The sequence below is a fragment of the Pseudomonas sp. WS 5412 genome, from assembly GCF_012985615.1.
In the GTDB taxonomy this organism is placed as follows: Bacteria; Pseudomonadota; Gammaproteobacteria; order Pseudomonadales; family Pseudomonadaceae; genus Aquipseudomonas; species Aquipseudomonas shahriarae.
Genome location: NZ_JAARMB010000005.1, coordinates 226,821 through 284,491 on the forward strand (window position 1 = coordinate 226,821; position 57,671 = coordinate 284,491).

A 57,671-nucleotide genomic window follows, 5' to 3' on the forward strand; every position below is an offset into this window, starting at 1 on the left:
CGCGGAACGCTACCGATCTCCCGCGTTAGCAGGAGATCGGCTGGCGTTTACCGCTTATAGCAACAACTTGGCTTAAACGTTAGGGCAAGGTACCGGTGCCCAGTCGGCCAGGTTCGGGTCGCGGCAGGTGCCTTCGATCTGTGCTTTACCGGCGCTGGCCACTTGCTTGCTTTCAGTCTGCTTGACCTTGGCGGTCTGGATGCTTCGCTCGGTGCTCACCGCTTCGGTCGGCACCTTGGGCAGTGGCGGACGTTTGGTCACGACCTTGCCGGTCGACTTGCCTTTTTTCGCCGGCACCGCCGCCGGGGCGGTATCTGCCGTGGCCACGGTCACCACGTCATTGCGCTGCACACCCACCTGTTGCAGGTCTTTCTCGTAGGCCTGGGTGTAGTTGTTCAGGTCTTCGCTGGCCTTGCCGTTGACCGCGACGATCAGGTCGTTGGATTCCTTCAGGCCGGCGACGATTTCTGCCAGGCGCTTGCGGCCTTCGGTGTCATTGACGGTCTTGGCCTTGCGGTCAGCCACCAGCTTGGTGAACGCGCTCTGGTAGCACTGCTGGGACGCCTTGGCGTACGCGGTGCTACGGTCGATATCGGAAGCGCTTTTGTTGAAGTCCGTGGCGTAGGACGCGATGCGCTGGTTGTCATCGCTGATCTGCTTCTGGCGCTCGGTGTAGTAACCCGCCGCGCCGCCCGCCAGGGCTCCGCCCGCCGCGCCAATGGCGGCATTGCGGCCACGCTTGTCCGAATCGCCGGTCAGGGCACCCAACAGCGCACCACCGGCCGCGCCGAGGGCGGCGCCGGTGACGACCGACTTGGTCATGTCCGAATCAGTAGCGCGCAGGTGCTGCACCGGCTCGTAGCAGCTGGGGTAGTACTCGACCTTGGTGCTCGACGCGACCTTGGAAGCCGGCGACGTGGCGCAACCGGTCAGCACGGTGCTGAAGCCAGCCGCGATCAGCAGCAAGTAACGCTTGGAAACCGCCTTACGGGAAAAAAGCATAGGTGTGTTCTCTTTTAAGTTTGTCTTGCCCAGCACGGCCCATGCCGCCTGAGTCCCTTCCAAGCTCGCTATACAACCAACGGTCAAGACCGCTGACCGCTCGCTGCGAGCAATTCCTTCAAAATCGTTGCCGGGTCGGCTCGCTGTTGTTTGCGATAGTTGCCGACATGGCGAACGAATAACGTCGCGCGTGTCACCAGGCTCTTGCCCAGTACCGGCTTGCGCTCCAACTCTTGCTGGATCCGTTGAAACTGCGCCTGGATCACCGCATCGGTGTAGCGCGTGCCGGTGGCCAGGTTGTCGATATAGATCGCCACTGCGCCGTCGAGCGCGCTGCGGCCATTGGCGATGGCCGTGGCGAACAACTGCGCGCTGGCCTCGTCCTTGGCGTCCAGGGACTGCTGGCGACTCTTCTGCAGATTGATCAGGCGGATGTTGTAGTTATTGATGGTCTCGGCCACCAGGGCGGCAGACTGGATCAGGTTGCCAGCCGCCTCCTCACGCTGCTGGGCGATCAGCGACACGTTGCGCTTGAGCTCTTCGTTGACCAGCCCCAACTCGGCCTGCAGCCGTGGGTCGACGCTGGCGGCGATGATGCTGTCCAGGCGCTTGGTCGGGTCCTGGGCGTCGTCGATGGCGTCGGTCAGCGCGGCCAGGCGCCCCTCTTTCTGCCACTGCGCGAACAGTTCGTTGTAGCGTGAGCGCGGTGCCGACAGCGCGCCAATCGCCACCCTGAAGCCCGTGGTCTCGTTGCTTTGCTCCGTGCCATCGGCGCCGAACAGCGGGTATTCGCGGCGCATGCCGCTGAACAGCGTGCCCTCGCCTTCAAGGTAGTTGCCGCCCTTGACGATAAAGCCGCCGTAGGTGCCCTGGCGGCGCCCGGCGTGAACCAGCTGGAACGACTCCTGGACCATCTCCGCGGCGTTGCCGATCACATCGAACATGCCGATGGGGTTCGGTAACTTGGTACCGATAGGCATCAGCCGCGCCGCCTGGCCGGTGCCGCCGGCGACCTGGTTGAAAACCGCCCAATCGCCCAGCGGGCCGTCGCTGTCGCTGCCCTCGATACGCCGGGGGAACAAGCGGCCTTCCAGATCCTGGCGGCTCACTGCCTGGCCGCCGCGCGCGGCGAACTCCCATTCCACTTCGGTAGGCAGCCGCACAAACCCCAGGCCGCCATCTTGCGCCGAAGCACCGCGGCCACTGACCGGTAGCAAGTCGCGGTGATATTTCATCAACCAGGCGCTGTAGACCGCCGAGAAACGCTCGGCTTCAAAGCGCGACAGCTTGACCTTGGGCAAGCGCCCGGCCATGCCCTCAGGCACCTCGCACGCTGGCGCCGGCTCACCACTGGCCAGGGACTGGGCCTGGGACATGACCTGGGCGTACTGGCGCGCGGTGACTTCGTACTTGCCGATAAAGTAGAGCATCGGCTTGAGCGGGGTCTTGGCGTCGGTCTTGGGCATCAGCGGCGCAATGACCTTGTTCCAGCCCTTGGGCAAATCCTTGAGGGTGAATTGGCCATTGATAAAGTCGCGGCGGTAACCCGAGATAAACGACTGCTTGTAGCCCGCCTCGCCTTCGCTGAACGGGTAGCCGAGGCTGACCTCTCGGTCGTCCAGGGTGCCCTGGGCCAGGACATAGGCGTAGCGGAACACCATGTTGCCCTCACACGGCAGCGGCAGGCTGACGTCATCGGCCAACGGTTTGGGGTTGTCGAGCTTATCGCTTGCCTCGTCGGCCCAGGCCACAGTGGCCAGGCTCAGCGCCACGGCGGCGCCCAATAACTTATACATCTCTGATGCCCTCAGAAGCCTGGATACGCGCCACCCGCCACCCCCCACATACGGCCGCCACGGCGCTGACGCCGAGCACCGCGACCAGGGCCAGGGCGTAATGCCGCGCCAACAGGTGGCTGGCGTATTCGCCCGGCACCTGCACGAATAATTGATTCAAACCCGCCTCGGCCAGGCCATACAGCCCGGCGCTGAGTACAGCGGCCAACCCCGCGCTGTAGAGCGCCTGCAGCGTCACGAACAACAACAGCGCGCCAGTGGAAACCCCCAACAGGCGCAACACCGATAACTCCCGGCGCTTGCGCGCGACAGCGGCCAACGCCCCGGCGAAAATCGCCGCAAATGCCCCCGCCAAGGCCAGGCCGGCGATGATCCAGAACACAATCGCCAAGTTGCGACTCAGCGACTGCACCTGGGCGATGCTCAGCGCCTGGGTCGAGACCAACAGGTTCTGCGCGGCGAAATACAGCCGTAGCGGCTCAACATCGGTAAGGCTGCGTGCATATAAACGAAACGCCGGATACACCCGCTGCTCGCTCACGCCCACCGCGGCACCCTCCCAGCCCAGCGCCGACACCGCACGGCCATCGCGGTAGTCTTCCGCCGCTTCCAGCAGGCTCAAGTCGGCAAACAAACCGTCCCGCGCAAACGCCTCCAGGGGCAGCACTGCCACCACCTGCAACCGTGCATCCCGGGCCTCGACGCGACCGGCCACTTGCCGCGCAAAGCGGGTTTGCAGCCAATCTCCCGGCCGCGCCGCCAGCTTCTCGGCGGCGGTGTGGCTCAGCACGATCTGCTCCAGGCCCGCCGGGATAGGCAAACCGCCCAGCAACGGATCACCCGGCGCGGTGGGCAGCATCTCCAGGGTCAACGTGCCCACCTGGGCCGTGGCCGCAATCTGCCGCGTGCGCGGGATGGCAAACGCCACATCGCTGCGCTGACCAAGTTGCTCGACAAAGGCGCGACTGAACCGCCCCCCGCCCAACGGGATGATTTCGCGGGTCGCCGGGTCATTCTCCAAGCGCTCGGTCAAGCTGCTGACCAGTCCGAATTTCAGGCCGAACAACACCAGCAACGGCGCGATCACCGCCACCAGCGCCAACACCGAACAGGCCGACAGCCAGCCATCGTTGCGGTAATCCTGCCAAGCGAGGGAAGCCAACAGAGGGATACGCATCAACATGCCTCCCCGAGAGTCGCCGTGACGCCACCGTCGCTGTCACGCTGGCAACTGATGCGCCGCACCTGCAAGCCACTGGCGCGGGCTAGGGGCTCGTCATGGGTGGCGATCACGCACGCGGCGCGGTGCTCACGGGCCTGGGCCAGCAGCGCCTGCATCACGCGCTCGGCATTGAGCGGATCCAGGGACGCGGTCGGCTCATCGGCCAGCACCAATTGCGGGGCATGGGCCAGGGCGCGGGCGCAACTGACACGCTGGCGCTGACCCACCGACAACGCGCCAGGCTTCTTGGCCAACTGGTCACTGATTTGCAACTGCGCAGCCAGCCGCGCCACGCTGCCATCGTCCTTCAGGCCCAACAGCTGCCGGGACAGGGCGATATTGCTGCGCACATCGAGAAAGCCCAGCAGGCCACCGGTCTGCAGCACGTAACCAAGATGCCGGCTGCGCAACCCGGCCAACGTGGATTGCTGATTGGCCCGCCACAGCCCGCCGATATCCAACTGGTTGAATTCAAAACGGCCCACCTGATCAGGTGCCAGGACCAACGCCAGCAGATCGAGCAAGGTGCTTTTGCCGCAACCGCTCGGCCCGACAATCGCCAGCTGTTCACCTGCACCCAGGTGCAGTGCCGGAATCACCAGGCTATAGCGCTGGCTACCGAGGCCCCGGTTCTTGTGCACCGCGCTCAGGTTCAGCATCAAGGCAGCGTCGACAGTGGCACGCGGTACAACGCATCGCCCGGTTCGGCATCACCGAAACGGACCCAATTGGCCACGTCGTTATGGAAGGTTTCATAGAGGCGGATCTTCGAATCCAGCTCGTCGATAAAGTCTTCCTGTTCGGCCACGCTCAATGACAGCCACAGGTCCTGGGTCATGTTCAGGGACTTGCTGCGGTACGGCAGACCTTCCAGGTATTCACCCAGAATGCCGCCGTCGGCGAGGTTGCCACCCTTGCGCAGGGCCTGCGGGTCGCGGCTCATGTAGGCCGAGGCACTGGCGATTTCCTGGAAGAAATCCCTGGGCGAGGTCTGGGTCTTGCGTGCCGCATCGACGATCAATTTCAGCGATTGCTGCAAATCGTTGAGCTGCAGTTTGGTCAGCATCACGCAGACCTGGAACGCCGGCAGGGCCGGGTTGGTCAGGTCGCGGTCGGCGGTCCAGGCGCTGACCAGTTGCGGCGCCTGGCTCGCGCCTTTGTGGCCGAGGAAGTCCATGTGCATGGCATAGCCGACGGCGGCGGATTTATCCGCCAGGCTCGGCGCGCTGCTGAGCAACGGCACCGGCTGCGGGGTATTGCTGCGTACCTGATGCACCAGGTTGGCGAACACCGTGCCGATCTCATCGACCCGCTCGCCCAGCTTGCGCACATCACCGCCCGGCACTGCCGTGTACAGATCGCCGATCCGTGGGTTGGCGTCGGCGGTCAGGGTGCGGTACTGGGATTCGGCGCCGCCATGGGTTTTCTTGCCGGCGTCGGTGCGCAGGTGCAGGGCATAGATCTTGATCTGCTTGCCCAGCGCCGCCTGGCGCACTTCGGCTTCGTTCATCTGGGTCGCGGCAAACGGGTCGTTCTTGCGCAGGGCCCCGGCATCGGTCACCAGCAGGATCAGGCGCCCGCCATAGCCGGACCAATCCATGCCTTCCACCGCCTGCATCACCCCGGCAAACGCATCTTCATTGAACGAGTGGCTGGAGACGGTGGAGGCTTTGACCTGCCGCGCCATATCCAGAAACCGCTGGGGGTCGCGGCCCTGGTCGAGGGTGATCAGGGTCTTGGCCACGTACTCCAGGCCAGGGGTTTTCTTCACGCTGCTGCGAAAGCCGACCATGCCAAAGCTGACGCTGTCCAACTCGCCGCGCTCGGCAATGCGGGTTTGCAGTTCATGGACCACGTCGCGCACCTGGTCGATATACGGCTGCATCGACACCGTGGTATCCACCACCAGTACCACGGCGGTGCGGAATGCATCGGCATTCGCATTGATCAGCGGGGTGGCCGGCTTGGCGGCGGCAGTGCCGGGGTCGATGGACGCCACATTGAGCAACTGCACCGGCTGGCCATTCTCATCGAAGCTCTCTTTGGCGTCGAAGATCGGCAACAGGTAGAACTGGTTCTGCGGCACGGCACTGGCTGTGGGCTCCAGGGCCAGGACCTGTTGATTGTCCTCAGGGTTTTTCTGCGCCTTGAGCAGCAGGTTTTTCGCGGCGGCCGGGTCAGCCAGGAGTTTTTCCACCTCGCCAGGCTGGCGCAGGAACATCACCGGTGCCCGTCCCGAACGCTCAGTGAACTTGAGCACCAGGCTCTGCTTCCAGTCGCTGACTTGCGCGGCCGGCAACCAACCGTCACTGCGCCCATCGGTGGCGGCGCCAATGCGCAGCCATGGGCTGCCGTCGACATCTTTGCGCTGGTACACATAAAGCACCGAGAACGCGGGCAAGGCCTTACCCGGTGCGCCGCCCGCCTCGCTGGAGAGCTTGGCGCCGGGCTTGCTCAGGACGCGCTGGAACAGGGTTTTCTTGCCGGCCATCAGCAAGGGGCGCTGGCCGCCGTCGCTATCAGCGGCCAACGGTTTAACCGCAGCCGGCGTAGCGGGCACGACCGCAGCAGGCGGCGGCGCAGGGGCGTCGTCACTCAGCCACCAGTAACTGGCGCCACCGATGGCCAGCGCGACCGCCACGGCCACGGCGGCCAATGCCAGGACCGGGCCACGCCGCTGCTCGGACTCCGCGCGATGCTGCGTGGGGCTCACCACCGGCTGGCGCACTGCTTGCGACTGCGGTTGCGGTTGCGGTTGCGGTTGCGGTTGCGGCGCGGCATTGGGAATTTCGATGGACACCGGGGTCAACCCGGCCAGATCCTGACCGGCCGACATCACGGCGGGGCGAATCAAGGTCGCCTCCAAGGCCTCTTTCGGCGCCTCCAGGGGCAACCGATCCAGGGCCAGCAGCAGCGCGGCGGCATCCGGGAAACGCTGCGCCGGATCCTTGGCCAGGAGTTTTTTCAGCACCTCTTGATAACGGCCATGGTGCAGCGGCAGTTCCGGCAAGGGCTCGGTCAGGTGCGCCAGGGCGGTGGAGAGTGCATCGGTGCCGTTGTAAGGCAGCTTGCCGACGAGGATTTCGTAGAGCACCACCCCGAGGGCGTACAGGTCGGCGCGGCCGTCGATTTCCTGGCCCCGCGCCTGCTCCGGGCTCATGTAGCTGGGGGTGCCCACGGCAAACCCGGCCTGGGTGAACTGGGTGCGGTCATCCAGGGACTTGGCGATCCCGAAGTCCGACAGCACCGCCGTGCCATCGGCGCGAAACAGGATGTTCGCCGGCTTGACGTCGCGGTGCACCAAACCCTGGGCATGGGCGTAACCCAGGGCCGAGGCGATCTGGCGGATATACACCAGCCCCTGTTCCGGCGTCAGGCCGGCGGCGATGCGCTCCTTGAGCGTGCCATTGGGCAGGTATTCCATGGCCATGTAATACAGCTCGCCGACATTGCCGATGTCGTGGATGGTCACGGTGTGCGGGTGCGACAGCCGCGCCAGGGTCTTGCCCTCGCGCAGGAAACGCTCGCAGAAACTCGGGTCGGCAGCCAGCGCGGCGGCCATGACTTTCAACGCCACCTTGCGCTCCAGCGACCGCTGGGTCGCCAGGTACACGCTGGCCATGGCGCCTTCGCCGATTTCGCCGTCGATGTCGTAGCCGGGGATGATCAGGGTCATGGCGACACCTTCACGACGAGGGTGGTGATGTTGTCGGGCGCACCGCGATTGAGCCCCAGGTGCACCAGGCTGCGGGCGATTTCGTCAGGCTCGGCATGGCTCAGCACGTCACGGATTTCGTGGTCTTCGACGGTCTTGTTCAGGCCATCGCTGCACAGCAGGTAGCTGTCACCGGGGGCGATCAACAGGTCGACCACCGACAGCTCCAATTGCGCCTCCACACCAATGGCGCGGGTGACGATATTGGCCCGCGGATGCACCCGCGCATCGGCTTCGCTGAGCAGGCCGCTGTCCTGCAGGTCCTGCACGTAGCTGTGGTCGCGGGAGATGCGTTCCAACTCGCCATCGCGCAGGCGATACAAGCGGCTGTCGCCGGCCCACAGGCACACACCGCGCAGGCCGCGTGCGGCCAACACCACCACGGTGCTGCCCATCATGGTCACGCCACGGTTGGAGGTTTCTTCACGTACGGCCGCGTTGACCCGGGTCAGCTCGGTGCGCAGCGCCGCCGTATATTCGTCCAGGGACCGACCCACGGGCAGGCCGCGCAGGCTGTCGACGATCAGGCTGCTGACATAGTCGCCGGCCGCGTGCCCGCCCATGCCGTCGGCCACCACCCACAGGCGGTTTTCCGGGAGGTCCAGGCACGCGTCTTCATTGACCTGGCGCACCATGCCCACATGGCTTTTGCTCGCGGATTTGTACGTCGACCCCATCTACACCACACCTTCTTGTCCGAGCAGAAATTGCGCAAAATCGCCGGCAGCAGGCAAACCCTGGCACCGTAATAAACCGGGGGAAATACGTTGCGAACCACGTCCCCACCACAGGCTGGCGCCTTCGCAGGCCTGTTCGGCAAGGGCAGTCATGCGCCCATGGGGCACGGTGGCGGCGACCCGTTGCAGGCTGGCGAAGCGACTGTCCAGGGCACGCGGTTCACTGGCCGGCAAGCCCAGGCGGTCAACGCCGTGGTTAAACCCCTCGAACGTGGCGCCGGGCTGCAGGGTGCTGAGCAGCAGCTCCTCGATCTGTTCGAACCAGGCATCCGGGCCACCCACCAGGGACGCCGGATTGGTGTCGTGATCCAACAAGGCGACCACCGCCAGCGGGAAATACCGCCCGACCCGATCAATGCTCGGCATCACGACACCCGCCGCCGCATCCGGCCCGCACACCCCCGGCGCCAGCACGAAACGCCACAGCGGGCTGACCAGGTACGCGTTGAGCCAGTTGTCGCCCAGGCTGTGCTGGCTGGCGAGCAAACCGGCAGCCAGCCAACTGTCCCAGGGGCCGATAAAGCTCTGGGGCAAGGCACGGCTGACAAAGTCCCCGCGACTGGCCAACTTGCCGTAGAACCCTAGGGTGGTCATAGCCGCTCCGGCAGGCTGAAGCCACTGAGCACGCGGCTCTTGAACGGGTTGAAAGCGCTGTTGGCACGCAACTCATAGGCGATGCTCGCGCCGTCGACCCGCAGACGCAGGTTGAAGCGGTCCGGCGAATTGCCAGCAGAAAGCTCCGACTGCTCCAACAGGCGGAACCACGCCCATGGGCCATCCAGGGTGACGCCGGAGCGACCGCTGACCGATGGCGGCATGATCGAGATGCGCACCCCGCCACTGCTGCCGGGATTCGGCCATTGCATCGCCACCGGCCGGCTCGGGCCGTGGTCGTAGCTCAGTTGCTGGCCGTCCAGGTCAAGCAGGAACTGGGTGATGGTCGCGTCCATCGCCACCGGCTTGAGCTCGAAACGCACGATGGGCTGCGTGCCCCCCGCGCGAAAGAACGCATCCCGAATAGTCGCCGCGCGCTGGAAGGTTTGCAGCACGCCCGGCGCGATGCCGAGCTTCTGCGCCGCCCCCGGCTGCCAGCGCCAGGTCTGCGCGGAGGTATCGACGTAGGGTTGCAGGTATTTGCGGAAGTAGTTGTCCATCACCCCGCCCACCCCGAAGAACTGGCCGAAGTCGTCCAGGGTGGCGTCCCGAGCACTGCCGGGGGACATCGGGTAGCGCCCGGCCAGGGACTGGCGATACACATTCACCACTTCACTGACCCAGGCAGCGTTCAGTTGATTGCGCACCCCGCCCATCATGCTGTTGGTGGTGGAGTTGACCACCGACTTGACCATGCCCTGTACCAGCGGCGGCTGGCGTTCGGCATTCAGGCTGACCCGGGTGGCGGCCGCTGCGGCCTGGTTCTTGGCTTCGCCGAGCAAGGCATCGCCACTGGCGCCGACCATGGCGCTGACCTGCACATACAGCGCATTCATATCCGCCAGCAGGCCGTCGATGGCCGCCGGCTCGCCTTCGTTCTTGGCGACGATGCTGTTGAGTTCGGCAAAGTGCGCGGTCACCGGGTCTTCCGTGAGGGCCGGTGCACTGGCCGTCGGCTGGGCCTCGCCGAGCAGGCTGCCGAGGCGCTCCTTGAGCTTGTCGACGCCACCTTCCACCGGCACGCCCTTGGCCGCCAATTGGCGTTCTTCAGCTTGCAGGTCGGTTTCCTTGGCCACCGCCACCAGCAGCTTTTTCAGCGGCGAGGTCGGGCCGGAGATCACCCGCAACACGTCCGCCGCCTGGGCCACGCTGGTGATGGGCACAAAGTCGATATCCGCCAGCAAGGCGTCCCATTGGCGCTGATAATCCTGGAAGTACAGGCGTCGCACGTCGGCGGCAAGGCTCGCCACATTCTGTTGATCTGCCGGCGCCTGGCCCAACACCCATTGCTCTTCGGCCAGGGTCCCGGCCTGATTCAGGCTGGTCAGCAAAAAGCCCTGGCGATAGCCCTTGGCGGTAAACAAGCCACTCAACGGCTCGCCCAGCGGCTTGCCACTTTTGCGGCTGAACACCAGCGCAGCATCCCGCCCAGCGGCTTCGTTGATGCGGAAGTCAGTCACGCCGTCGGGCAGTTTCTGGCGCTTGACCCGGTCGTACACACGCTGGGCCACCGGCAGTTGTTGCAGTTGCCGGCGCAAGTCGTCGATCAGCCGTGGGTCGAGGCGCGCATTCGGCGGATGGCGGTCGAACAGCGCCTGCAGGTGAGCGCTGAGGGCCTGGCGCTGGTCGGCGGGCAGGTCGCGCGGCAGGTTGCGGTCCCAGTCCAGGGCGATCCAGGCCTTGATAAAGTCCGGGTCGTAATGCTCGCTGTCCGCCAGCATCAGGTAGGCCTTCAAGCCTTCGTAGAGGAAATCGGAACTGCCACCACCGTGCAGTTGCTCTTCGATGCGCGTCACCAGGCGCGGGGCGAACACCGCGATCAGCAGCTTGCGGTAGACACTGGCAGATTCGGCTTCGAGCATGTCGCCCTGATACAGGCCCAGGCCCTCGGACCAGCTTGGCGAATCGCCCGCCAGGTTCTTAACCGCGTTGAGCAGCGGCAACACCGCCAGCACATCACGCTGTGCCGGGCTCAGGCTCTGCACGGCCTGGCCCAGTGGCGCGACCTTGTGGTCGACCTGGGCGATATACGCCTGGTTGGCGCGATAACTCAGCCACCACAGGCTGCTGACCACCAGCACCAGCGCAACCGTCGCGGCGAGCACGCCACGGGCGACCCATTTGCGGCGGCGCTCGACCTTCGGGTTGACCCCCACCAGGCCACGCTCGGCAAAGGCCACGGCGCTGAACAGTTTCTCGATGAAGTAGCTGCGCCCAGTACCACTCTGGCGCGCCAGGTGCTGACGGTCGAGGTTCATGCTCTGGGCCATGGCGCCGATCAGTCGGTCAATCGGGCTGCCTTCCTGGGTACCGCTGGTGAAATAGACGCCGCGCAGCAGCACGCGCTCTTCAAAGGCATTGGGCTTGAACACGCCCTCGAGGAAGCTTTGCAGGCAATCCTTCAGCGCACCGAATTGCTGCGGGAAGCCATAGATCAGGTCGCGTCGCGCCGGGTCGCGCTCCTGTTGCAGGCGCTCCACCAGGCGCTCGTTGAGGCGCTGCTCCAGGCCGGCGAATTCGCTTTGCAGATGGGCCAGGGGGCTGTCGCTGTGCTTGCCGTCGTCCAGGGCAAAGGTCATGCCCCACACCTGGGCGCGATCTTCCTTGCTCAGGTTGTCGAAAAACTCCATGAACCCCGGCACCAGATCGAGCTTGGTGAGCATCAGGTAGATCGGGAAACGCACGCCCAACTGGGTGTACAACTCCTGGATGCGCAGGCGGATTGCAGCAGCGTGAGCGGCGCGCTCGGCGTCAGTGCCCAGCAGCAGGTCCGACAGGCTGATGGCGATAAAAGCGCCATCAATCGGGCGGCGGGCGCGCTGCTTTTTCAGCAGGTCGAGGAAGCCCAGCCAGGCGGCTTTATCCACCGTGGAGTTGCTGTCCTGGGTGGTGTAGCGCCCGGCGGTGTCCAGCAGCACCGCTTGATCGGTAAACCACCAATCGCAGTTACGTGTACCGCCCACGCCGCGCACCGCACCGGCACCCAACTGGGCAGCCAGGGGGAAGTGCAACCCGGAGTTGACCAGCGCGGTGGTCTTGCCCGAGCCCGGCGGGCCGATGATCACGTACCACGGCAACTCATAGAGGTTGCGCCGTTCGTCACCGCCCAACTTGGCCTTTTTCAACAGCGCGAGGGCTTCGTCCATGCGTTGGCGCAGGGTGGCCAACTCTTCGGCAGTGGCGACACTGTTGGGGTCGGCCGGGGTTTCGGCGGCCAGGCTGCGCATCACTTCGGCGGCCTGACGGCGCGCCTGGATGATGCGAAACACGCGGTAGGCAATCCACACCGCGAAGACCAGGATGATCAAGGCCCAGCGCCGGCCTTCCGGCACCAGCACGTCGAGCAACGGCCCGACAAACCAGATGATCAGGCCCAGGGCAATCAGGCCCAGCACGGGGATCACCCAGCGAATCATAAAACTGAAAAACGCCTTCACTCGACGCCCTCCGCCAATACGGTGATTTCAACCCGACGATTGCGGGCACGGCCTTCGGCTGTGGCGTTGGTCGCCACCGGCTCGGTGTCGCTGCGACCCTCGGCGCTGAAGCGCTCGCCCTGGCCGGTCTTGGCCGCGAGGATTTCCAGCACCGACTTGGCCCGCGCCTCGGACAAGGCCCAGTTGGACGGGAAGCGCAGGGTGGCAATCGGCCGATTGTCGCTGTGCCCGGTCACCCGCACCTGGCCCTTGACCTTGCGGATGGCGTCGGCGATGCGCAGCATCAGGGGTTGGTAGTCATCGACAATGCTGGAGCTGGCCGAGGCGAACAGTTCATCGCCACGGATCGTCACCACGGAGCGGTCGACGGCATCTTCCACCGCGACCCGGCCCGCCTTGATGTCCTCCACCAGAAAGCCCGCCAGGCGTGGGCGCTCGATGATTTTCGGCTGCGCCACCGGGCGGTCGATGGCCTGCACCGGGATTTCCCCCAATGCATGGATGTTCTTGAACACCGGCTCTGCATCCGACGCCAGTTTCAGGCGCAAGCCAAACAGTAGGGCCAGCAGCAAAGCCAGGCCGATGGCCACGGCGATCCACGGCGGCATGAATTGCGCCAGGCGATCGCGGGCCACGGTCACGCCCCGCCAATGGGGCGACAGCTCGCGCTCATGCTCGCCACGGGCACTGCGAATCGCCGCCGCCGTGCGTTCGCGCAGGGCTTCGAGCTGGCTGCGGCCGTCGTTCATTACCCGGTAGCGGCCTTCGAAACCCAGGCACATGCACAGATACAACAGCTCCAGCAGATACAGGCGTTCGCGCGGGCTTTGCAGGCAGTGGTCCAGCAGTTGGAAGACCTTTTCGCCGCCCCAGGCTTCGTTGTGCACGGTGATCAGCAGGCTCTGTTTGCCCCAGTCACTGGCGCTGCCCCAGGGCGTGCTCAGCACCGCTTCATCGAGGGCGGTGCACAGCGCGTAGCGGGCCAACAGCACTTCGTTGCGGGCCACACCGGCCGCCTCGGCGCGTTCTTCGAACTGGCGCAGGTAGGCCAGCAACTGCGCGCGCAGGCTTGAGGGTGCGGGATGGGCGATGGTATTGCGCAGGCGCGTCAGCAGTGCCAGCAAGGGGCCGGCGGCGCTTTCCAGCGGGTTGAGGCCCTGGCTTTTGCCGGTGAGGATCGGCGCCGCCGGCATCGACAAAGGCGCTGGTTCTGCGCGGGCAGGCTCCGGCGCTCGGCCACCCGGACGCGGCATGAACTGGGTGCGGTCGTCATCATTGGGATGCATCGCGGATTATCCTCGGATCGCCCAGAAGGCCAGGTTCAAGCCCGGGAACTGCCCGGCGATATGGAAGGCGAAGCCGCCGGAGTGAATCAGTTGCTGCCAATGCTCACTGCCGCGATCCAGCTCGTAGTAGGTGGAGCCCGCGTGGTAAGGGATTTGCCGTGGCGCCACCGGCAACGGCAACAGGCCGATGCCCGGCAGTTGCAGGTTGACCAGGTCGCGGATGTGCTCCACCGAGCCGACCTTGCTCTGCTGGCCGAAGCGCGCACGCAGGGTTTCGCCCGGGACATCGGCACGCACCACAAGGATGAAGCTGGCGCTGTCGATCAGGGTTTTGTCCGCCAGCATCGCCACATGCACGCCATAGGCTTTTTCGACAATCGGGATAGGCGTGGCCTTGCTGTCGATCAGCATCGACAGCGCCTCGCGCAGGGCCTGCATCACCGGGGCGAAGCTGAGGGCCAGGTCGTCATGCTGGTAGCGCGGGTATTCCTCGGGGCGCCGCCCCGAGGTGGAGAAGGTCGAGAACTCGCCGGCCAGGCTTACCAGTTCACTGAACAAACGCTCCGGGTGCAGCGGGCTCAACTGGCTCAGGTGCTGGATCAGCGGCTGGGCGCGGTTGACCAGTTGCAGCAGCATGAAGTCGGCAATCTCCGAGGCGCCACCGGCACCCGAGGCCACCACCCGCCCGGCCAGGGCTTCGCCGCGCTGGTGCAGCAGGCCCAGCAGTTCGCTGCGAAACGCCGTCAGCGGCTTGCTCGCGGCCACATCGAGCACCGGCGGGATGTAGCTGTCATCTAGCACCAGGGCGCGGTCCGCGCGTTTTTCCTTGATGCGCACCAGGCCGATGGCGGCGTAGTCGCTGATGCCATCGGCAGCGGTCAGCAAGCGCAAGGCACGGGAGCCGACGGCCACCGGCGCGCGGTTCTCGAAGGGTGCGTTGTCATCCCGCACCTCGCGCACCTGGCTCAGGTAACGTGCAGCGCCCAGGGGCTCGCCTTCGTCGACCGTATCGCGGGCACCGGCACGCTTGAGGGGCAAGGCCAGGTAAACCAGGCCGTCACGCAGGTTGTCGTCGATGTTCAGCGGGCTCGGCGCCAGGTCATCCTGGGGGATATTGAACGGTGTGCCATCGGGCAACAGGCCACGGGCCGAGACAATGGCCAGCTTGCCCTGGGCCAGCAGGCCCTGGTCGATCAGCAGTTCGGAAAACCCCCAGGCGCCGGCCGACAGCGGGCGGCTGCGGGCATCAATCAGGTTTTCCAGGTAACGGTCATGCTGCTGGAAGTGCTGCGTTCCGATGAACATGCCTTCCGACCAGACCACGCGATTGTTCCAGGACATGGGGGCTCCGATTGCTTCTTATTGGGCAGGGCTGGATGGGGAAACGCTGAGGTGCGCACGTACGGCGCGCACATCAAGGCTGATCTGGTATTCGCTGGCCTGGCGGGGCGGCACGCTGAACACCGTGCGCCATTGCGCGCGGTCCAGTTCGCGATAGCCCACCAGCAGGCCGATCTGCCGGGTGGCCGGATCGAGGTCGCGCTGGATGCTCAATTGCTGGCCGGGTTGGATCACCACTTCATCCTGGTCCAGCAGGTCCAGGCCAAGGGTCGGCTGGGCGCGATCTGCCAGGGCGAAATAGTCGGCACGGCTGAAGGCAGCGGCGTTTTTCAGCTCGAAAATCCGCACCCGCACCGGGGCTGGCTGGCCCGTGGTGCCGGGGTTGAGCCCAGCGATGGCATGGAAGTGCAACTCGACACGGGTGGTGTCGATTTGTGCCTCTGGCGCCTGGGGCGGCGCGGCATCCTTGGCACAGGCCGTCAGCAGCAACACGCTGGCGGCTGCGAGTAAAAACCTGAAAATCATCCTGCGTCCTCAATGACGTATGTGGCTGTCCGTTGTTCCGGTTTCAGCGCCGCTGTCGTGCGCTGTGTGCTTCATAGGCCCGGCTGAATTCACGGCCGAACAGGTCCTGGAAATCCTCCTGGGCCTCACGGGAAATACTGTTGTAGAGCTCAGTGAACTGTTGCCAGTACTGGGCCTGGCGCGAGCCGTTGAACAGGCTCGACAGCCCGCCGGGCTTGCCCATGCGCTCTTCCAATTGGGCCGGCTCGAAGCGCGTCAACAGATGCTTGATGGCCGCTTCGACACCGGCCATCACCGCCAGTTGGTGCGCGCGCAGGTCGTCGAAACTGTCGCGCACGGCCAGGTCCGGCGCCATAAACGCTTGGTTGCCGTGGCGTAGCAGCAGCAGTAACGCTTCGTCGGCATTCGGGGCGAATTTCAACGGATTGTTTTCCACCGGCTGGATCGTCGTCTGCTGCATGCGGAACTCGCCCTTGAGGCTGCTGCGTGCGCGCAGTACGTCGATCAAGCCTTCGACCATCAGCCGGTAGCTGCGGCCGATGCTTTCCATCTGCGCCTCGGCCTGGGCCTTGTCCAGGCGCAGTTGATCGAGACCGGCACCACGCAGGAAGGCTTGCAGCAAATCGGGTTGGTTGCCGTCTGCCACAGGGCCCGCGGGCTCGAGCACAGGGGGCGCGAGGGGCGGCTCAGGCGGCGCGATGACAGGTGGTGGCGGGCTGATCGACGGCGTAGGTGTTTCGCCAAACAGATCCCAGTCTTCTGGAATCACCGAGCCCGAGTTCAGCGGCTGCTCGGGGGCGGGCACGGTAACCGCCACGGGCGGGCGGAAATCATGCTGCTCAGCCGGCACATGGTCAGGCTGGGTGGGCGGCGGCACGGCCGTCGGCGTGAGGAAATCAAACAGGTCCGGTAGCGTGTCCATTGACGACGCCCCCTGGAACTGTGGGGCGATCACCGGGGTCGGCAGCGGCGTGGCCACACCGGCACCCTGGCGCCCCATGAGGGCTTCGAAACTATTGGAGCCGTCAGTGCCGAAAGGCTGGCTGTCGGTCACCTTCACCCCGGAATCAATCCGTGCCTGGATCTCGTAATCGCCGATGCGGATCAATTCACCATCTTGTAATGGCTCACTGTTTCCCCGGCGCAAACGAATGCCGGCGTTAACCAATTCCACACCATTAGTACTGTTATCGGTTAGATAGTAACGACCATCTTTGTATTGAATAACGCAATGTTGCGCGGAGACCAAACGTTCTGGATCAGGCAATATCCAGTCGTTTTCACTGGAGCGGCCAATTGCCATCACTCCATTATCCATGGACTTTTCCGGACATTGACCTGGGGTGATCTTGTGATAACTAGTAATAGTCAAACACAGTGACATCTTGCCTCCTTGCTGTACCTCACGCGCGAGCGGTCCAAGGGAAATACCTTCCCAAGCGCGCCCTGGCAAATCCTTTAAACCACGCCAAAAAGGCTGGCTTATCAGCATGATCGCCGATTTTAACCAGTCAATGTGACAAAAAGCGTCAGGGAATTCCTATTTTGACTCACAGGTCGTACAGGTTGTTAAACACCGCACATCTGTCACACAGGACGAATAGCTTACCTTGACAACGCATAACTACTACACCAAAAATGCACAACTTCTTGAAGATGAGTAGTGGCACATTGAAATCAATGCGCTGACCTGACCAGGAAAACATGCCGATAAATTGCGCAACTAGCCGCGCAACTAACGCATGAATTGCCCAAGACTAAAGGGCCGATATGGAGATCGAATTTGGTGGATGTGCCGTTGCTGCTCACCGCTGTTTCTGCGACTTCGCCGTGTGGCGAAGACTTGGAATATGACGCGGATTTCCTGCACTTGGAACGTGCTGCCCAGGGTCAACCCGAGCGCAGCATGGGCGACGCCATTTTGCCCGCCGAGCCGCCAGACTGGCGCAGCATCCAGCAACAGTGCCTGGACTTGCTGCAGCGCAGCAAAGACCTGCGCATCACTCATTTTTTGCTGCAAAGCTCCCTCGCCCTGCAAGGTGTTGGCGGGCTGGCCAGCGTCCTGACCCTGATCAGTGAACTGCTCCAGCAGTACTGGGCCGATCTGCATCCACGCCTGGATGCCGATGACCACAACGACCCCACCGTACGCATCAACGCCCTGGCGGGAATGACCTGCGACACGAACATCCGCCTGCTGCGCGAAAGTGTCCTCACGCGCTCGCGGGCGTTTGGCCCCGTGAGCCTGCGTGGCGCCCTGAACGCCAGCGGCCTGCAAAGTTTCCCCGGCGAAACCCTTGGTACCGAGCAACTGGCCGGGGCCTTCCTCGACAGTGATCCAGAGCAGCTGCAAGCCACCCACGCAGCCCTCGTCGAGGCCCGTGCGGCCTGTGAAAGCATTGAAAAACACGTCAGCGAGCAAGTCGGTTCCGCCCAGGGCGTAGACCTCGGCGCGCTGAAACACCTGCTCAAGCAGGCCCTGCAGATTTTCAGCCAGTTCGCTGCGCAGAGCGGCGACAGCCGTGAACCCGAGGTTGTCAGTGACGACAGCCACGCCTCGGTCGAACACGCCACCGCCCCTGCCGCTCCCCGCAATACTGGCGAGATCGCCAGCCGCGATGAGGTGCTGCGCGACCTGGACCGAATCCTTGCGTACTACACCCGGCACGAGCCTTCCAGCCCGTTGCCGGTGCTGTTGAACCGGGCGAAAAATCTGGTGCACGCCGATTTCGCGACCATCGTGCGCAATCTGATTCCCGACGGCATGTCCCAATTTGAAAACCTGCGCGGCCCGGACGGCGAGTAAGCCGCCCGACTGAGCAGTAACAACACCGTCGCTCAAGCGACCAGGAGCAGCAACGTGGCGAAGCAAAGTTCTCAGAAATTCATCGCGCGCAACCGCGCGCCTCGAGTGCAGATCGAGTACGACGTCGAGCTTTACGGCGCCGAGAAAAAGGTCCAACTGCCCTTCGTGATGGGTGTGATGGCCGACCTCGCCGGCAAGCCCGCCGAGCCTCTGGCGCCGGTCGCTGATCGCAAGTTCCTTGAAGTGGACGTCGACAACTTCGACTCACGCCTCAAGGCCATGCAGCCGCGCGTAGCCTTCCACGTACCCAACGAGCTGACCGGCGAAGGCAACCTGAGCCTGGACATCACCTTTGAAAGCATGGACGACTTCAGCCCGGCTGCCGTGGCGCGCAAGGTCGACTCGCTGAACAAGCTGCTCGAAGCGCGTACCCAGCTGGCCAACCTGCTGACCTACATGGACGGCAAGACTGGCGCTGAAGAAATCATCATGAAGGCGATCAAGGACCCGGCACTGCTGCAGGCCCTTGCGAGCGCGCCAAAACCTGCTGGGGACCAGTAATCATGAGCGAGAATACCGCCCGCGAAGGCGCACAGAACCTGGGCGCCACCGAAGAAACCAGTGAGTTCGCCTCGCTGTTGCTGCAAGAATTCAAGCCCAAGACCGAGCGTGCCCGCGAAGCCGTCGAGACGGCCGTGCGCACCCTGGCCGAGCAGGCCCTGGCGCAAACCGACCTGGTCTCCAACGACGCGATCAAGTCGATCGAGTCGATCATCGCCGCCATCGACGCCAAGCTCACCGCCCAGGTCAACCAGGTGATTCACCACCCGGATTTCCAGCAACTGGAAAGCGCCTGGCGTGGCCTGCACTACCTGGTCAACAACACCGAGAGCGACGAGCAGCTGAAGATTCGCGTGCTCAATATCTCCAAGACTGACCTGCACAAGACCCTGAAGAAATTCAAGGGCACCGCGTGGGACCAGAGCCCGATCTTCAAGAAGATGTACGAAGAAGAATACGGCCAGTTCGGCGGCGAACCTTACGGTTGCCTGGTGGGCGATTACTACTTCGACCAGTCGCCACCTGACGTGGAACTGCTGGGCGAGCTGTCGAAAGTCTGCGCCGCGATGCACTCACCGTTCATCGCAGCTGCATCGCCGACTGTGATGGGCATGGGCTCGTGGCAGGAACTGTCGAACCCGCGTGACCTGACCAAGATCTTCACCACCCCGGAATACGCCGGCTGGCGCTCGCTGCGCGAATCGGAAGACTCGCGCTACATCGGCCTGACCATGCCGCGTTTCCTGGCACGCCTGCCATATGGCGCCAAGACTGACCCGGTGGAAGCCTTCGCCTTCGAAGAAAACACCGACGGCGCCGACAGCTCGAAGTACACCTGGGCCAACGCCGCGTACGCGATGGCGGTGAACATCAACCGTTCGTTCAAGCACTACGGCTGGTGCTCGCGCATCCGTGGCGTGGAATCTGGCGGTGAAGTGGAAAACCTGCCGGCCCACACCTTCCCCACCGATGACGGTGGTGTGGACATGAAGTGCCCGACCGAAATCGCCATCAGCGACCGCCGTGAAGCGGAGCTGGCGAAGAACGGTTTCATGCCACTGCTGCACAAGAAAAACACCGACTTCGCCGCGTTCATCGGCGCCCAGTCGTTGCAGAAACCGGCCGAATACGACGACCCGGACGCCACCGCCAACGCCAACCTGGCCGCGCGCCTGCCGTACCTGTTCGCCACCTGCCGTTTCGCCCACTACCTGAAGTGCATCGTGCGCGACAAGATCGGTTCCTTCAAAGAGAAGGACGAGATGCAGCGCTGGTTGCAGGACTGGATCCTCAACTACGTCGACGGCGACCCGGCGCACTCCACCGAAACCACCAAGGCCCAGCACCCATTGGCTGCGGCGGAAGTGATCGTGGAAGACGTCGAAGGCAACCCGGGGTACTACAACTCCAAGTTCTACCTGCGTCCGCACTACCAGCTCGAAGGGCTGACCGTGTCGCTGCGCCTGGTATCGAAACTGCCTTCGGCAAAAAGCGCGTAAGTCATTCGCTTGTTCCCACGCTCCGCGTGGGAACGATCACCAAATCAAGTGGCCCGTGCCACACAGGGAGAAAACATGGCTGTTGATATTTTCATCAAGATCGGCGACATCAAGGGCGAGTCCATGGACAAGGCCCACAAGGACGAAATCGACGTGCTGAACTGGAGCTGGGGCATGGCCCAGTCCGGCAACATGCACGTTGGCAGTGGCGGCGGTGCGGGCAAGGTGAATATCCAGGACCTGTCGCTGACCAAGTACGTGGACAAGGCTTCGCCTAACCTGATGATGCATTGCGCCAGCGGCAAGCACATCGACAAGGTCAAGCTGACCGTGCGCAAGGCCGGCGGCGAAAGCCAGGTCGAGTACATGATCATCAACCTCGAAGAAGTACTGATCACCTCCCTGAGCACCGGCGGTTCGGGCAGCGATGATCGCCTGACCGAAAACGTCACCCTGAACTTTGCCCAGGTGATGGTCGACTACCAGCCGCAGAAAGCCGACGGCACCAAGGACGGCGGCCCGATCAAGTTCGGCTGGAATATCCGTTCCAACACCAAGCGTTGATACGAAGCCCCCCGGCGCCACACGCCGGGGGATTTTGGTGCTTGCTCGAATTTCGACCTTCCTCTTTTCGGTATCTGAGTCATGGCCAAACCTTCGTTTATTAATTTGTGGAACAGCTATCCGCGCTACACCTATGCCGACCCCGCGTGCAACGATGGCTGGGCAAACCAGTGCGCCATTCGCGTGAGCATCGCGCTGTGCGGCGAACGCACGCTACCGGTCAACTCGTCGACCTATAACCTCGGCCCGCTCTGTGTGCACGGACACGCCCGAGGCGCAGAATCGCTGGCGCACTGGCTGTCGAAAAAACGCCAGCTCAGCCCACCAAAGACCTATACCACCAGCGTGGCCGACCGCGCCATATTGCGGGGCAAGACCGGCATCATTTTCTTCAAGGACTGCTACCAGACCAATACAGATCGGGCTGGCCGGCCCACTGGCGACCATATCGACCTGTGGAACCGTGGCCTGACCAAGAGTGGTGATCTGTCCTCAAGCGCCAAGGAAATCTGGTTCTGGGAGCTTTTGTAATGCGCAGGCCTTTTATTGTTGCAGTCCTGGCCGCGAACCTTGTGAGCCTGAGCGCATGCGCGGCAGAAGACGCACCTACGCCAACCGCTTCCACACAAGCGATGTTTGTCGGCCAGCCCCTGAGCCTGATGGACGACCAAGGTCGCTGCACACTGGTCAAGCCCGACCAGACTCGCATGCAGTTAGACATGGAATGGCCTTGCAGCTTCAGCCTGGATGCACAGCAGAAGCTGCGGGTAGAGACGTTCAACAACACTCCGATTTTTGCGGTCTGGCGTAGCGAGAAAATGCCTGCGCCCAGCCATGACTGCCTGAGCAAGATGCAAGCTGTTCGCCAGTTTCAGGGGACTTTTGAGGCAGGGGCAGTTAGCACCTTTGCGGCCTGCGGCTCGGGTGGTGACCAAAAAATGTATGTAGCGCCCTTTACGTGGTAACCGAAATCGCCACCCGCGACCGCCTGCAACCGTCCCTGTTGGACCGGTTGACCGACGACGAGCCGAGCAATCCCAAGGAAAGCGCGGACAAGCGCGTGCTGTCCCTGACCCAGCTCAAAGCCTCGGTGCTGCGGGACCTGGCGTGGCTGCTCAATACCACGTCGCTGCTCAGCGCCGATGCCACGTTGCACACCCCGGCGGGGACGTCGGTGATTAATTACGGCCTGCCGGCGCTGGCGGGCAACAGTGCATCGAGTGTCGATATCAATGCTCTGGAAGCCCTGATCTACCAGGCGATTGCCACCTTCGAGCCGCGCATCCTGCGCCACACCCTGCGGGTCAAGGCGCGCGTGGCCCATGGCGAGATGAATCACAACGCCCTGAGTTTCGAGATCGAAGGCGACCTGTGGGCGCAGCCGGTGCCCTTGCGCCTGCTGCTGCAGACCGACCTGGACCTGGAGTCCGGCCATGTACGTGTGGTCAATGCCGACCAGCGGAGACGCCCATGAACCCGCGCCTGCTGGAGCTGTACAACCAGGAACTGCACCATGTGCGCGAGAGCGCTGCGGAGTTCGCCAAGGAATACCCGAAGATCGCCAGCCGGCTGACCCTGTCCGGCATGGACTGCGCCGACCCGTACGTCGAGCGTTTGCTCGAAGGCTTCGCTTATCTCACCGCCCGGGTGCAGCTCAAGCTCGATGCCGAGTACCCGACCTTCACCCACAATCTGCTGGAAATCGCCTACCCGCACTACCTGGCGCCGACCCCGTCGATGACCGTGGTGCAGCTGCAGGCCGATCCCGATGAGGGCTCCCTGGCCAGCGGCTTTCCACTGCCTCGCGACACCGTATTGCGTGCCGCCCTGGGCCGCGAAACCCAGACCTGCTGCGAGTACCGCACCGCGCATCCGGTGATGCTGTGGCCGTTGCAGGTCAGCCAGGCCGATTACTTCGGCAACCCGTCCGCCGTGCTCGGGCGCCTGGCCGCCAGCGAACCCAAGGCCAAGGCCGGTTTGCGCCTGACCTTGCGTACCGGCGCCGAGCTGCCCTTCAACAGCCTGGCCCTGGACAGCCTGCCGCTGTACCTGAGCGGCGCCGATGAGCAACCGTTCCGCCTCTACGAGCAGTTGCTCGGCAATGTTTGCGCGGTGTTTGCGCGCCAGCCCGGCGGTGACTGGGTGGAGCGTCTGCCACAGGACGCACTGCGTCCGCGCGGGTTCGACGACGCCGAGGCGGCGATGCCAGTGGTATCGCGGGCGTTCCAGGGTTATCGCCTGTTGCAGGAATACTTCGCCCTGCCCCATCGCTTCCTGTTCGTCGAGTTCGCTGAACTGAGCCGCGCGGTACGACGCTGCGATGGCCAGGAGTTGGAGTTGATCGTGCTGTTCGACCGCCACGACCCGAGCCTGGAAGGCAGTGTGGGCGCCGCGCAATTCGTGCCGTTCTGCACCCCGGCGATCAACCTGTTCCCCAAGCGCGTGGACCGGATTCACCTGTCCGAACGGGTCAACGAGCACCATGTGATTGCCGACCGCACTCGGCCCATGGACTTCGAGATTCACTCCCTGAGCGGCATCACCGGCCATGGCACCGGGCCGGAACAAGCCTTTTTACCGTTCTACGCCGTGCGCGATCCGTCGCGCTACGGCCGCGACCAGAGTTATTACAGCGTGCGCCGCGAGCCACGCGTGCTATCCAGCGACCAGCGGCGCAATGGCCCGCGCTCCACGTATGTGGGCAGCGAGACCTTTGTCAGCCTGGTCGACAGTCAGCAGGCGCCCTACCGCCACGACCTGCGCCAACTGGGCGTGACCGCGCTGTGCACCAACCGCGACCTGCCGCTGTTCATGAGCGTGGGCAACGGCAAGACTGACTTCACCCTGTCCGACAGCGCCCCGGTGCTGGCCGTGCGCTGCGTCGCCGGGCCCAGCCGTCCGCGCGCCAGCCACGCCCATGATGCCAAGGCCTGGCGGCTGATCAGCCAGTTGTCGCTCAACTACCTGTCCCTCAGCGAGGGCCAGGGCGCCGCCGCGTTGCGTGAACTGCTGCGCCTGTATGGCGACAGCAACGACGCCGCCCTGCAACTGCAGATCGAAGGCCTGCGCGAGGTCAGCAGCAAAGCGGTGACCCGCCGCCTACCGATGCCCGGCCCGATCGTGTTTGGTCGTGGCCTGGAGATCACCCTGGAATTTGATGAAAACGCGTTTCGCGGTACCGGCGTGTTCCTGCTCGGTGCGGTGCTGGAACGGTTCCTGGCGCGTTATGTGTCGATCAACAGTTTTACCGAGACGGTGATCCGTACCACCGAACGCGGCGAGATCATGCGATGGAAAGCCAAGCCCGGACGTCGTCCGACCCTGTGAGTACCCTGGAGGCGATGCACCAGGAGCCCTGGGAATATGACTTCTTCCAGGCGCTGCGCCGTATCGAGTGCGAATCGCCGGACTTGCCGCGCCTGGGCCATTCCCTGCGCCTGGCCGATGACCCGTTGCGCCTCGGACAACAGGCCGATTGCACCTTCGCCCCGGCCACCCTGGCGTCGGTAGCGCCCGGCGCCGACGGCACGCCTGCGCGCCTGGAGCAGTTCTTTTTTGGCCTCGGCGGCCCCAATGGCCCGCTGCCGCTGCACATCACCGAATACGTGCGCGAACGCCAGCGCAACAACGCCGACAGCACCAGCAAGCGCTTCCTGGATGTGTTCCACCACCGCCTGCTGACCCTGTTCTACCGCGCCTGGGCCGAAGCACGGCCGACCGTCAGCCATGATCGGCCCGACGATGATTACTGGTCCGCACGCCTCGCCGCCTTGAGTGGCCGGGGCATGCCCAGCCTGCTCGACCAGGGCCTGATCCCCGACACCGCAAAGCTGCATTACAGCGGCCACCTCTCGGCACAAACCCGCTACCCGGACGGCCTGAAGGCGATTCTCGGCGAGTATTTCGGCCTGCCGGTGGAGATTGAAGAGTACGTCGGCCAATGGCTGGAGCTGCCAGAGCGCAGCCGGGTCAGCGTCAGCGCCAATCAGTTGGGCGTGGACTTCTGCCTGGGCAGCCATGTGTGGGACCGCCAGCATAAATTTCGCATCCGCCTGGGCCCGCTCATGCTGGACGACTACATGGGCATGTTGCCCGGCAGCCAGCCGTTCAACGAACTTGTGGCCTGGGTTGCCGAGTACCTGGGCCATGAACTGGACTGGGACTTGAACCTGGTTCTGCAACAACCCGAAGTCCCGGCGCTGCAACTCAACGGCCAGTTCCGCCTGGGCTTCAACACGTGGCTCGGCCAACCCGGGCACGACGCCAACGACCTAATCCTGGCCCGGCATTACGCCGATCAGGCCACCACCTCAAGGAATTCAGAGCATGGGTGAAATCAGTCGCGCCGCACTGTTCGGCAAACTCAACAGCGTGGCCTACAAAGCCATCGAAGCCGCCACGGTGTTCTGCAAATTGCGCGGTAACCCCTACGTGGAGCTGGCCCACTGGTTTCATCAGTTGCTGCAACTGCAGGACTCGGACCTGCATCGCATCATCCGCCAGTTCAACGTCGAGCCGGCGCGCCTGGCCCGCGACCTCACCGAAGCCCTGGACCGCCTGCCCCGTGGCTCGACCTCGATCACCGACCTGTCGTCCCACGTGGAAGAAGCAGTAGAGCGCGGCTGGGTGTACGGCAGCCTGATGTTTGGCGAAAGCCAGGTGCGTACCGGCTACCTGGTGCTGGGCATTCTGAAGACGCCGAGCCTGCGGCATGCGCTGCTGGGTTTGTCGGGGGAGTTCGACAAGATCAAGGCCGAGGCCCTGAGCGAGCGCTTTGATGAATATGTCGGTGATTCGCCGGAAAACGCCCTGAGCGCCAGTGACGGTTTCAACGCCGGTGCAGTGCCGGGCGAAGCCAGCGGCGCCATGGCGCCGAGTGCCATGGGCAAGCAGGAAGCTCTCAAGCGTTTCACCGTGGACCTCACCGAGCAGGCGCGCAGCGGCAAGCTCGACCCGATCGTGGGGCGTGACGAAGAAATTCGCCAACTGGTGGATATCCTGATGCGTCGACGCCAGAACAACCCGATCCTCACCGGTGAGGCCGGGGTGGGCAAGACGGCGGTGGTCGAAGGTTTTGCCCTGCGCATCGTCGCCGGCGACGTGCCGCCGGCGTTGAAGGACGTAGAACTGCGCAGCCTGGATGTGGGCCTGCTGCAAGCCGGCGCCAGCATGAAAGGCGAATTCGAACAGCGCCTGCGCCAGGTCATCGAAGACGTCCAGGCCTCGCCAAAACCGATCATCCTGTTTATCGACGAAGCCCACACCCTGGTCGGTGCCGGTGGCGCCGCCGGCACCGGTGATGCAGCCAACCTGCTCAAGCCGGCCCTGGCCCGTGGCACCTTGCGCACGGTGGCGGCCACCACCTGGGCCGAGTACAAGAAGCACATCGAGAAAGACCCGGCCCTGACCCGCCGCTTCCAGGTAGTGCAAGTGGCCGAGCCGTCGGAAGACAAGGCGCTGCTGATGATGCGCGGCGTGGCCTCGACCATGGAAAAACACCACCAGGTGCAGATCCTCGATGAAGCCCTGGAAGCCTCGGTGAAGCTGTCCCACCGCTATATCCCGGCACGCCAGTTGCCGGATAAATCGGTGAGCCTGCTGGACACCGCCTGCGCCCGCGTCGCCATCAGCCTGCACGCAGTGCCGGCCGAGGTGGACGACAGTCGCCGCCGTATCGAAGCCCTGGAAACCGAGCTGCAAATCATCGCCCGTGAGCATGCTATCGGCATCGCCATTGGTGCACGCCAGAGCAATAGCGAAGCCTTGCTGAGCGCCGAGCGCGAGCGCCTGGCAACGCTGGAAAGCCGCTGGGCCGACGAGAAAACCCTGGTGGACGAGCTGCTCGCCACCCGGGCGACCCTGCGCGAGAAGGCTGGCGCTGTCGACAGCGGCAACGACGAGTTGCGCGCACAACTGGTGGACCTGCAACAGCGCCTCAGCGCCCTGCAAGGCGAAACCCCGCTGATCCTGCCGACCGTGGATTACCAGGCCGTGGCCTCGGTGGTTGCCGACTGGACCGGCATCCCGGTGGGCCGTATGGCGCGCAATGAACTGGAGACGGTGCTCAACCTCGACCAGCACCTGAAGAAACGCATCATCGGCCAGGACCACGCGTTGCAGATGATCGCCAAGCGCATCCAGACCTCCCGCGCCGGCCTCGACAACCCGAGCAAGCCGATTGGCGTATTCATGCTGGCCGGCACCTCCGGCGTGGGCAAGACCGAAACCGCCCTGGCCCTGGCCGAAGCCATGTACGGCGGCGAGCAGAACGTGATCACCATCAACATGAGCGAGTTCCAGGAAGCCCATACCGTATCGACCCTCAAAGGTGCGCCACCGGGCTATATCGGCTATGGCGAAGGCGGCGTGCTGACCGAAGCCGTGCGGCGCAAACCCTACAGCGTGGTGCTGCTGGACGAAGTGGAAAAAGCTCACCCGGACGTGCATGAGATTTTCTTCCAGGTCTTCGACAAGGGCGTGATGGAGGACGGCGAAGGCCGGGTGATCGACTTCAAGAACACCTTGATCCTGCTGACCACCAACGCTGGCACCGAGCTGATTTCCCACGTCTGCAAAGACCCGGCAAACGTGCCCGACCCGGAGGACATCGCCAAGGCCCTGCGCCAGCCACTGCTGGAAATCTTCCCGCCGGCCCTGCTCGGGCGCCTGGTGACGATTCCGTATTACCCGCTCAGCGACGTGATGCTCAAGGCGATCACCCGCCTGCAACTGGACCGCATCAAGAAGCGTGTAGAGAACACCCACAAAGTCGCGTTCGACTACGACGACGCGGTGATCGACCTGATCGTCTCGCGCTGCACCGAAACCGAAAGCGGCGGGCGGATGATCGACACTATCCTCACCAACAGCCTGCTGCCGGACATGAGCCGTGAGTTCCTCACGCGCATGCTCGAAGGCAAGGCACTGGCCGGGGTACGAATCGGCACGCGGGATAACGAATTGCACTACACCTTCAGCGACACCGAATAACCTGACGAAGTGCAATCCAAATGTGGGAGCGGGCTTGCTCGCGAATACGGTGAGTCAGTCGCCGGATGTATCAACTGATGCACCGCATTCGCGAGCAAGCCCGCTCCCACATCGGATTCGGTTTCTTCAGTTATTAAGACACTTACGGGACAACCGATGCTTTTCAACCAAGCCTCACGCCTGGCCAAGATCACCAGCCCCCTGGGGCCGGATGTGCTGCTGCTCAATGAAATGGGCGGTGACGAAGAGTTGGGGCGGCTGTTCAGCTACGAGCTGCAACTGAACTCGCTGGACGCCAATATCGATCTCAACCAGTTGCTGGGCAAGCCGATGAGCGTCAGCCTGCAACTGGCGGATGGCGGCGAGCGGTATTTCCATGGGCTCGTCGCACGCTGCAGCCAGAACATCGACCAGGGCCAGTTCGCCAGTTACCAGGTGACCCTGCGCCCGTGGTTATGGCTGCTGAGCCGCACCTCCGACTGCCGGATTTTCCAGAACCTGAGCATCCCGCAGATCATCAAGCAGGTGTTCCGCGACCTGGGCTTTTCCGACTTCGAAGATGCCCTGAGCCGGCCGTATCGCGAGTGGGAATACTGCGTGCAGTACCGCGAGACCAGCTTCGATTTCGTCAGCCGCCTGATGGAACAGGAAGGCATCTACTACTTCTTCCGTCACGAGCAGGACCGCCATGTGCTGGTGCTGGCCGACGCCTATGGCGCCCACGCCACGGTGCCTGGCTACACCTCGGTGCCCTACTACCCCAAGGACGAGCAGCAGCGCGAACGCGACCATATGCACAACTGGCACCTGGTGCAGCAAGTCCAGCCCGGTTCCCTTGAGCTCAACGACTACGACTTTCAGCGCCCCAGCGCCAGCATCGACGTGCGCTCGGCCATGCCGCGCCCGCACACCGCCGGCGACTATCCGCTGTACGACTACCCCGGCACTTACGTCAAAAGCGAAGACGGCGAACACTACGCACGCACCCGTATCGAAGCCCTGCAAACCCTGCACGAACAAGTGGAGTTCAGCGGCAACGCCCGGGGCCTGGGCTCCGGCCATTTGTTCAGCCTCACCGGCTTCAGCCGCCGCGACCAGAACCGCGAGTACCTGATCCTCGGCGCACGCTACTACATCACCCAGGAGCGCCTGGAATCCGGAGGCGGCGCGGCGTCGGCGCAGTTCGACAGCAGCCTGACCTGCATCGACGCTCAACAGAGCTTCCGCCCGCTGGCCAACACCCACCGGCCCATCGTCAAAGGCCCGCAGACCGCACTGGTGGTCGGGCCCAAGGGCGAGGAAATCTGGACCGACCAGTATGGCCGGGTAAAGGTGCATTTCTATTGGGACCGCCACGATCAGTCCAACGAAAACAGCTCCTGCTGGATTCGCGTGTCGCAATCCTGGGCCGGCAAGAACTGGGGTTCGATGCAGATCCCGCGCATCGGCCAGGAAGTGATTGTGAGCTTCCTTGAGGGCGACCCGGACCGGCCGATCATTACCGGGCGGGTGTACAACGCCGAACAGACGGTGCCCTACGACCTGCCGGAAAACGCCACCCAGAGCGGGATGAAAAGCCGCTCCAGCAAGGGCGGCAGCCCGGCGAACTTCAATGAAATCCGCATGGAGGACAAGAAGGGCCTGGAGCAGCTGTACATCCATGCCGAGCGCAATCAGGACATCGTGGTGGAGGTGGATGAAAGCCACTCGGTGGGGCATGACCGCAACAAGAGCATTGGGCATAACGAGACGGTGACCATTGGCAATAACCGCCTGCGCATCGTCAAGCAGGAAGACGTGCTCTCCGTTGGCCAGAAGAAGACCGACAGCATCAGCCAGAGCTATGTCATCGAGGTCGGCGAAAACCTGCGCCTGGTGTGCGGGGAAAGCATCCTCGAGTTGAACGCCAGCGGGCAGATCAACCTCACTGGCGTGCAAATCAGCTTCTACGCCAGCGGCGACGCCGAATTCAACACCGGCGGCGTGCTGCACCTCAACAACGGCGGCGGGCCTGGCGCCACACCGGATGGCCAAGGTATAAAAACCAGCATCGACGCCAATATCAAAGCCGCGTTCCCCGCGCCTAAAAGCTCCTGACGAGACCTGTTTGCCATGACGTACCGCATCAACGAATTCCAGTTTCAACTGCCCGCCGGCGAGCTGCAGGACGCGACGATCAATATCCTCAAGTTCCCGGGACTGGGGACTTCGCTGATCGTCAGCCGCAGCTTGCTGGCGGAAGGCGAAACCTTGCACAGCAACTTCGACGACCAGCTCAAGCGCCTGGAAAAACAGGTGCAGGACCTGCGCTGCCTGCCCAGCGTGCCGGTACGCCTGGGCGCCGCCCAGGAGGTCGAAGGGATCGAGCTGCGCAGCCAGTTCAACAAGGGCAACGACAAGGTGTTCCAGTACCAGTTGGCCCTGGTGTTGCCGGGGACGCGCAAGATGCTTGCCTTGAGTTATGTAAAGGCCGACAAGCTTGGTGATGCTGAGGCGGCGCATTGGGCGATCATCAAAAACTCGTTGTCGTTCGACGTGCCTGCGTGATGGGCATCCTGCATGTCTGACGCGTTATGGGCCGCCCGAATGGGCGATGCCATGGACCACACGTCGATGATGGCCGACATTCTCGGCGGCGTGCTGGAGGTGGCGGCGAACATCGCGATTACGGCGCTGGCCACCGCTGCAGTAGTCGCCGCCACCGGGATCACGGTTGTCACGGGCGGGCTGGGGTGCTTCCTCCTCGGCGCGGTCGTGGGCGTGGTCGTGGGGCTTGCGATGAGCAAGAGCGGGGCCGACAAGGGCCTGAGCAATTTATGCGAGGGCATCGGCAACGCGCTGTTCCCACCGACGGTGCAGGCCAATATCCTCACCGGTTCCTTCGACACGTTTACCAATAACATCCCCTCGGCCCGTGCCGCCGGGGCGGTTGTGTCCCATGTGGCACCGGCCGGTACCGAGCTGGAAATGCAGGCGCCGGAAGAAGAAGCCAGTTACCTGGACATGGCAGGCGAGTTCTTCTCACAGATGTGGCGCCCCACCGTGGCTTCGCCTGCGCCAGGCACAGAGACCAAGCTCGAAGACCTGGTGCTTTGCATGAAGCACCCACCGATGCCGCCACAGTTCATGGCCGAAGGCTCGGCCAAGGTGACCATCAACGGCCAGCCCGCGGTACGCAGCGGTGACCGCAGCACCTGCGATGCGAAAGTGGTGTCCTCCGGGCTGATCTCCTCCGACGTCACCATCGGCGGCGGTTCGGTGGTGGTACGCGAAATTCGCAGCGGCAAGACCCCGGGGGTCGGGCTGGCCGTGACAGTGCTGCTGATGCTCAAGGGGGGCAAGGGCAAGTTCTTCAGCAAATTGCCGTGCATGCTGGTTGGCGGGGCGGTGTCGATGGCCGTCAGCAGTGCCATGGGTGCTGCGGCCAACGCGGCCATGGGCTCGTCGAACCCGGTACATGCGGCCACCGGGGCCAAGGTGCTCGGCGGCGATGATGATCTGGATTTCGTCCTGCCCGGCCTGTTGCCGATTGACTGGCAACGCGTCTACAACAGCCGCGACGAACGCCAAGGCAGCTTGTTTGGCGCCGGTTGGAGCGTGCCCTACGAAGTGTGCGTCGACGTGCTGCCCCACCCCGAAGGCGGCGATACGCTTGTCTACACCGACGAACAGGGCCGGCCCATCGACATGGGCACCATCCCCTTGGGCGGCGCGGTGTTCAGTGCCGGTGAAGGGCTTGCTGTACGGCGCCACCGCGATGGGCCGTTACTGATTGAAAGCGACGATGGTGTGTATCGCCTGTTCGAAGCCACCCCGGCAAACCCGTCGCGGCTGCGCCTGAGCCAACTGGGTGACCGCAACGACAACCGCATCTACCTTGATTATGACGAGGCCGGAAGCCTGGTGCGGCTGCGCGACACCTTCGACCTGGTGCAGGTCGAACTGATCCGCGACCCGCTCCACGTAACCCGCATCGAGCGCGTGTACCCCGATCAACGCCGAGAAGTGCTCGTCAGCTATGGTTACGACGCCATCGGCAACCTGGCCGAGGTACGCGATGCCAGCGGCCAGGTGCAACGGCGCTTCGCCTACGACACCAGGCAGCGCATGGTGGAACACCAGTTGCCCACCGGCTTGCACTGCTTTTACGAGTGGGCCCTGATGGATGGCCAGGAATGGCGGGTGGTCAAGCACTGGACCAATGAAGGCGATGCTTACCGGTTCGACTATGACCTGCTGGCCGGCACCACACGCATTACCGACAGCTTGCAGCGTGTCAGCACCCGGCACTGGAACAGCCAGCACCAGATCACCCGCTACAGTGACAACCTCGGCCAGACCTGGCTGTTCGAATGGAACGACGAGCGTCAATTGCTCAACGCCACCGACCCTCACGGCGGCCGCTATGAATACAGCTACGACGAGGCCGGCAACCTCATCGGCGAAACCGACCCACTGGGGCGCAGCGACTCGACGTTATGGCTCGAGCACTGGGCCCTGCCGTTGGTGCAAACCGACGCCGCCGGCAACAGCTGGCGCTACCGCTATGATCAGCGCGGCAACTGCACCGTCGCCATTGACCCGCTGGGCCATGTCACCCGTTATCGCTATGACGCCCATGGCCAAGTCGTCGAGATCATCGACGCCACGGGCAAAAGCAAAAAACTGCGCTGGAACCCGCTCGGGCAACTGCTCGAGCACGTCGACTGCTCGGGTTACCCGACACGGTTCAGCTACAACGAACAGGGCTTTTTGCAAGTCATCACCGACGCCCTCGGCGAACGTACCCAATTCCACTATGACGCCCAGGGCCGCCTGCTCAGCAGCCAATTACCCGACGGTCGTCGCGAGCAGTACCAGCGAGATATCAGCGGCCAACTGACCGCTTACACCGACCCGGCCGGCCACACCACACGCTATCAACACAACCGGCGCGGCCAGGTGCGCCAACGCACCGATGCCCATGGCCGGCAGGTGCAGTTCGGGTATGACAGCTTTGGTCGGCTGCAGGCGCTGATCAACGAGAACGGCGAACGTTATCGGTTTGTCTGGGATGATGGGGATCGGTTGACGGAGCAGCAAGATCTCGACGGCAGCGCCAAGCGCTACAGCTACGACCGCCTGGACAACGTCACCACCATGACCGCCCTGGCGGCACCTTACGACACAGGCATGGCCGTGGTCCCCGAGACGCCGCCCGCCCCCATCGTGCATCGACTGGAACGCGATGCGGTTGGCCGATTGATTGCCAAAACCACCGAAGATGGCCGTACCGACTACACCTACGATCCATTGGACCAGCTTACGGACGTGTCCTTCACCGACCTGCAGGGCAATGCCCAAGCCTTGAGCTTTGCCTATGACGCGGTTGGCCAATTGCTCACCGAACGCAGCTCGGCCGGCGAACTGCAGCACCACTACGATGAACTCGGCAACCTGATCCAGAGCCAACTGCCGGACGGCCGCTGGCTCAACCGCCTGTACTACGGCAGCGGCCATCTGCACCAGATCAACCTCGACGGCCAACTCATCAGTGACTTTGAGCGCGACCGCCTGCACCGCGAAGTCCTGCGCACCCAAGGCCAGATCAGCACCCGCAGCGAGTACGACCGCAGCGGCCGCCTGCGCGCGCGCCAACGCCGCCACACCAGCCAGCCGGCGTTGTTGCCGGCGGCGGTACAGAAGCACTTCGAATACGACCCCGCCGACAACCTGATCGGCAAGCTCGACCAGCAACCCTCTACGCAGCATCGCCAACTGCTGCACTACGACGCCACCGGCCGCGTCATCGCCAGCCAGGACAGCCTGCACGGCCAGCGCGAAACCTTCGCCTACGACGCGGCCGCCAACCTGTTGGACGGCCCACAGTCCGGGGCCGGGCTGGTGGTGCATAACAAGCTGCTGACCTATCAGGACAAACGCTACCGCTACGATGCCTTTGGCCGGATGATCGAAAAACGCAGCGGCGCCCGTGGCGTACAATACTTTGCCTACGACGCCGAAAGCCGGCTGATTGAAGTGCGCAATGAAGGCGGCAGCGTGGTGCGCATGGCCTACGACCCGCTGGGCCGACGCATCGGAAAAACCGAACATGACAGCAATGGCTATCCACTGGGCGAAACCCAGTTCATGTGGGACGGTTTACGCCTGTTACAGGAGCAAAAGCACAGCCAGACCAGCCTTTACCTCTATGAAGACGAAGGCTACCAACCCCTGGCCCGCGTCGATGGCATCGGGGCGCTGCAAAAAATTCGCTATTACCACAACGACCTCAATGGCTTGCCGGAGCAACTGACCGAGGCTGATGGGCACACCCTGTGGCAGGCGACTTATCGGGTGTGGGGCAATACCGTGGAGGAGGTGCGGGAGCCTTACTTTATTGAAGAGCAGAACCTGAGGTTCCAGGGGCAGTACCTGGATCGGGAGACGGGGCTGCATTTCAATACGTTCAGGTTTTATGATCCGGATGTGGGGCGGTTTACTACGCCGGATCCGATTGGGTTGGCGGGAGGTCTAAACACCTATGCCTACTCACCCAACCCATTCATGTGGTCAGACCCCTTGGGCCTGGCAGCCTGCGCCAAGAAAGTGGACGCCCTGCGTAACGGCCCTCAAAAAACCGTCGTAAAAGTGAAAACTAAAAAAGAAGCGAACGAGTTATTGAAAGAAGCATTTCCAAACAGCCAAAAAGTCAGAGGCATAGGATCGCAAGACGCCCAAGGTATAAGAAAGAAAAACAAGATGGACCAATTCAAAAAGAGAGATGGAAAAGTACGATACAGAAAAGATTACCCCATTAATAAAGAAACAGGTCGTGTTTATGGCCACGACGATCCGAAAGGTACAGGCCACGGTGAACTACCGCACGTCAACATTAAGCGCGCCGATGGCACAATGGTCCGCATTGATATTACAGGTTAGAGTATGAACAATCTCATAGAGGCACTCAACGCTGGGAAACGCCGAGGCTACGAGGAAAGACGTGAAATAGATGGGGCCTCATTTCTATTTCAATACGCCATAAAAAAACAGAACAATCTGTATTACACCTATTTTTTCTCAATAGACGAGTCCCAAATGGAAGTCATTGAAGATGATGAAAACGAAGAAATACTGACATTTCCGAGTCTCGATGAAGCATTGAGTCACTTAATCAGCAGAGGTGCCATAGTGGAGAAACTTTCAGCCATCAAAAACACCTTGCCTTTTTAAGAGCAAAGTGGCCAGCTGATAGTAAGCGAGCAAACTTACCAAAGGGGAAAACGGGACTATTTTATTTAAAGTCCATTACACTCCAATCCCCATGATTTCCTTCATAGAAATCAACCTTGGCAGGTGAGATTTGTGAATATAAAAGAGATTATTGAACTGGACTTTTCTAAAATAGAAGGCTTGGATCAACTGTACGTAGCTCTTGCTGAAAAAATCGGGTTCCCTGAGGACTATGGCAAAAATGTCGATACAGTAATTGACTGCTTATTTGGTTTACGCTATCCCGAGGATAGGTATGACCATAATAAATTTAGACCTAACAGAAAAATAACAACTCATACAAAAAACATCACGAACGCTCAAAAACAAACGACAGAATCACTTATTCTTATCATTTAATTCGTAAATTACAAATGCCAATTCAAAGAAACTCCCGCATTAACCTTTTTACTCCTTGAGCGCTGCCCCTTAAAATTCTCAATTATTCCGCCGGGCACAGGGAAAAGCTTAAATATTTATTTAAGATATTTAGAGATAACCTGACAGATCACGATCCTCATTTGATAAAGTGCTGTGATATTCGTCCCGTCCAACATGGAAATTTTTATGCCTCTTGACTTTATGGCAGCAGAAAATCAGAAAGACATTAATGAGAACACTCCAGTTTTTTGCTTGAGTGAATCTACCCATGGCGCTCTTATGGGCGCATCAGCACCAAGAAAAGATTTCCCAAAGACGCACAAATTTTCTGATTATTACGCCGACACAAGTATTCTATTCGGCGAAATTCTACCTTTAGTGACTGAAATCGAAAAAGCGACAAAGTTAAAAAACTTAAACTCCAGCGAATTGAAAGATCTAGTCAAGTTCCTTCAAAGTGCTTATAGCAAAAAACTGAATGTTTTTATTTATTGCGACTAACCCAATTCATGACGGATCTGACAGCACCTAAGCCCGGCGATTTATTTTACTTTCCGGCCCTCAATGCAAACGATGAACCGGGCTTCGTGATCGCACGCTACATTGAGCTCATACCACCAGCGCTCGGCCATTTGATCGAGGTGTTCGCCCATTTTTGTACAAAGATCCCTGCCTCTATCGAGGATAGTAGACACGTCGCGCCGATTATTCAGGCCGATATTCTGCAGCCTGCGCTCGTCGGGCATTCCAAGCTGGAAGATACTTTTCAGTGATCCGGGGTATAAAAACCCAACTCCCATTACGACAAAATCCAATTTGCCTTTATAAAGGCGAATCTGGATGGGTGGTACCAGCCATCCAGCGACCGCAGAACAACTTTCGGGGATAGTGCATTCCCTCTGTTGGCGAAGGGACCATGTTGTTTTTCGCGTAATTACTCATCTACGAGAAGCCATCGGGGAAAACGAATGCATGGGGCACTTTGATTTACCGGAAGACTTGCGAGCTGATAGAAACATTGGACTTGAACGTGTAAACAAGGCAGCGTACAGCATGCAGTTGCTGTTCAAGAGCAAATAAAAATGGGCACCCAACCCAGTCAGCGTGCCCATTTTTCATACCTCCCCGCCTCCCTTCGAGACGGTGCCGTGCTTACGGGTTGACGCTGTCTTTAAGCGACTTGCCCGGTTTGAACGCTACGGTGTTGCTCGCCTTGATTTTCACCGGCTCGCCGGTTTGCGGGTTTTTGCCGGTGCGGGCGCCGCGGTGGCGCTGCAGGAAGGTGCCGAAACCAACCAGGGTGACGCTGTCCTTGCGGTGCAAGGCGCCAGTGATTTCTTCAAGAACGGCGTTGAGGACGCGGTTGGCCTGTTCTTTGGTCAGGTCTGCTTTTTCTGCAATGGCGGCTGCGAGTTCTGGTTTACGCATAGGTGAAGCCTCTTTGACGGTTTTTTGTTGTTATGTCCGTGCTGCTCTCTGCTGGAGCAGCGCCAAGGCGCCGCAGGCTCTACTCTGCGGCAGACGGGAGTGAGAATGGCATGCCATTGGTGCCTGCGCCAGTCTCGCGGCGACCTTTCTAGGGGGAAAAAGGTGCTTATTCCGACAGAACGACCAGCATTTACGCCAGCAGAGGCGGAAGTTCCTTATTTAGGGCCAGTTTTTCCATGACCGCAGTGCCCGTCAGCGCGTAACCCAGCAGGCGCCCGCTGGCATCGCGGCACAAGGCCTTGATGTCACCGCCCTGCCCCTCGACGCTCCACACGCCCTCAAGGCCCCGTGGCGGCGGCGAGACTACCAGTGGGCACGCCAGGGTTTTCACCGTGACGGGCATCGGCCCGTAGTTGACCGCCGTGGCGTTGCCCGCCAGGGTCTGGGCCAGGGCGCGGGCGCAGCTCATCAGGGGCATGACGTACAGCAGGTTCAGGCCATCGACCTCGGCGCAGTCGCCCAGGGCGTAGATATTGGCGTGGGAGGTCTTGAGGTGGCGGTCAACCATGATTCCACGGTTGATTTGCAGGCCGGCCGCAGCCGCCAGGTCCACCCGTGGGCGCAAGCCAATGGCGGAGACCACCAGGTCGCACTCGATCACCGTGCCATCGGACAGATGGGCTTCCAGGCCGTCCACCGTGCGTTGCAGGCGGTTGAGCACCGGCCCCAGGTGGAAGCGTGCCCCAAGGCCTTCCAGCCCGGCTTGCACTGCTGCGGCCGCGGCCGGGTGCAGCAGGGTCGGCATGACTTGCTCGCACGGTGCCACCAGATCGATGGTGTAGCCGCCCAGGATCAAGTCGTTGGCAAACTCACAGCCGATCAGGCCCGCGCCCAACAGCAGCACACGGCGCTTGCCGGCAGCGGCGTGGCGAAAGCGCGCGTAGTCTTCCAGGTCGTTGATCGGGAAAATCAGATCAGCGGCATCGCCCTCGACCGGTACCTTTACCGTCTGGGCGCCCCAGGCCAGGATCAGGTCGCGGTAGACCACCGCCTCCTCGCCGATCCACAGGCGCTTGTGGCCAGGGTCGATGCCGCTGATGCGGGTATGGGTGCGCACTTCGGCCTTGAGTTGCTCGGCCATCGCGCCAGGGGTCGCCATGCTCAGGCCATCGGCGTCCTTGTTTTTGCCAAAGCCGGTGGAGAGCATGGGTTTGGAGTAGGAACGCCCGTCATCCGCGGTGATCAGCAACAACGGAGTTTCGCTGTCGAGTTTACGAAACTCCCGAGCCAGGTTGTAACCGGCCAAGCCCGTACCGATGATCACGACAGGTGCGCTCATTCCATTCTCCTTGTAGTACGTTTCTTAAATTCAGCGAATCAACCGATTTCGATCATTTCGAAATCCATTTTGCCGACGCCGCAGTCCGGGCACAGCCAGTCTTCCGGGACGTCCTGCCACAGGGTGCCGGGGGCGATCCCGTCATCCGGCCATCCGTCCGCTTCGTTGTAGATCAGGCCACAGACTACACATTGCCACTTCTTCATTACTTACTTCCTCAGGGTCCAGGCGTACTGGCCGACAGTCGATAGATCCAGCATTGCTGTGCGGCTCAAGGCGTTTTGTACTGATCGGGGCGCCCAGATGCAAGCACGTTCGACCCAATGTCCTGGCGCAACCCGGCAAAAATCCGGGTGAGCATGGTAAGCTCGGCGCCTCATTAACTGCCAATAATGACTCCCCGTGCCGCATTCGATTGCCGTTCCCGATGCTTGCCAATGGCTGAACCAGAGCCTTCTGCACCCCCTGCCCACGCCTCCTGCCCTCGACTGGCTGTTCGATGAGGGCTCTCTGACCCGCCGCCTGACGCACCTGTCCAACGACGGCTTCAGTGTCACGCCATTGTACGAAGGCTGGCAGCCCCTGCGAGACGACGAATGCGCCGCCCTCGACCTACCCGTCGCCAGTATTGGCTGGGTGCGCGAGGTGTATTTGCGCGGTCACGGCCAGGCCTGGGTCTTCGCCCGCAGCGTTGCAGCGCGCAGTGCCTTGCAGGGCGATGGCTTGCATATGGATGAGTTGGGCAGCCGCTCCCTGGGTGAGCTGCTGTTCTGTGACCGGGCCTTCAGCCGCCAGGCCATCGAAGTCTGCCATTACCCACGGGCCTGGCTGCCGAAGGCAGATCAGGCCAGTGGCTTATGGGCGCGGCGCTCGCGTTTTGATCGCGGGGCGTTGAGCGTGTTGGTGGCGGAAGTGTTCCTGCCGAGCCTGTGGCAAGCGGTGCAGCAATCTGCGGAGAATGGCTGATGTACCAGCGCCTGCTCCAATCCCTGAACCGCCTGAACCCACGGGCCTGGGACTTCGTGCAACTGACGCGGATGGACAAGCCCATCGGCATCTATCTGCTGCTGTGGCCCACCCTCTGGGCGCTGTGGATTGCCGGCGAGGGCTCGCCTTCGTTGAGCAATATCGTGATCTTCGTGCTCGGCGTCGCGCTGACCCGAGCCGGGGGTTGCGTCATCAATGACTGGGCTGACCGCAAGGTCGACGGCCACGTGAAGCGCACCGCGCAACGCCCGTTGGCGAGCGGCAAGATCAGCTCGAAAGAAGCCTTGGTGTTTTTTGCCGTATTGATGAGCATCAGCTTTGTGCTGGTGCTGCTGACCAACGCCGCGACCATCTGGCTGTCCCTGGGCGGCCTGGCGCTGGCGGTCAGCTACCCGTTCATGAAGCGCTACACCTATTACCCGCAAGTGGTGCTGGGCGCGGCGTTTTCCTGGGGCATGCCCATGGCGTTTACCGCCGAGACCGGCAGCCTGCCGGCCATTGCGTGGTTGCTGTATATCGCCAACCTGCTGTGGACGGTGGCCTACGACACCTATTACGCGATGACTGACCGCGATGATGATTTGAAAATCGGCGTCAAATCCACCGCGATCCTGTTTGGCGATGCCGACCGGATGATCATCCTTACCCTGCAGGGGTTGGCGCTGCTCTGCCTGCTGCTGGCGGGCTCACGCTTCGAGCTGGGCGGTTGGTTCCACCTGGGGTTGCTGGCGGCAGCAGGGTGTTTTGCCTGGGAGTTCTGGTACACCCGGGATCGGGACCGGATGAAGTGCTTCAAGGCGTTTTTGCACAACCATTGGGCAGGGCTGGCGATCTTCCTCGGGATTGTCGCTGACTACGCCCTGCGATAAACGTGGCGAGCGGGCCGCACCCTCATCACGAGGAGCCCGCATGCCACAGTAATGGCTTAGGGTTTGGCGATCTTCCAGGCGCCGTCCATTTTGCCGTCGCCGGTCGCGTCGCCAGCTTTTTTGTCCATGATGAAGGTGTACAGCGGCTTGCCGCCATAGGCCCACTGGCTGGTGTTGTCGTCACGGGTGATCACGGTCCACTTGCCCATCGGTTTATCGGTGGACTCGGCCTTCAACGGCGGCCAGTTGGTCGCGCACTTGTCATTGCACATGGACTTGCCGTCAGCATCCTTGGCGAAGGTGTAGAGGGTCATCTCCTTGTGATCCACCAACATCCCGTCTTTAGTCATGGCGGGCTCTGCCGCGAAAGCCAGTGTTGGCAGGGTCAACGCCGCTGTGACCAGCAGGGCTTTCCAGGAAAAAGTACGTTGATTCATCGGAACCTTCCTTTTGCGGTTGTCAGGATTCGGACTCAAAGCGTAGTTCAGGACCACGCCTATTGCGCAGGCCAGTAAAATACTGTCACACGACTGCAATAATTCCGTTATCTAATGCGGCGCAAGACAGTTAAATGACAAGAGGACTTAGCATGGTTGGCAGGAGCATTCTGATCGTTGACGACGAAGCGCCCATTCGCGAAATGATCGCCGTTGCGTTGGAAATGGCCGGCTATGACTGCCTGGAGGCAGAGAACTCCCAGCAGGCCCACGCCATTATCGTCGACCGCAAGCCGGACCTGATCCTGCTGGACTGGATGCTGCCCGGCACCTCCGGCATCGAATTGGCTCGGCGCCTCAAGCGCGATGAGCTGACCGGGGATATCCCGATCATCATGCTCACCGCCAAGGGCGAAGAGGACAACAAGATCCAGGGCCTGGAAGTCGGCGCCGACGACTACATCACCAAGCCATTTTCCCCACGGGAACTGGTTGCCCGCCTGAAGGCCGTGCTGCGCCGCGCCGGCCCGACCGATGGCGAGGCACCGATTGAAGTCGGTGGCCTGCTGCTGGACCCGATCAGCCACCGCGTGACCATCGACGGCAAACCTGCCGAGATGGGCCCCACCGAATACCGCCTGTTGCAGTTCTTCATGACCCACCAGGAGCGTGCCTACACCCGCGGGCAATTGCTCGATCAGGTGTGGGGCGGCAATGTGTATGTCGAGGAACGCACCGTGGACGTGCATATCCGCCGCCTGCGCAAAGCCTTGGGCGATGCCTACGAGAATCTGGTACAAACCGTGCGCGGTACCGGTTATCGGTTTTCCACCAAGGGCTGAGCCAACCCCACCCAGACTTAACAGCCGACAAGGACGCATGTTCAAGTGAATCAAAACTGGCATGGCACCCTGATCCGCCACATGCTCTTGCTGGTCACCGGCTGCCTGTTGGTGGGCCTGATCAGCGGCTACTACGGCTGGAGCCTGGCCATTGGCCTGGGTCTTTACCTGGGCTGGACCCTCAAGCAATTGCTGCGCCTGCACGAATGGCTGCGCCAGCACAAACCCGACGAGGCACCACCCGACGGCTACGGCCTGTGGGGCGAGGTGTTTGACAGCATCTACCACCTGCAACGCCGCGATCAGCGGGTACGTGGCCGCCTGCAGGCGGTGATCGACCGTGTCCAGGAGTCGACTGCCGCGCTCAAAGACGCGGTGATCATGCTCGACAGCGACGGCAACCTGGAATGGTGGAACCGCGCCGCCGAGACCCTGCTGGGCCTGAAGACGCCCCAGGACAGCGGCCAGCCGGTGACCAACCTGGTACGCCATCCGCGCTTCAAGGAATACTTCGAGCAGGAAAACTATGAGGAAGCCCTGGAAATCCCCTCGCCCACCAACGACCGGGTGCGCATCCAGCTGTACCTCACGCGCTACGGCAACAACGAGCATTTGATGCTGGTGCGCGACGTCACCCGCATCCATCAGTTGGAACAGATGCGCAAGGATTTCGTCGCCAACGTCTCCCACGAATTGCGTACGCCCCTGACCGTGATCTGTGGCTACCTGGAGACGCTGCTGGACAACGTCGAAGAGGTCAACCCGCGCTGGAGCCGTGCCTTGCAGCAAATGCAGCAACAAGGCTCACGCATGCAGACCCTGCTCAACGACCTGCTGCTGCTGGCCAAGCTGGAAGCCACCGACTACCCCTCGGACAACCACCCCGTGGCCGTACAGGGCCTGCTGCAGACCATCAAGAACGATGCCCAGGCCCTGTCCGGCGAGCGCGGCCAGATCATTACCCTGGAAGCCGACCCGTCGGTGCTGCTCAAGGGCAGCGAGGGCGAGTTGCGCAGCGCCTTTTCCAACCTGGTGTTCAACGCCGTGAAGTACACCCAGGACAAAGGCACGATCCGCATCCGCTGGTGGGCCGATCACCAAGGGGCGCACCTAAGCGTGCAGGATTCGGGGATTGGTATCGACAGCAAGCACTTGCCACGCCTGACCGAGCGTTTCTACCGCGTCGACTCCAGCCGTAACTCCAACACCGGCGGCACCGGGCTGGGCCTGGCGATCGTCAAGCATGTGTTGCTGCGTCATCGGGCCCGCCTGGAAATCAGCAGTGTGCTGGGCCACGGTAGCACCTTTACCTGCCACTTCGCGCCGACCCAGGTCACCCATGCGCAAACAATCGCGGTGAAGGATTAATCTGAAAATACCCCCCACCGCCTGTGGGACCGGGCTTGCCTGCGATAGCATCACCTCAGTGCTTCTGTAAGCGCCAGGCGCCTGCATCGCAGGCAAGCCAGCTCCCGCATAAGCCCGCTGCAGCAGGCATTCACGGTTCCACCCGGCAGCCGCCACTAGGCAAGCGCCCCTTCAGCCGCTACATTGCCTGACTTGTGCCCGCCCTTGAGGCACAGCCATCACCCCTTTTTGAATACACGGAACCCGCAAAACCCCATCATGGACCCTTCCCCTGGTATCACCCTCGCGACACTCTTCGCCGATTTCGGCATGATTCTTTTTGCACTGATCCTGGTACTGCTCAACGGTTTCTTCGTTGCGGCGGAATTTGCCATGGTCAAACTGCGCGCCACCCGTGTCGAGGCGATCGCCCACACCAATGGCTGGCGCGGGCAGATCCTGCGCACCGTACACAGCCAGCTCGACGCCTACCTGTCGGCCTGCCAGCTGGGTATCACCCTTGCCTCCCTGGGCCTGGGCTGGGTCGGTGAGCCGGCCTTCGCGCACATTCTGGAGCCGATGCTGGGCGCCATGGGCGTCGAATCGGCCGAAGTGATCAAGGGTGTGTCGTTCTTCGCTGCCTTCTTCGTGATTTCCTACTTGCACATCGTGGTCGGTGAGCTGGCGCCCAAGTCCTGGGCCATTCGCAAACCCGAGTTGCTGTCGTTGTGGACGGCGGTGCCGCTGTACCTGTTCTACTGGGCCATGTACCCGGCGATCTACCTGCTCAACGCCAGCGCCAACGCGATCCTGCGCATCGCCGGCCAGGGCGAGCCCGGCCCGCACCACGAGCACCACTACAGCCGTGAAGAGCTCAAGCTGATCCTGCACTCCAGCCGTGGCCAGGACCCGAGCGACCAAGGCATGCGCGTGCTGGCCTCGGCCGTGGAAATGGGCGAGCTGGAAGTGGTGGACTGGGCCAACTCGCGGGAAGACCTGGTGACCCTGGACTTCAACGCGCCGCTCAAGGAAATCCTTGCACTGTTCCGCCGCCACAAATTCAGCCGCTACCCGGTGTACGACCCGGTGCGGGGTGAGTTTGTCGGCCTGCTGCACATCAAGGACCTGCTGCTGGAACTGGCGGCCCTGGACCATATTCCCGAGTCGTTCAACCTGGCCGAACTGACCCGCCCACTGGAGCGCGTATCCCGGCACATGCCGCTGTCGCAACTGCTCGAGCAGTTCCGCAAGGGCGGCGCGCACTTTGCCCTGGTAGAGGAAGCCGACGGCAACATCATCGGCTACCTGACCATGGAAGACGTGTTGGAAGTGCTGGTGGGCGATATCCAGGACGAACACCGCAAGGCCGAGCGCGGCATTCTTGCCTACCAGCCGGGCAAGCTGCTGGTGCGTGGTGATACGCCGCTGTTCAAGATCGAGCGCCTGCTGGGCATCGACCTGGACCACATCGAAGCCGAAACCCTCGCCGGCCTGATCTACGACACCCTCAACCGGGTGCCGGAAGAGGAAGAAGTGCTGGAAGTGGAAGGCCTGCGGATCATCATCAAGAAGATGAAAGGCCCGAAAATCGTGCTGGCCAAGGTCCTGATGCTCGACTGAGCCCCTGTAGGAGCCGGCTTGCCGGCTCCTACAACCCCGACGCAAAGTTGGGCAAGGCCTGTACCGGCTGCGTGAACTCATACGGAATCGACACCCACCCCGCCCCCGTATCGCGCTGCACCACAAAATGCAGGTGTGGCCCGCTGCTGTTGCCGGTATTGCCCGACAGCCCCAGCAGGCTGCCCACCCCCACGCGCTGCCCGTCCCTGACGCTGACCGACCCTTGCTTGAGGTGCAGATACACGCCCTGGGTGCCGTCATCGTGCAACACCCGCACGAAGTTGCCCGAAGGGTCACTGCCGCGCCCGGCTTGGTTGTTCTCGGTCTTCACCACCAAGCCGCCCCGCGCAGCGATGATCGGCGTGCCCTCAGGCATGGCGATATCCATGGCGTAGCGACTCTTGACGTCAGAGTGACTGAACGTGCCCCCAGGGCCCTGGGTCAGGCGGAACGGACCGCCACGCCAGGGCAAGGAGTAACGTTGGAACTGGGCGGGCCGCAGGTGACGTGGCGGCTGAGGATCAAGCGCCTGGCGCTTTACCGGCGCCACCCGGCGCTCCTGGAAGACAAACGCCTGGGCGCCAGGAGTCTTCTGGTCGCTGAAAAACACCACGCCACGGGCATCGGTGGAACGATAGAGGGTCATGGCCAGGGTCGATGAGGCGACCGCGCACAGGCCACAAAACAACATAAAACGCACAAGCATCGGATAAACCTGCCGGGTATGACTGAACGGCAGGCTAGCAAGGGTTCATGACAATGTTGTGTGGACTAACGACCCCTGTAGGCGTCGGCTTGCCTGTCACTGATGCAGCGACAGACAGACCGAGATCGCTGGCAAGCCAGCGCCTACAGGTGATCGAGGTTTTGCTTCAGGCACCCGGCACAAAATGCTTCTGCGCGGTGCCTCGGGCAATCAGCCGGGAGATGTAGTCGAGCTTCTGCGCGTCCTGGTCGATAAAGCGGAAGGTCAGTTGCAGCCAGTCGCTGTCAGGGCGCGGCTCGTAGGCGACGATGGCGTGCAGGTAGCCGTTGAGGCGTGCGGTTTCGGCGTTCTCGCCTTGTTCAAGGTCGAGCACCGCGCTTTCCAGCACTTGTGGCAGGACGTCGCCCCGGCGTACCACCAGCAGCGCCTCCTTGATGCTCAGGCCCTTGATCACACATTGCTGGGTGCCACTGGACAGGCGCAGTTGGCCCTGGCCGCGACCGCTGGCGGCCGAGGGGGCGGCGGTGGGCTGCACTGCCGGGCTGTTGAGCAAACCTTTGCTCGGCGCGGCCACCGGGGCCGGCTTGACCGCTTCGGGCTTGCCGCCGGTCAGGGCGCTGAGGGAGTCGTTGCCAAAGGCCGAGTTCATCTTGGTCGGCGCGCTGGCCAGCAAGGCGTCGAGGCGGCCGATCTTGTTCAGGGCCTGCTTGACCTTGTTCAGCAATTGCTCGTTGGTGAACGGCTTGCTGACATAACCGGAGACGCCGGCCTGGATGGCCTGGACCACGTTTTCCTTGTCGCCGCGGCTGGTGACCATGACAAACGGCATGGACTTGAGCTGAGGCTGCTCACGGCACCAGGTCAACAGTTCCAGGCCAGACATTTCCGGCATTTCCCAGTCGCACAGCACCATGTCGAAGGTTTCGCGCATCAGGATGGCCTGGGCCTTTTTGCCGTTCACCGCATCTTCAATCTTGATACCGGGGAAGTAGTTACGCAGGCACTTCTTCACCAGGTCGCGAATAAACGAGGCGTCATCCACCACCAATACACTGACTTTACTCATCGACCCTTCATCCTCTCAAAACCCCGGCAAGCAAAACGCTTAACTGATGGCATTTTGCCAAAAACTCGTCAGTCACGCCGGGACTTTACAGCCGCCCGCAGCGCAAAACTCATACGCCACAAACGCAAACGCCCGACCAGAGGTCGGGCGTTTATTTCTCGGGCAATCTTACTTATCGTCAGATTCGGCCGGAACATTAGGGATTTGATCGGCTGTGCCTTCAACTTCGGCTTTCATGCGCTTGAGGCCCATGTGCCGTACGTCGGTGCCGCGCACCAGATAAATCACCAATTCCGAGATATTGCGCGCGTGGTCGCCGATCCGCTCCAGGGAACGCAGCACCCAGATGATGCTCAACACCCGCGAGATAGAGCGCGGGTCTTCCATCATGTAGGTCGCCAGCTCACGCAGGGCGGTCTTGTACTCGCGGTCGATGATCTTGTCGTACTGGGCCACGGACAATGCCAGGTCGGCGTCAAAGCGCGCAAAGGCATCCAGCGCGTCGCGCACCATGTTGCGCACCTGGTCGCCGATGTGGCGCACTTCGACGTAACCGCGTGGCGCTTCACCTTCTTCGCACAACTGGATAGCGCGACGGGCGATTTTGGTGGCTTCGTCGCCGATACGCTCGAGGTCGATCACCGACTTGGAAATGCTGATGATCAAACGCAGATCGGACGCCGCCGGCTGGCGACGGGCGAGGATGCGCAGGCATTCCTCGTCGATGTTGCGCTCCATCTGGTTGATCTGGTCGTCGATCTCGCGCACTTGCTGGGCCAGGCCCGAGTCGGCCTCGATCAGCGCGGTGACCGCGTCGTTGACTTGCTTCTCCACCAGCCCGCCCATGGCCAGGAGGTGGCTGCGCACTTCCTCAAGCTCGGCGTTGAACTGCGCGGAGATGTGGTGGGTAAGGCCTTCTTTACTAATCATGTTGGCGTCCTTGGAGCGTCCGGTAAGGTGCGGAGAACCGCAGCGTCAGTGCAATCAGAACCACAGCTTCCTAGCCGTAACGACCGGTGATGTAGTCTTCGGTCTGCTTCTTCGCCGGATTGGTGAACAGGGTATCGGTATCGCCGAATTCCACCAGTTTGCCCATGTACATGAACGCGGTGTAGTCGGAAACCCGTGCCGCCTGTTGCATGTTGTGGGTCACGATGACAATGGTGAACTTGGACTTGAGCTCGTAGATCAGCTCTTCGACTTTCAGCGTCGAGATCGGGTCGAGTGCCGAGCACGGTTCGTCGAGCAGCAGTACTTCCGGCTCCACGGCGATGGTCCGGGCAATCACCAGACGCTGCTGCTGGCCGCCGGACAGGCCGAGGGCCGATTCGTGCAGGCGGTCCTTGACCTCATCCCACAGCGCCGCGCCCTTGAGGGCCCACTCCACTGCTTCGTCGAGGATGCGCTTTTTGTTGATGCCCTGGATGCGCAGGCCATAGACCACGTTTTCGTAGATGGTCTTGGGGAACGGGTTGGGCTTCTGGAACACCATGCCCACCCGGCGACGCAGCTCGGCCACATCTTCGCCCTTGCGGTAGATGTTGCTGCCGTAGAGGTTGATCGCGCCTTCCACACGGCAACCGTCCACCAGGTCGTTCATGCGGTTGAAGGTGCGCAACAGCGTGGACTTGCCGCAGCCCGACGGGCCGATAAAGGCGGTCACGCGCTGCTTGGGGATGTTCATGCTGACGTCGAACAGCGCTTGCTTCTCACCGTAGTACAGGCTCAGGCCCGGAACTTCGATGGCCACGGTTTCTTCGGCCAGGCTCAGGCTCTGCTTGTCGCGACCCAGGGCTGACATGTTGATGCCGTGGGAATGGGTTTCATGTTGCATGGGATGCTCCCTGTGCTACCAATTCGTTTCGTTGAACCGCGGCTTCATAGTGGGCCTTGCGGTTTACCTCAAATCTGTTTCCAACTCGGTTCCCTGTGGGAGCGGGCTTGCTTGCGAAAGCGTCAGGTCAGTCAACCAATCTATTACTGAGACACCGCATTCGCGAGCAAGCCCGCTCCCACATTAGGTCCGCGTTCAATTCAATCAGCTGTCCAGCGCCTTGTATTTTTCGCGCAGGTGGTTACGAATCCATACCGCCGACAGGTTCAGCGTGGCGATCACCAGCACCAGCAGGAACGCGGTGGCGTACACCAGCGGGCGGGCCGCTTCGACGTTGGGGCTCTGGAAGCCGACGTCGTAGATATGGAAGCCCAGGTGCATGATCTTCTGGTCCAGGTGCAGGTACGGGTAGTTGCCGTCCAGCGGCAGCGACGGCGCCAGCTTGACCACACCCACCAGCATCAGCGGTGCGACTTCACCCGCGGCGCGGGCCACGGCGAGGATCATGCCGGTCATCATCGCCGGGCTGGCCATGGGCAGGACGATTTTCCACAGGGTCTCCGCCTTGGTTGCACCCAGTGCCAGGGAACCTTCACGCACGGTGCGTGGGATTCGCGCCAGGCCTTCCTCAGTGGCCACGATCACCACCGGCACCGCCAGCAGCGCCAGGGTCAACGAAGCCCACAACAGGCCCGGCGTACCGAAGGTTGGTGCCGGCAGGGCTTCGGGGAAGAACAAGCGATCCACCGAACCACCCAGCACGTAGACGAAGAAGCCCAGGCCGAACACGCCGTAGACAATCGCCGGGACGCCCGCCAGGTTGTTCACCGCGATACGGATGATGCGGGTCAAGGTGTTCTGCTTGGCGTATTCACGCAGGTAGACCGCCGCCAGTACGCCAAACGGGGTCACGATCATCGCCATGATCAAGGTCATCATCACGGTGCCGAAGATCGCCGGGAAAATCCCGCCTTCGGTGTTGGCTTCCCGTGGGTCATCGCTGAGGAATTCCCAGACCTTACTGACATAGAAACCCATCTTGGTCAGGGTGCCCATGGCGTTCGGCTGGTAGGCGTGCACCACGTGGCCAATATTGATTTCCAACTCTTTGCCGTTGGCATCGCGGGCCGTGAGGCTGTCGCGGTTGAACTGGGCGTGCAGGTCGGTCAGGCGCGCTTCGACGGCCTGGTAACGGGCATTCAGCTCGGCGCGATCGGCATCCATATCGGCCTGGGCGGCGGCGTCGAGCTTGCCGTCCAGCTCCAGCTTGCGACCGTGCAGGCGGATGCGCTCGAGACCGGCGTTGATCGCGCCGATGTCGACTTTCTCAAGGGTCTTGAGATCGGCAGCCAGCTTGTTCACCCGCTCAACCCGCGCCTGCAGCTCTGGCCACGCAGCCTCGCCTTCGGCGATGACTTTGCCATCCTGCTTGACGTTGACCAGGGTGCCGTAGAAGTTGCCCCACTCACGACGCTCGATGACCATCAACTCGGCAGGCGTGGTCTGGTTGGTCAGCCACTCGCCGACGATCCAGGTGAAGTCATTGCCGTTCAAGTCACGGTTGCCGACCTTGATCAGCTCGCGGGTCATGAACTCCGGACCTTCGTCCGGCACCGGCAGGCCAGCGCTTTTCAGGCGCTCGCGCGGCACTTGTTCTTTCTGTACCACTTCGCCGATGACGATGTGGTTGGCCTGGCCCGGCACGCCGTAGTTGGCCTGGATCAGGTCAGCCGGCCAGAAGTGACCCAAGCCGCGCACGGCAATCACAGCCAGCAAACCAATGGTCATGATGACCGCGATGGCCACCGCGCCACCGCTGATCCAGACGCCGGGGGCGCCGCTCTTGAACCATCCATTCAGGGAGTTCTGTTTCACAGACTTCTACCTTTCTTAAAGCGACGAGTATTTCTTGCGCAGACGCTGACGGATCAGCTCGGCGAGGGTGTTCATGACGAAGGTAAACAACAGCAGTACCAGCGCCGAGAGGAACAGCACCCGGTAGTGACTGCCGCCCACTTCCGACTCGGGCATTTCCACCGCGACGTTGGCTGCGAGCGTTCGCAGGCCTTCGAACAGGTTCATCTCCATGACCGGGGTGTTACCCGTGGCCATCAGCACGATCATGGTTTCACCCACCGCACGGCCCATGCCGATCATCAGCGCCGAGAAGATCCCTGGGCTGGCGGTCAGCAATACAACGCGGGTCATGGTCTGCCAAGGCGTGGCGCCCAGGGCCAGGGAACCCAGGGTCAGGCCGCGCGGTACGCTGAACACGGCGTCTTCGGCGATGGAGTAGATGTTCGGGATCACCGCAAAACCCATGGCCAGGCCGACAACCAGGGCGTTGCGCTGGTCGTAGGTGATGCCAAGGTCGTGGGAGATCCACATGCGCATGTCGCCACCGAAGAACCAGGTTTCCAGGTACGGGCTCATGTACAGCGAGAGCCAGCCCACAAACAGGATCACCGGGATCAACATCGCACTTTCCCAGCCATCGGGAACCCGCAGGCGGATCGACTCAGGCAGGCGGCTGAAAGCAAAACCAGCCACCAGGATGCCAATCGGCAACAACATCAGCAGGCTGAAAATCCCCGGCAGGTGCCCTTCGACATACGGCGCCAGGAACAGGCCGGCGAAGAAGCCGAGGATCACCGTCGGCATCGCTTCCATCAGTTCGATCACCGGCTTGACCTTGCGGCGCAGGCTCGGGGCCATGAAGTAGGCGGTGTAGATCGCCGCGGCAATGGCCAGTGGTGCAGCCAGCAACATGGCGTAGAACGCGGCCTTGAGCGTACCGAAGGTCAGTGGCGCGAGGCTCATCTTGGGTTCGAAGTCGCTGTTGGCGGCGGTCGATTGCCAGACGTATTTAGGCTCGTCGTAGTTTTCGTACCAGACCTTGCTCCACAACGCGCTCCAGGACACTTCCGGGTGTGGGTTGTCGAGGGCCAACGGCTGCAGCTTGCCGCCGGCTTCGACGATCACACGGTTGGCCCGTGGCGACATGCCGAAGATGCCTTGGCCTTCTACAACCGGGTCCACCAGCAGGGTGCGATGCGCGGTGCTGTGGAACACACCGAAGTTGCCGGAGGCATCCAGGGCGGTAAAGCCTTTACGACGCTCTTCAGCGGTGATTTCCACCACGGGTGTGCTGCCCATCTGGAACGTGCGGATCTGCTTGAGGTGTTGCTCGCCATCCGGGTCGCGGGCCATGAACCACTGTGCCAGGCCGCCCTTGGAGTCGCCGACGATCAGCGAGATACCGCCCACCAGCTGGGTGCTGGCGGTGATTTCGGCGCTGCCATCTTCCAACAACTTGTATCGACCGTTGAGGCTGTTGTCGCGCAGGCTGAACACATCGGCCAGGGCGCGACCGTTGATCACATACAGCCATTGCTGGCGCGGATCGACGAAGATCGCTTTCACAGGCTCAGTCATTTGCGGCAAGTCGATGCGCTTCTGCTCGCTGACCACTTCGCCGGTCATCATGTTTTCTTCGCGGCTCACCGACAGCACGTTCAGGTGCGAACCAGAGGAACCGGCAATGACCAGCGTGGTGTCGGTGGCGTTGAGGGCCACATGCTCCAGCGGACGACCGGCCTCATCGAGCACCATCGGCGCTTCGCCGTAGGGGTATTCGATTTCCGGCGAAATGGTCTTCTTACCGTCCGGGTAGGACACTTTATAAGTGTGGCGGAACACCAGGGACTGACCGTTGGACAGACCGAGGATCACCAGCGGGCTGCCCGGCTGGTCTTCACCGATGGACACCACACTGGCGCCGGCCGGCAGAGCCAGGTCGACCCGCTTGAGCTCAGCGCCGGTGTCGACAGTGAAGAACAATGCCTGGCCCTTGTCGGAAACCCGCATGGCGACCTGGTTCTGTTCTTCCAGCGAGATCAGCAACGGCTTGCCGGCATCCTGCATCCAGGCAGGCGTCAGGGCCTCGTCCTTGGTCAGGCTGGCACCCTGGAACAGTGGCCCGACCACGTAGGCCAGGAAGAAGAAAATCAGGGTGATAGCGCCGAGGACGGCGAGACCGCCGACCAGCACGTACCAACGGGTCAGGCGGTCCTTGAGCGCGCGGATGCGGCGCTTGCGTTGCAGCTCAGGCGTATTGAAGTCAATGCGCTTGGGAGGAGAAGTCGTCGTCATGGTGGAATTGGCCAGATCATTCATGCGCACACCCTAGCGATCCTGTATGACAGAAAGATGACAATGCAGTGACGCAAGAAATCCGCCGCGTAGCAGGGCTGGCAGCGGACCGAAAAATTAGGGGTGTAGGCACGCTTGTTGTGAGGGCGGGCAAGCCCGCTCTCACACAAGAGCATGCGTCTACACCAGGTAATGCAGGCTTATTTGCCTTCTTTCAGACCCAGCTCAGCCAGGGTCTTTTCGACCACTTTAGCTGGCAGTGGGATGTAGCCGTCTTTCACTACAACTTCCTGGCCCTGTTTGGACAGAACCAGTTTCACGAACTCGGCTTCCAGCGGGGCCAGAGGCTTGTTCGGGGCTTTGTTGATGTACACGTAGAGGAAGCGCGACAGCGGGTACTTGCCGTTCAGGGCGTTCTCTTCGGTGTCTTCGACGAACTCGCCGCCTTCTTTCTTGGCCAGGGCCACGGTTTTCACGCTGGCGGTCTTGTAGCCGATGCCCGAGTAACCGATGCCGTTCAGCGAGGAGCTGATGGACTGCACGACCGAAGCCGAACCTGGCTGTTCGTTGACGTTGGGCTTGTAGTCACCTTTGCACAGGGCTTCTTCCTTGAAGTAGCCGTAGGTGCCGGATACCGAGTTACGACCGAACAGTTGCACCGGCTTGTTGGCCAGGTCACCGGTCACACCCAGGTCGCCCCAGGTCTTGACGTCAGCCTTGGCACCGCACAGACGAGTCGACGAGAACACGGCGTCGACCTGAGCCATAGTCAGGTGCTTGATCGGGTTGTCCTTGTGTACGAACACAGCCAGGGCGTCCACGGCCACCGGGATAGCAGTCGGCTTGTAGCCGTACTTCTGCTCGAAAGCCTGCAGTTCGTTGTCCTTCATCTTGCGGCTCATCGGGCCCAGGTTAGCGGTGCCTTCGGTGAGTGCAGGCGGCGCGGTGGAAGAACCGGCGGCTTGAATCTGGATATTGACGTTCGGGTATTCTTTTTTGTAGTTCTCGGCCCACAGAGTCATCAGGTTGGCCAGAGTATCGGAGCCGACACTGGACAGGTTGCCCGATACACCAGAGGTCTTGGTGTAGGGCTTGATCGCAGGGTCAACAGCGGCGACCGCGTTGGCAGTGGCTACGCCAGCAGCGACAAAAGTCATTGCCGCCATCAAACGCTTCAGTTTCATGCCTTACTCCTAGCAGATAGGGATAGTTGGATCGGGGCCAAGTATCGGTAGGCCGTGTGAACACTCTATGTCTGGAATATGACAATTAGATGAAAGGCCAGTATTGGCAGGAAAAGCGGATGCGGGATAGAAGCTGAGTAAATGCGGGGGCGAAGCGAGGAGTTGCGGTTATTCAGAAATACTCTGTAAACGTTGTAAGAGCCGACTGCCGGCAATGGGGCCCTTGAATTGTGCGCTGTTCAAGGAGCGCCATGGCCGGCAAGCCGGTTCCTACAGGGGACTTGCCAGGATCAACGCCCGCGTTTCCACAGGTAGGCACCCACCAGCATCCCCATCGTGCAGATCACGGCGACGTAGTACGCCGGGCCCATCGGGCTTTCTTTCATCAGCAGCGACACCACCAACGGCGTCAGACCACCGAACACCGCGTAGGCAACGTTGTAGGAAAACGACAGGCCGCTGAAGCGCACCACCGGTGGGAAGGCCTTGACCATCACGTAGGGCACCACGCCGACCACGCCGACGAACAGGCCGGTAAGGGTGTACAGCGGGAACAGCCAGTTTGGGTGGTCCAGCAGGCTGTGATACAGCGTCCACGAGGTCGCGAGCAGCAACGCGCAGCCGGCGATCAGCACGCGCCCGGCGCCGAAGCGGTCAGCCAGTGCGCCGGAGAGGATGCAGCCCAGGCTCAGGGTGACGATCGCCAGGCTGTTGGCCTGCAACGAGACTGTCGGGCTGAAGTGGTAGATGGTCTGCAGCACGGTCGGGGTCATCAGGATCACAACGACAATGCCGGCCGACAGCAGCCAGGTCAGCAGCATCGACAGCAAGATGGCGCCACGGTGGTCACGCAGGACCGCACGCAATGGCAGCTCGGCAGCCAGGGTCTTGCGCTGCTGCATTTCGGCGAAGATCGGGGTTTCGTGCAGCCAGCGGCGCAGGTACACCGAGAACAGGCCGAACACACCGCCCAACAGGAACGGGATCCGCCAGGCGTAGTCCGACACTTGCTCCGGGGTGTAGATCGTGTTGATCGCGGTGGCCACCAGCGAACCCAGGAGGATCCCGGCGGTCAGACCGCTGGTCAGGGTGCCGCAGGCATAGCCGATATGGCGTGGCGGTACATGTTCAGAAACAAAAACCCACGCGCCCGGCACTTCTCCACCAATCGCCGCGCCCTGGATCACGCGCATCAGCAACAACAGGATCGGGGCCCACAGGCCGATCTGCGCGTAGGTCGGCAACAGGCCCATGATCAGGGTCGGCACCGCCATCATGAAGATGCTCAGGGTGAACATCTTCTTGCGCCCCAGCAGGTCGCCGAAGTGCGCCATGATGATCCCGCCCAGCGGCCGCGCCAGGTAGCCGGCGGCGAAGATGCCGAAGGTCTGCATCAGGCGCAGCCATTCGGGCATGTCGGCGGGGAAAAACAGTTTCCCGACCACAGTGGCGAAGAACACGAAGATGATGAAGTCGTAGAACTCCAGCGCGCCCCCCAGGGCGGACAGCGACAGGGTTTTGTAGTCGTTGCGGTTCAGCGGTCGTGCGGGCGGCGCAATGCTTGAAGGCACTGTGGTCATGGCAAGGCTTCTCTTATTAGGTCAGATCAGGAATCCGCAACAGTGCTGGTTTGGCCTGGCAGGTCCGGCAAGATAACAAATTGCCCGCAAAAGCACAGTCTAAACACCTGCACAGCGACTGGCGTCGACTCGCAAAGTCACCACCTTGCAAGGCCCGCCTATTCCCTCTTCGAATTATTATCGGGGACCGAAAACGCCAGCAAATACTGGAGCGCAGAGTTCAAAAGGCACAATGGTCAAACCCCTCAAGTTGCATGACTGTTTTGGCCATTTCCTTGACGCCTGTGAAGCCGTGCAGATAGATGTACAAAATCAGGGCCGGACGGTCGTCGCGCAGGCTATCGACCGATATACTGCCCACCTTGCACCGGCATATCCGTGGAAGTTGCGCGAAAACGTCGTTGGCACCGGCCAGCCGATTTCGCAGAGTTTCCCTTCAGGCGCCTTTCGAAAAACGTGACGAACGTAGTATGTTCGGGGCTGAATCGTTTTTCCAAGACGGCTATTCACCGATTACATAGTCCAAGAGTCACGGGTCAGAGGCACCCCCGGCATGATCGAACTCGAACAAGAAGATCCTATCCCGCAAGGCGATCTCGCCCTGCAAATCACCGCACTCCCCCGTGAAACCAACGGTTTCGGCGATATTTTCGGCGGCTGGCTGGTGGCGCAGATGGACCTGGCTGGCACGGCAATGGCCAGCAAGGTCGCCGGTGGTCGCGTGGCTACCGTCGCCATTGACCGCATGGCCTTCCTGGTTCCGGTGGCAGTGGGCGCGCAACTGTCCTTCTACACCCAGGCCCTGGAAATCGGCCGCAGCTCGATCCAGATGATGGTCGAAGTGTGGAGCGATGACCCGCTGTCCAGCGAATGGCGCAAAGTCACCGAGGCGGTGTTTGTGTTCGTCGCCATTGATGGCAGCGGTCGCACTCGCTCGGTTCCGTCGCGGGCGCGTTAAACCTCGCGGCGGTTTGGCGGTCCATTGCCCCATTGCCTGTCACTAAGAGAGCCTTGTATGCCTACGCCCCACCTTGAAACCGTGAAAATGGATGAGCTGGACTGCTGGCGCATCCGCCACAACGGCGCCGAAGTGCTGGTGGCCCAACAAGGCGCGCACATCTTCAGCTACCAGCCCGCGGGCGCCAAGCCGGTGATCTGGCCCAACGACCAGGCCGTATTCAAGGCTGGCAAAGGTATCCGTACGGGTGTGCCGGTGTGTTGGCCGTGGTTTGGTGTATTTGACCGCAACCCGCAAAGCGTCAAGGCGATGCGCCAGAGTGATCAGCCGGCCGGCGCCCATGGTTTCGCGCGCACGGCCATCTGGACCTTGGCCGGCGTCGAAGACAATCGGGTTGAGCTGGTACTGCCGGCACCTGCTGGCGGCTTCCCGGATTGGCCGCATCAGGTCGATCTGAAAATGAGCATCCTGCTCGACGAGCAACTGCATATCCGCCTGACCAGCCACAACCGTGGCACCGACACCGTGACCATCAGCCAGGCGCTGCACAGCTACTTCGCAGTCAGCGACGTGCGCAAGGTGCAGGTCGAAGGCCTGGACGGATTGGACTATATCGATACCGCCGACGGCTGGGTGACCAAGCAACAGGCCGGCGCGCTGCACTTCGCTGCAGAGACCGATCGTATCTACCTCGATACTCCAGCCCAATTGAACATCGTCGATCAAGGCTGGCAACGCCGGATCCAGCTCACCAGCGAAGGGTCCAAATCGACCGTGATCTGGAACCCATGGACCGAACGGGCCAAGGCTTTCGATGATATGGCCGACGATGGCTGGCAGGGCATGCTGTGCATCGAGACGGCGAACGTGCTGGACGATGTGGTGGCATTGGCACCGGGCGCTAGTCACACCATGGGTGTGAGCATCGCCAGCCTGCCCCTGTAAACCCAATCGAATGTGGGAGCAGGCTTGCTCCCACAAGGGGATTTTTGGCGCCGGTTACAGGTCCGACTCCTGCACCACCCGCACCACCCCCGCATCCAGCGCATACGCTGCATCCGCCAGGTCGTTGTTGACCGTCTCCACCTTCAACGTGCCAGTGACCCACAACGGCGTGTAGATATCGTCCAGCTTCAAGCCTTTGGGATAGCGCACCAGCACCAGTTGATTGGGTGGCGGCGGCGGTACGTGGATACAGGCGCCCGGGTAAGGCACCAGGAAAAACAGGGTGCTGCGGCCCTTGGCATCGGTTTCCAATGGCACCGGATAACCGCCAAGACGGATGTGCTTGCCGTTCATGGCGGCCACGGTCTTGGTCGAATACATCACCGCCGGCAAGCCCTTGCTCTGTTTCAGGCCACCCTTTTCGGTAAAGGTGCCCAGGGCTTCTGGGGAGTTGTGGTCGATATCCGGCATTTGTTCGAGAGCCTTCTGGTCCGACTCGGGCATCAGTTCCAGCCAGTCGGTTTCCGTAAGCTCAGCGGCGTGGGCCAGGCTTGAACCCAGCAAAAGGACAGTCAACAGAAGGCGGCGCATGAAGGGGCTCGGCAAATAA

General features: G+C 62.0%; 50 protein-coding genes. 25 read left to right on the forward strand and 25 right to left on the reverse strand.

All coding sequences use genetic code 11. From position 1 onward, the window contains the following. Nucleotides 1–72 precede the first annotated feature (72 nt). From tagQ to tagH, 12 genes are all read right to left on the reverse strand, one after another. Nucleotides 73–1,002, reverse strand: coding sequence for a type VI secretion system-associated lipoprotein TagQ (gene tagQ, locus HBR94_RS09665; protein WP_057440519.1), 930 nt, complete (start codon nt 1,000–1,002; stop codon nt 73–75). Between the two features lie 83 nt (nt 1,003–1,085). Beyond that, nucleotides 1,086–2,798, reverse strand: coding sequence for an SUMF1/EgtB/PvdO family nonheme iron enzyme (locus HBR94_RS09670; protein ID WP_057961013.1), 1,713 nt, complete (start codon nt 2,796–2,798; stop codon nt 1,086–1,088). Then, the gene (locus HBR94_RS09675; protein ID WP_170044604.1) at nt 2,791–3,975 is read right to left on the reverse strand and encodes an ABC transporter permease; all 1,185 of its coding nucleotides are present in this window, start codon (nt 3,973–3,975) and stop codon (nt 2,791–2,793) included. The genes HBR94_RS09670 and HBR94_RS09675 overlap by 8 nt, the downstream gene beginning before the upstream one ends. After that, nucleotides 3,975–4,679 carry an ABC transporter ATP-binding protein gene (locus tag HBR94_RS09680; RefSeq protein WP_115129288.1) on the reverse strand — a complete coding sequence of 235 codons (705 nt, stop codon included), beginning with the start codon at nt 4,677–4,679 and terminating at the stop codon, nt 3,975–3,977. The genes HBR94_RS09675 and HBR94_RS09680 overlap by 1 nt, the downstream gene beginning before the upstream one ends. After that, nucleotides 4,679–7,696, reverse strand: coding sequence for a serine/threonine-protein kinase (locus tag HBR94_RS09685; protein ID WP_170044606.1), 3,018 nt, complete (start codon nt 7,694–7,696; stop codon nt 4,679–4,681). The genes HBR94_RS09680 and HBR94_RS09685 overlap by 1 nt, the downstream gene beginning before the upstream one ends. Next, the gene (locus tag HBR94_RS09690; protein ID WP_170044608.1) at nt 7,693–8,412 is read right to left on the reverse strand and encodes a protein phosphatase 2C domain-containing protein; all 720 of its coding nucleotides are present in this window, start codon (nt 8,410–8,412) and stop codon (nt 7,693–7,695) included. Before HBR94_RS09690 ends, HBR94_RS09685 begins: the two co-directional genes overlap by 4 nt. Next, the gene (tagF, locus tag HBR94_RS09695; protein WP_057961017.1) at nt 8,413–9,066 is read right to left on the reverse strand and encodes a type VI secretion system-associated protein TagF; all 654 of its coding nucleotides are present in this window, start codon (nt 9,064–9,066) and stop codon (nt 8,413–8,415) included. Further along, nucleotides 9,063–12,563 (reverse strand): type VI secretion system membrane subunit TssM, encoded by a 3,501-nt coding sequence (tssM, locus tag HBR94_RS09700; protein ID WP_186350998.1) that lies wholly within the window; start codon nt 12,561–12,563, stop codon nt 9,063–9,065. The genes tagF and tssM overlap by 4 nt, the downstream gene beginning before the upstream one ends. Further along, nucleotides 12,560–13,849 (reverse strand): DotU family type VI secretion system protein, encoded by a 1,290-nt coding sequence (locus HBR94_RS09705; RefSeq protein ID WP_032856783.1) that lies wholly within the window; start codon nt 13,847–13,849, stop codon nt 12,560–12,562. The genes tssM and HBR94_RS09705 overlap by 4 nt, the downstream gene beginning before the upstream one ends. Nucleotides 13,850–13,855: 6 nt before the next feature. Next, nucleotides 13,856–15,190, reverse strand: a complete 1,335-nt coding sequence (gene tssK / locus HBR94_RS09710; protein WP_057444220.1) for a type VI secretion system baseplate subunit TssK — start codon at nt 15,188–15,190, stop codon at nt 13,856–13,858. A gap of 18 nt (nt 15,191–15,208) precedes the next feature. Continuing rightward, nucleotides 15,209–15,715, reverse strand: a complete 507-nt coding sequence (gene tssJ / locus HBR94_RS09715; protein ID WP_120734343.1) for a type VI secretion system lipoprotein TssJ — start codon at nt 15,713–15,715, stop codon at nt 15,209–15,211. Between the two features lie 43 nt (nt 15,716–15,758). Further along, complete coding sequence (tagH, locus tag HBR94_RS09720) at nt 15,759–17,099, reverse strand: type VI secretion system-associated FHA domain protein TagH (RefSeq protein ID WP_120734344.1); 1,341 nt, start codon at nt 17,097–17,099, stop codon at nt 15,759–15,761. 402 nt (nt 17,100–17,501) lie between these two features. On the opposite strand from tagH, the gene tssA reads away from it, so the two are divergent. The 17 genes from tssA to HBR94_RS28615 all read left to right on the forward strand — a co-directional run bounded on the left by tssA (nt 17,502) and on the right by HBR94_RS28615 (nt 36,540). Beyond that, the gene (gene tssA / locus HBR94_RS09725) at nt 17,502–18,521 is read left to right on the forward strand and encodes a type VI secretion system protein TssA (protein ID WP_170044618.1); all 1,020 of its coding nucleotides are present in this window, start codon (nt 17,502–17,504) and stop codon (nt 18,519–18,521) included. A gap of 54 nt (nt 18,522–18,575) precedes the next feature. Further along, nucleotides 18,576–19,082, forward strand: coding sequence for a type VI secretion system contractile sheath small subunit (tssB, locus tag HBR94_RS09730; RefSeq protein ID WP_010168268.1), 507 nt, complete (start codon nt 18,576–18,578; stop codon nt 19,080–19,082). A 2-nt stretch (nt 19,083–19,084) separates the two neighbouring features. Further along, complete coding sequence (gene tssC, locus HBR94_RS09735) at nt 19,085–20,581, forward strand: type VI secretion system contractile sheath large subunit (protein WP_057440528.1); 1,497 nt, start codon at nt 19,085–19,087, stop codon at nt 20,579–20,581. A gap of 75 nt (nt 20,582–20,656) precedes the next feature. Next, the gene (locus tag HBR94_RS09740) at nt 20,657–21,145 is read left to right on the forward strand and encodes a type VI secretion system tube protein Hcp (protein WP_029289879.1); all 489 of its coding nucleotides are present in this window, start codon (nt 20,657–20,659) and stop codon (nt 21,143–21,145) included. A gap of 81 nt (nt 21,146–21,226) precedes the next feature. After that, nucleotides 21,227–21,676: a type VI secretion system amidase effector protein Tae4 gene (locus HBR94_RS09745; RefSeq protein WP_076963463.1), complete on the forward strand. Its 450-nt coding sequence runs from the start codon at nt 21,227–21,229 to the stop codon at nt 21,674–21,676. After that, nucleotides 21,676–22,110, forward strand: coding sequence for a hypothetical protein (locus tag HBR94_RS09750; RefSeq protein WP_115129292.1), 435 nt, complete (start codon nt 21,676–21,678; stop codon nt 22,108–22,110). Before HBR94_RS09745 ends, HBR94_RS09750 begins: the two co-directional genes overlap by 1 nt. Further along, a complete protein-coding gene (gene tssE / locus HBR94_RS09755; RefSeq protein ID WP_057440531.1) occupies nt 22,104–22,619 on the forward strand; it encodes a type VI secretion system baseplate subunit TssE in 516 nt (171 codons plus the stop codon). The genes HBR94_RS09750 and tssE overlap by 7 nt, the downstream gene beginning before the upstream one ends. Further along, nucleotides 22,616–24,472 (forward strand): type VI secretion system baseplate subunit TssF, encoded by a 1,857-nt coding sequence (gene tssF, locus HBR94_RS09760; RefSeq protein WP_170044628.1) that lies wholly within the window; start codon nt 22,616–22,618, stop codon nt 24,470–24,472. The genes tssE and tssF overlap by 4 nt, the downstream gene beginning before the upstream one ends. Beyond that, complete coding sequence (tssG, locus tag HBR94_RS09765; protein ID WP_057961026.1) at nt 24,436–25,479, forward strand: type VI secretion system baseplate subunit TssG; 1,044 nt, start codon at nt 24,436–24,438, stop codon at nt 25,477–25,479. The genes tssF and tssG overlap by 37 nt, the downstream gene beginning before the upstream one ends. Then, nucleotides 25,472–28,135 carry a type VI secretion system ATPase TssH gene (gene tssH, locus HBR94_RS09770; RefSeq protein ID WP_057961027.1) on the forward strand — a complete coding sequence of 888 codons (2,664 nt, stop codon included), beginning with the start codon at nt 25,472–25,474 and terminating at the stop codon, nt 28,133–28,135. The genes tssG and tssH overlap by 8 nt, the downstream gene beginning before the upstream one ends. Before the next feature lie 156 nt (nt 28,136–28,291). Continuing rightward, the gene (locus HBR94_RS09775) at nt 28,292–30,232 is read left to right on the forward strand and encodes a type VI secretion system Vgr family protein (RefSeq protein ID WP_057961028.1); all 1,941 of its coding nucleotides are present in this window, start codon (nt 28,292–28,294) and stop codon (nt 30,230–30,232) included. A 15-nt stretch (nt 30,233–30,247) separates the two neighbouring features. Continuing rightward, complete coding sequence (locus HBR94_RS09780; RefSeq protein ID WP_170044630.1) at nt 30,248–30,682, forward strand: DcrB-related protein; 435 nt, start codon at nt 30,248–30,250, stop codon at nt 30,680–30,682. A gap of 12 nt (nt 30,683–30,694) precedes the next feature. Continuing rightward, nucleotides 30,695–35,056: an RHS repeat-associated core domain-containing protein gene (locus tag HBR94_RS09785; RefSeq protein ID WP_170044632.1), complete on the forward strand. Its 4,362-nt coding sequence runs from the start codon at nt 30,695–30,697 to the stop codon at nt 35,054–35,056. Between the two features lie 3 nt (nt 35,057–35,059). Further along, a complete protein-coding gene (locus HBR94_RS09790; protein ID WP_128593294.1) occupies nt 35,060–35,347 on the forward strand; it encodes a hypothetical protein in 288 nt (95 codons plus the stop codon). Between the two features lie 132 nt (nt 35,348–35,479). After that, complete coding sequence (locus HBR94_RS09795) at nt 35,480–35,746, forward strand: barstar family protein (protein ID WP_170044633.1); 267 nt, start codon at nt 35,480–35,482, stop codon at nt 35,744–35,746. Between the two features lie 207 nt (nt 35,747–35,953). Further along, on the forward strand, nt 35,954–36,268 hold the full coding sequence (locus HBR94_RS09800) for a hypothetical protein (protein ID WP_120734352.1): 315 nt from the start codon (nt 35,954–35,956) through the stop codon (nt 36,266–36,268). A gap of 8 nt (nt 36,269–36,276) precedes the next feature. Next, nucleotides 36,277–36,540: a hypothetical protein gene (locus HBR94_RS28615; protein WP_262383377.1), complete on the forward strand. Its 264-nt coding sequence runs from the start codon at nt 36,277–36,279 to the stop codon at nt 36,538–36,540. Nucleotides 36,541–36,919: 379 nt separating this feature from the next. On the opposite strand, the gene HBR94_RS09810 is transcribed toward HBR94_RS28615, so the two are convergent. From HBR94_RS09810 to HBR94_RS09820, 3 genes are all read right to left on the reverse strand, one after another. Further along, nucleotides 36,920–37,195 (reverse strand): HU family DNA-binding protein, encoded by a 276-nt coding sequence (locus tag HBR94_RS09810; RefSeq protein WP_003213368.1) that lies wholly within the window; start codon nt 37,193–37,195, stop codon nt 36,920–36,922. 190 nt (nt 37,196–37,385) lie between these two features. After that, nucleotides 37,386–38,534 (reverse strand): FAD-dependent oxidoreductase, encoded by a 1,149-nt coding sequence (locus HBR94_RS09815; RefSeq protein ID WP_170044635.1) that lies wholly within the window; start codon nt 38,532–38,534, stop codon nt 37,386–37,388. Nucleotides 38,535–38,572: 38 nt separating this feature from the next. Beyond that, complete coding sequence (locus HBR94_RS09820; RefSeq protein ID WP_032856748.1) at nt 38,573–38,740, reverse strand: rubredoxin; 168 nt, start codon at nt 38,738–38,740, stop codon at nt 38,573–38,575. A 196-nt stretch (nt 38,741–38,936) separates the two neighbouring features. Here HBR94_RS09820 and HBR94_RS09825 point away from each other — a divergent pair, with 196 nt between their 5' ends. Together HBR94_RS09825 and ubiA are read left to right on the forward strand one after the other, a co-directional pair. After that, nucleotides 38,937–39,500, forward strand: coding sequence for a chorismate lyase (locus HBR94_RS09825; protein WP_115129297.1), 564 nt, complete (start codon nt 38,937–38,939; stop codon nt 39,498–39,500). After that, the gene (gene ubiA / locus HBR94_RS09830; protein ID WP_057440536.1) at nt 39,500–40,390 is read left to right on the forward strand and encodes a 4-hydroxybenzoate octaprenyltransferase; all 891 of its coding nucleotides are present in this window, start codon (nt 39,500–39,502) and stop codon (nt 40,388–40,390) included. The genes HBR94_RS09825 and ubiA overlap by 1 nt, the downstream gene beginning before the upstream one ends. 56 nt (nt 40,391–40,446) lie before the next feature. On the opposite strand, the gene HBR94_RS09835 is transcribed toward ubiA, so the two are convergent. Further along, complete coding sequence (locus HBR94_RS09835) at nt 40,447–40,827, reverse strand: hypothetical protein (RefSeq protein WP_057444223.1); 381 nt, start codon at nt 40,825–40,827, stop codon at nt 40,447–40,449. 152 nt (nt 40,828–40,979) lie between these two features. Between HBR94_RS09835 and phoB the strand changes: the two genes are divergently transcribed. The 3 genes from phoB to HBR94_RS09850 all read left to right on the forward strand — a co-directional run bounded on the left by phoB (nt 40,980) and on the right by HBR94_RS09850 (nt 44,636). Beyond that, nucleotides 40,980–41,669 (forward strand): phosphate regulon transcriptional regulator PhoB, encoded by a 690-nt coding sequence (gene phoB / locus HBR94_RS09840; RefSeq protein ID WP_003176964.1) that lies wholly within the window; start codon nt 40,980–40,982, stop codon nt 41,667–41,669. Nucleotides 41,670–41,714: 45 nt separating this feature from the next. Beyond that, nucleotides 41,715–43,037, forward strand: a complete 1,323-nt coding sequence (gene phoR, locus HBR94_RS09845; protein WP_057961178.1) for a phosphate regulon sensor histidine kinase PhoR — start codon at nt 41,715–41,717, stop codon at nt 43,035–43,037. A 258-nt stretch (nt 43,038–43,295) separates the two neighbouring features. Beyond that, nucleotides 43,296–44,636, forward strand: a complete 1,341-nt coding sequence (locus HBR94_RS09850; protein WP_057440537.1) for a hemolysin family protein — start codon at nt 43,296–43,298, stop codon at nt 44,634–44,636. Nucleotides 44,637–44,664: 28 nt separating this feature from the next. Here the strand turns inward: HBR94_RS09850 and HBR94_RS09855 are convergent, their stop codons facing one another. The 8 genes from HBR94_RS09855 to HBR94_RS09890 form a co-directional block, all read right to left on the reverse strand. Further along, complete coding sequence (locus HBR94_RS09855; protein WP_057961179.1) at nt 44,665–45,342, reverse strand: M23 family metallopeptidase; 678 nt, start codon at nt 45,340–45,342, stop codon at nt 44,665–44,667. 166 nt (nt 45,343–45,508) lie between these two features. Next, entirely contained in the window at nt 45,509–46,408 is a 900-nt protein-coding gene (locus HBR94_RS09860; protein WP_057961180.1) for a response regulator, read from the reverse strand. A gap of 168 nt (nt 46,409–46,576) precedes the next feature. Then, on the reverse strand, nt 46,577–47,338 hold the full coding sequence (phoU, locus tag HBR94_RS09865; RefSeq protein ID WP_057961181.1) for a phosphate signaling complex protein PhoU: 762 nt from the start codon (nt 47,336–47,338) through the stop codon (nt 46,577–46,579). Nucleotides 47,339–47,408: 70 nt separating this feature from the next. After that, on the reverse strand, nt 47,409–48,242 hold the full coding sequence (gene pstB, locus HBR94_RS09870; protein ID WP_029289934.1) for a phosphate ABC transporter ATP-binding protein PstB: 834 nt from the start codon (nt 48,240–48,242) through the stop codon (nt 47,409–47,411). A gap of 204 nt (nt 48,243–48,446) precedes the next feature. Beyond that, the gene (gene pstA, locus HBR94_RS09875) at nt 48,447–50,117 is read right to left on the reverse strand and encodes a phosphate ABC transporter permease PstA (protein WP_170044637.1); all 1,671 of its coding nucleotides are present in this window, start codon (nt 50,115–50,117) and stop codon (nt 48,447–48,449) included. Between the two features lie 15 nt (nt 50,118–50,132). Continuing rightward, entirely contained in the window at nt 50,133–52,166 is a 2,034-nt protein-coding gene (locus HBR94_RS09880; RefSeq protein ID WP_169960158.1) for an ABC transporter permease subunit, read from the reverse strand. 428 nt (nt 52,167–52,594) lie between these two features. Next, a complete protein-coding gene (locus HBR94_RS09885; RefSeq protein WP_057440542.1) occupies nt 52,595–53,578 on the reverse strand; it encodes a phosphate ABC transporter substrate-binding protein PstS in 984 nt (327 codons plus the stop codon). A 290-nt stretch (nt 53,579–53,868) separates the two neighbouring features. Further along, nucleotides 53,869–55,149 carry an MFS transporter gene (locus tag HBR94_RS09890; RefSeq protein WP_170044660.1) on the reverse strand — a complete coding sequence of 427 codons (1,281 nt, stop codon included), beginning with the start codon at nt 55,147–55,149 and terminating at the stop codon, nt 53,869–53,871. A gap of 241 nt (nt 55,150–55,390) precedes the next feature. On the opposite strand from HBR94_RS09890, the gene HBR94_RS28465 reads away from it, so the two are divergent. The 3 genes from HBR94_RS28465 to HBR94_RS09900 all read left to right on the forward strand — a co-directional run bounded on the left by HBR94_RS28465 (nt 55,391) and on the right by HBR94_RS09900 (nt 57,061). Further along, the gene (locus HBR94_RS28465; protein ID WP_198799473.1) at nt 55,391–55,618 is read left to right on the forward strand and encodes a hypothetical protein; all 228 of its coding nucleotides are present in this window, start codon (nt 55,391–55,393) and stop codon (nt 55,616–55,618) included. A gap of 93 nt (nt 55,619–55,711) precedes the next feature. Next, on the forward strand, nt 55,712–56,116 hold the full coding sequence (locus HBR94_RS09895) for an acyl-CoA thioesterase (protein WP_003176975.1): 405 nt from the start codon (nt 55,712–55,714) through the stop codon (nt 56,114–56,116). A gap of 57 nt (nt 56,117–56,173) precedes the next feature. Further along, nucleotides 56,174–57,061 carry a D-hexose-6-phosphate mutarotase gene (locus HBR94_RS09900; protein ID WP_115129298.1) on the forward strand — a complete coding sequence of 296 codons (888 nt, stop codon included), beginning with the start codon at nt 56,174–56,176 and terminating at the stop codon, nt 57,059–57,061. Nucleotides 57,062–57,115: 54 nt separating this feature from the next. Here the strand turns inward: HBR94_RS09900 and HBR94_RS09905 are convergent, their stop codons facing one another. Beyond that, on the reverse strand, nt 57,116–57,652 hold the full coding sequence (locus HBR94_RS09905; protein WP_057440544.1) for a DUF3299 domain-containing protein: 537 nt from the start codon (nt 57,650–57,652) through the stop codon (nt 57,116–57,118). Nucleotides 57,653–57,671: the final 19 nt, after the last annotated feature.

Coding starts and splice junctions, on each gene's coding strand:
- tagQ (WP_057440519.1), bottom strand. CDS start 1,002: ATGCTTTTTTCCCGTAAGGCGGTTTCCAAGCGTTACTTGCTGCTGATC.
- HBR94_RS09670 (WP_057961013.1), bottom strand. CDS start 2,798: ATGTATAAGTTATTGGGCGCCGCCGTGGCGCTGAGCCTGGCCACTGTG.
- HBR94_RS09675 (WP_170044604.1), bottom strand. CDS start 3,975: ATGCGTATCCCTCTGTTGGCTTCCCTCGCTTGGCAGGATTACCGCAAC.
- HBR94_RS09680 (WP_115129288.1), bottom strand. CDS start 4,679: ATGCTGAACCTGAGCGCGGTGCACAAGAACCGGGGCCTCGGTAGCCAG.
- HBR94_RS09685 (WP_170044606.1), bottom strand. CDS start 7,696: ATGACCCTGATCATCCCCGGCTACGACATCGACGGCGAAATCGGCGAA.
- HBR94_RS09690 (WP_170044608.1), bottom strand. CDS start 8,412: ATGGGGTCGACGTACAAATCCGCGAGCAAAAGCCATGTGGGCATGGTG.
- tagF (WP_057961017.1), bottom strand. CDS start 9,066: ATGACCACCCTAGGGTTCTACGGCAAGTTGGCCAGTCGCGGGGACTTT.
- HBR94_RS09705 (WP_032856783.1), bottom strand. CDS start 13,849: ATGCATCCCAATGATGACGACCGCACCCAGTTCATGCCGCGTCCGGGT.
- tssK (WP_057444220.1), bottom strand. CDS start 15,190: ATGTCCTGGAACAATCGCGTGGTCTGGTCGGAAGGCATGTTCATCGGA.
- tssJ (WP_120734343.1), bottom strand. CDS start 15,715: ATGATTTTCAGGTTTTTACTCGCAGCCGCCAGCGTGTTGCTGCTGACG.
- tagH (WP_120734344.1), bottom strand. CDS start 17,099: ATGTCACTGTGTTTGACTATTACTAGTTATCACAAGATCACCCCAGGT.
- tssC (WP_057440528.1), top strand. CDS start 19,085: ATGAGCGAGAATACCGCCCGCGAAGGCGCACAGAACCTGGGCGCCACC.
- HBR94_RS09740 (WP_029289879.1), top strand. CDS start 20,657: ATGGCTGTTGATATTTTCATCAAGATCGGCGACATCAAGGGCGAGTCC.
- HBR94_RS09745 (WP_076963463.1), top strand. CDS start 21,227: ATGGCCAAACCTTCGTTTATTAATTTGTGGAACAGCTATCCGCGCTAC.
- HBR94_RS09750 (WP_115129292.1), top strand. CDS start 21,676: ATGCGCAGGCCTTTTATTGTTGCAGTCCTGGCCGCGAACCTTGTGAGC.
- tssF (WP_170044628.1), top strand. CDS start 22,616: ATGAACCCGCGCCTGCTGGAGCTGTACAACCAGGAACTGCACCATGTG.
- tssG (WP_057961026.1), top strand. CDS start 24,436: ATGGAAAGCCAAGCCCGGACGTCGTCCGACCCTGTGAGTACCCTGGAG.
- tssH (WP_057961027.1), top strand. CDS start 25,472: ATGGGTGAAATCAGTCGCGCCGCACTGTTCGGCAAACTCAACAGCGTG.
- HBR94_RS09775 (WP_057961028.1), top strand. CDS start 28,292: ATGCTTTTCAACCAAGCCTCACGCCTGGCCAAGATCACCAGCCCCCTG.
- HBR94_RS09780 (WP_170044630.1), top strand. CDS start 30,248: ATGACGTACCGCATCAACGAATTCCAGTTTCAACTGCCCGCCGGCGAG.
- HBR94_RS09785 (WP_170044632.1), top strand. CDS start 30,695: ATGTCTGACGCGTTATGGGCCGCCCGAATGGGCGATGCCATGGACCAC.
- HBR94_RS09790 (WP_128593294.1), top strand. CDS start 35,060: ATGAACAATCTCATAGAGGCACTCAACGCTGGGAAACGCCGAGGCTAC.
- HBR94_RS09800 (WP_120734352.1), top strand. CDS start 35,954: ATGCCTCTTGACTTTATGGCAGCAGAAAATCAGAAAGACATTAATGAG.
- HBR94_RS28615 (WP_262383377.1), top strand. CDS start 36,277: ATGACGGATCTGACAGCACCTAAGCCCGGCGATTTATTTTACTTTCCG.
- HBR94_RS09810 (WP_003213368.1), bottom strand. CDS start 37,195: ATGCGTAAACCAGAACTCGCAGCCGCCATTGCAGAAAAAGCAGACCTG.
- HBR94_RS09815 (WP_170044635.1), bottom strand. CDS start 38,534: ATGAGCGCACCTGTCGTGATCATCGGTACGGGCTTGGCCGGTTACAAC.
- HBR94_RS09820 (WP_032856748.1), bottom strand. CDS start 38,740: ATGAAGAAGTGGCAATGTGTAGTCTGTGGCCTGATCTACAACGAAGCG.
- ubiA (WP_057440536.1), top strand. CDS start 39,500: ATGTACCAGCGCCTGCTCCAATCCCTGAACCGCCTGAACCCACGGGCC.
- HBR94_RS09835 (WP_057444223.1), bottom strand. CDS start 40,827: ATGAATCAACGTACTTTTTCCTGGAAAGCCCTGCTGGTCACAGCGGCG.
- phoB (WP_003176964.1), top strand. CDS start 40,980: ATGGTTGGCAGGAGCATTCTGATCGTTGACGACGAAGCGCCCATTCGC.
- HBR94_RS09850 (WP_057440537.1), top strand. CDS start 43,296: ATGGACCCTTCCCCTGGTATCACCCTCGCGACACTCTTCGCCGATTTC.
- HBR94_RS09855 (WP_057961179.1), bottom strand. CDS start 45,342: ATGCTTGTGCGTTTTATGTTGTTTTGTGGCCTGTGCGCGGTCGCCTCA.
- HBR94_RS09860 (WP_057961180.1), bottom strand. CDS start 46,408: ATGAGTAAAGTCAGTGTATTGGTGGTGGATGACGCCTCGTTTATTCGC.
- phoU (WP_057961181.1), bottom strand. CDS start 47,338: ATGATTAGTAAAGAAGGCCTTACCCACCACATCTCCGCGCAGTTCAAC.
- pstB (WP_029289934.1), bottom strand. CDS start 48,242: ATGCAACATGAAACCCATTCCCACGGCATCAACATGTCAGCCCTGGGT.
- HBR94_RS09880 (WP_169960158.1), bottom strand. CDS start 52,166: ATGCAGGATGCCGGCAAGCCGTTGCTGATCTCGCTGGAAGAACAGAAC.
- HBR94_RS09885 (WP_057440542.1), bottom strand. CDS start 53,578: ATGAAACTGAAGCGTTTGATGGCGGCAATGACTTTTGTCGCTGCTGGC.
- HBR94_RS28465 (WP_198799473.1), top strand. CDS start 55,391: ATGGTCAAACCCCTCAAGTTGCATGACTGTTTTGGCCATTTCCTTGAC.
- HBR94_RS09895 (WP_003176975.1), top strand. CDS start 55,712: ATGATCGAACTCGAACAAGAAGATCCTATCCCGCAAGGCGATCTCGCC.
- HBR94_RS09900 (WP_115129298.1), top strand. CDS start 56,174: ATGCCTACGCCCCACCTTGAAACCGTGAAAATGGATGAGCTGGACTGC.
- HBR94_RS09905 (WP_057440544.1), bottom strand. CDS start 57,652: ATGCGCCGCCTTCTGTTGACTGTCCTTTTGCTGGGTTCAAGCCTGGCC.